36 protein-coding genes and 1 pseudogene are annotated in these 43983 nt (G+C 62.7%); 12 read left to right on the forward strand and 25 right to left on the reverse strand.

Annotated features, from left to right (window positions below; genetic code table 11):
- Positions 1-147: 147 nt before the first annotated feature.
- Complete coding sequence (gene rnhA / locus H6B31_RS09250) at positions 148-585, forward strand: ribonuclease HI (RefSeq protein ID WP_204898250.1); 438 nt, start codon at positions 148-150, stop codon at positions 583-585.
- A 55-nt stretch (positions 586-640) separates the two neighbouring features.
- Here the strand turns inward: rnhA and H6B31_RS09255 are convergent, their stop codons facing one another.
- From H6B31_RS09255 to H6B31_RS09270, 4 genes are all read right to left on the reverse strand, one after another.
- Entirely contained in the window at positions 641-1351 is a 711-nt protein-coding gene (locus tag H6B31_RS09255) for a DivIVA domain-containing protein (RefSeq protein ID WP_204898251.1), read from the reverse strand.
- Positions 1352-2158: 807 nt separating this feature from the next.
- Entirely contained in the window at positions 2159-2644 is a 486-nt protein-coding gene (locus tag H6B31_RS09260; protein WP_204898252.1) for a cell division protein SepF, read from the reverse strand.
- A 49-nt stretch (positions 2645-2693) separates the two neighbouring features.
- Positions 2694-3401 (reverse strand): YggS family pyridoxal phosphate-dependent enzyme, encoded by a 708-nt coding sequence (locus tag H6B31_RS09265; protein WP_204898253.1) that lies wholly within the window; start codon positions 3399-3401, stop codon positions 2694-2696.
- A 235-nt stretch (positions 3402-3636) separates the two neighbouring features.
- Positions 3637-4083, reverse strand: a complete 447-nt coding sequence (locus H6B31_RS09270) for a hypothetical protein (RefSeq protein WP_204898254.1) — start codon at positions 4081-4083, stop codon at positions 3637-3639.
- Between the two features lie 363 nt (positions 4084-4446).
- On the opposite strand from H6B31_RS09270, the gene H6B31_RS09275 reads away from it, so the two are divergent.
- Complete coding sequence (locus H6B31_RS09275) at positions 4447-5391, forward strand: LysR family transcriptional regulator (RefSeq protein WP_204898255.1); 945 nt, start codon at positions 4447-4449, stop codon at positions 5389-5391.
- Between the two features lie 22 nt (positions 5392-5413).
- On the opposite strand, the gene H6B31_RS09280 is transcribed toward H6B31_RS09275, so the two are convergent.
- The 10 genes and pseudogenes from H6B31_RS09280 to H6B31_RS09330 all read right to left on the reverse strand — a co-directional run bounded on the left by H6B31_RS09280 (position 5414) and on the right by H6B31_RS09330 (position 19235).
- Entirely contained in the window at positions 5414-6358 is a 945-nt protein-coding gene (locus tag H6B31_RS09280) for an AEC family transporter (RefSeq protein ID WP_204898256.1), read from the reverse strand.
- 686 nt (positions 6359-7044) lie between these two features.
- A pseudogene (locus H6B31_RS17810) lies at positions 7045-7827 on the reverse strand (PSP1 domain-containing protein); the annotation flags it as partial.
- Positions 7828-7962: 135 nt separating this feature from the next.
- The gene (locus H6B31_RS09290) at positions 7963-8925 is read right to left on the reverse strand and encodes a DNA polymerase III subunit (RefSeq protein ID WP_204898258.1); all 963 of its coding nucleotides are present in this window, start codon (positions 8923-8925) and stop codon (positions 7963-7965) included.
- 1003 nt (positions 8926-9928) lie between these two features.
- Positions 9929-11251, reverse strand: a complete 1323-nt coding sequence (locus H6B31_RS09295; protein ID WP_204898259.1) for an aminotransferase class I/II-fold pyridoxal phosphate-dependent enzyme — start codon at positions 11249-11251, stop codon at positions 9929-9931.
- A gap of 129 nt (positions 11252-11380) precedes the next feature.
- Positions 11381-12664, reverse strand: coding sequence for a glycoside hydrolase family 3 protein (locus H6B31_RS09300; protein ID WP_243418962.1), 1284 nt, complete (start codon positions 12662-12664; stop codon positions 11381-11383).
- Positions 12665-13371: 707 nt separating this feature from the next.
- Positions 13372-15171 (reverse strand): aspartate--tRNA ligase, encoded by a 1800-nt coding sequence (aspS, locus tag H6B31_RS09305; protein ID WP_204898260.1) that lies wholly within the window; start codon positions 15169-15171, stop codon positions 13372-13374.
- A 48-nt stretch (positions 15172-15219) separates the two neighbouring features.
- A complete protein-coding gene (locus H6B31_RS09310) occupies positions 15220-15714 on the reverse strand; it encodes a hypothetical protein (protein ID WP_204898261.1) in 495 nt (164 codons plus the stop codon).
- A gap of 71 nt (positions 15715-15785) precedes the next feature.
- Positions 15786-16298: a hypothetical protein gene (locus tag H6B31_RS09315; protein ID WP_204898262.1), complete on the reverse strand. Its 513-nt coding sequence runs from the start codon at positions 16296-16298 to the stop codon at positions 15786-15788.
- A gap of 599 nt (positions 16299-16897) precedes the next feature.
- On the reverse strand, positions 16898-18259 hold the full coding sequence (gene hisS, locus H6B31_RS09325) for a histidine--tRNA ligase (protein ID WP_204898264.1): 1362 nt from the start codon (positions 18257-18259) through the stop codon (positions 16898-16900).
- A 754-nt stretch (positions 18260-19013) separates the two neighbouring features.
- Entirely contained in the window at positions 19014-19235 is a 222-nt protein-coding gene (locus H6B31_RS09330) for a helix-turn-helix domain-containing protein (RefSeq protein ID WP_087292562.1), read from the reverse strand.
- Positions 19236-19318: 83 nt separating this feature from the next.
- Between H6B31_RS09330 and H6B31_RS09335 the strand changes: the two genes are divergently transcribed.
- Positions 19319-19591: a DUF6809 family protein gene (locus H6B31_RS09335; RefSeq protein WP_346014061.1), complete on the forward strand. Its 273-nt coding sequence runs from the start codon at positions 19319-19321 to the stop codon at positions 19589-19591.
- A 984-nt stretch (positions 19592-20575) separates the two neighbouring features.
- On the opposite strand, the gene H6B31_RS09340 is transcribed toward H6B31_RS09335, so the two are convergent.
- The 6 genes from H6B31_RS09340 to H6B31_RS09365 all read right to left on the reverse strand — a co-directional run bounded on the left by H6B31_RS09340 (position 20576) and on the right by H6B31_RS09365 (position 24470).
- Entirely contained in the window at positions 20576-20992 is a 417-nt protein-coding gene (locus H6B31_RS09340; protein WP_204898266.1) for a methylglyoxal synthase, read from the reverse strand.
- A gap of 31 nt (positions 20993-21023) precedes the next feature.
- Positions 21024-21758: a septum site-determining protein MinD gene (gene minD, locus H6B31_RS09345; protein ID WP_204898267.1), complete on the reverse strand. Its 735-nt coding sequence runs from the start codon at positions 21756-21758 to the stop codon at positions 21024-21026.
- A gap of 148 nt (positions 21759-21906) precedes the next feature.
- Positions 21907-22623 carry a 16S rRNA (guanine(527)-N(7))-methyltransferase RsmG gene (rsmG, locus tag H6B31_RS09350; protein ID WP_204898268.1) on the reverse strand — a complete coding sequence of 239 codons (717 nt, stop codon included), beginning with the start codon at positions 22621-22623 and terminating at the stop codon, positions 21907-21909.
- A gap of 4 nt (positions 22624-22627) precedes the next feature.
- Complete coding sequence (locus H6B31_RS09355; RefSeq protein WP_204898269.1) at positions 22628-22966, reverse strand: hypothetical protein; 339 nt, start codon at positions 22964-22966, stop codon at positions 22628-22630.
- 41 nt (positions 22967-23007) lie between these two features.
- Positions 23008-24069, reverse strand: a complete 1062-nt coding sequence (locus H6B31_RS09360; RefSeq protein ID WP_204898270.1) for an acyltransferase — start codon at positions 24067-24069, stop codon at positions 23008-23010.
- A gap of 185 nt (positions 24070-24254) precedes the next feature.
- Complete coding sequence (locus tag H6B31_RS09365; RefSeq protein WP_204898271.1) at positions 24255-24470, reverse strand: helix-turn-helix transcriptional regulator; 216 nt, start codon at positions 24468-24470, stop codon at positions 24255-24257.
- Positions 24471-24549: 79 nt separating this feature from the next.
- Between H6B31_RS09365 and H6B31_RS09370 the strand changes: the two genes are divergently transcribed.
- Positions 24550-24822, forward strand: coding sequence for a DUF6809 family protein (locus tag H6B31_RS09370; RefSeq protein WP_204898272.1), 273 nt, complete (start codon positions 24550-24552; stop codon positions 24820-24822).
- A gap of 825 nt (positions 24823-25647) precedes the next feature.
- Here H6B31_RS09370 and serS read toward each other — a convergent pair.
- From serS to H6B31_RS09395, 5 genes are all read right to left on the reverse strand, one after another.
- Positions 25648-26949: a serine--tRNA ligase gene (gene serS, locus H6B31_RS09375; protein WP_204898273.1), complete on the reverse strand. Its 1302-nt coding sequence runs from the start codon at positions 26947-26949 to the stop codon at positions 25648-25650.
- 1165 nt (positions 26950-28114) lie between these two features.
- A complete protein-coding gene (locus H6B31_RS09380) occupies positions 28115-28732 on the reverse strand; it encodes a hypothetical protein (RefSeq protein ID WP_204898274.1) in 618 nt (205 codons plus the stop codon).
- On the reverse strand, positions 28725-29618 hold the full coding sequence (locus H6B31_RS09385; protein WP_204898275.1) for a ParB/RepB/Spo0J family partition protein: 894 nt from the start codon (positions 29616-29618) through the stop codon (positions 28725-28727). Before H6B31_RS09385 ends, H6B31_RS09380 begins: the two co-directional genes overlap by 8 nt.
- Before the next feature lie 118 nt (positions 29619-29736).
- On the reverse strand, positions 29737-30507 hold the full coding sequence (locus H6B31_RS09390; RefSeq protein ID WP_204898276.1) for a ParA family protein: 771 nt from the start codon (positions 30505-30507) through the stop codon (positions 29737-29739).
- Between the two features lie 484 nt (positions 30508-30991).
- Entirely contained in the window at positions 30992-31852 is an 861-nt protein-coding gene (locus H6B31_RS09395) for a ParB/RepB/Spo0J family partition protein (RefSeq protein ID WP_204898277.1), read from the reverse strand.
- A gap of 386 nt (positions 31853-32238) precedes the next feature.
- On the opposite strand from H6B31_RS09395, the gene H6B31_RS09400 reads away from it, so the two are divergent.
- The 8 genes from H6B31_RS09400 to H6B31_RS09435 all read left to right on the forward strand — a co-directional run bounded on the left by H6B31_RS09400 (position 32239) and on the right by H6B31_RS09435 (position 43156).
- A complete protein-coding gene (locus H6B31_RS09400) occupies positions 32239-32814 on the forward strand; it encodes a xanthine phosphoribosyltransferase (RefSeq protein WP_204898278.1) in 576 nt (191 codons plus the stop codon).
- Between the two features lie 990 nt (positions 32815-33804).
- Positions 33805-35100 (forward strand): BMP family ABC transporter substrate-binding protein, encoded by a 1296-nt coding sequence (locus tag H6B31_RS09405; protein WP_204898279.1) that lies wholly within the window; start codon positions 33805-33807, stop codon positions 35098-35100.
- A 1142-nt stretch (positions 35101-36242) separates the two neighbouring features.
- The gene (locus H6B31_RS09410; protein WP_204898280.1) at positions 36243-37841 is read left to right on the forward strand and encodes an ABC transporter ATP-binding protein; all 1599 of its coding nucleotides are present in this window, start codon (positions 36243-36245) and stop codon (positions 37839-37841) included.
- Between the two features lie 6 nt (positions 37842-37847).
- Positions 37848-38963 (forward strand): ABC transporter permease, encoded by a 1116-nt coding sequence (locus H6B31_RS09415; RefSeq protein WP_204898281.1) that lies wholly within the window; start codon positions 37848-37850, stop codon positions 38961-38963.
- Entirely contained in the window at positions 38950-39945 is a 996-nt protein-coding gene (locus H6B31_RS09420; protein ID WP_243418963.1) for an ABC transporter permease, read from the forward strand. Before H6B31_RS09415 ends, H6B31_RS09420 begins: the two co-directional genes overlap by 14 nt.
- Positions 39946-40107: 162 nt before the next feature.
- Positions 40108-40470 (forward strand): BlaI/MecI/CopY family transcriptional regulator, encoded by a 363-nt coding sequence (locus tag H6B31_RS09425; RefSeq protein WP_204898282.1) that lies wholly within the window; start codon positions 40108-40110, stop codon positions 40468-40470.
- A 257-nt stretch (positions 40471-40727) separates the two neighbouring features.
- Positions 40728-42602 carry a M56 family metallopeptidase gene (locus H6B31_RS09430; protein WP_204898283.1) on the forward strand — a complete coding sequence of 625 codons (1875 nt, stop codon included), beginning with the start codon at positions 40728-40730 and terminating at the stop codon, positions 42600-42602.
- Entirely contained in the window at positions 42599-43156 is a 558-nt protein-coding gene (locus H6B31_RS09435; RefSeq protein WP_204898284.1) for a hypothetical protein, read from the forward strand. Before H6B31_RS09430 ends, H6B31_RS09435 begins: the two co-directional genes overlap by 4 nt.
- Positions 43157-43983 lie beyond the last annotated feature (827 nt).

A 43983-nucleotide genomic window follows, 5' to 3' on the forward strand; every position in this document is an offset into this window, starting at 1 on the left:
GCAACTACCATTTTACTGGCTTTTCCTCTTTGAGTCACTCTTTTTATTTACTGTTGCACTTGCATTGTAAATCGGCATGGGGGGAAGGTGCCCCCGAAGGGGGCGGATGAGGGGGCGGGACAGAATCTGCTTTATCAGGAGAACAATGTGAAAACAGTAACCATCTACACCGACGGGGCCTGTTCGGGCAACCCCGGCCCTGGGGGCTGGGGGGCGATTTTGATGTACGGCCCCCACAAGAAGGAGCTCTCCGGGGGAGAGGCCCAGACCACCAACAACCGCATGGAGCTCACCGGGGTGATCACCGCCCTGGAGGCCCTGAAGGAGCCCTGCGCGGTGGAGCTGTACTCGGACAGCAAGTACGTCATCGACGCCCTGGAGAAGGGCTGGGCCAAGGGCTGGAGGGCCCGGGGCTGGGTGAAGAGGGACAAGAAGCCCGCCCTCAACCCGGACCTGTGGGCCCGCCTTCTGGAGCTGTGCGAGTACCACACGGTCAATCTCCACTGGGTCAAGGGCCACGCCAGTAATCCTTATAACAACCGCTGTGATGAACTGGCGGTGGCGGAAAGCCGGAAATTTAAATAAAAACAACGAGACAGCCGCCAGTGACGCTGGCGGCTGTCTTAGCTTTATATCCCGATTATTTGATCTCGTAGTCCCGGCCGAACTGAAGCTCCCCGAAGTCGATGCGGGTGGTGTCGCTCAGGTCCTCCTCCTCGTCGTCGTCCTTAGGAGAATTCTGGTTCTCGCCCTCCTGGGCGGCCTCTGCCTGGCGGGCCTTCTCGTTCTCGGCGGCCGCCTCGGCCATGGCCTGGGCCACCAGGCGCTGGACGCTGTCGTCGATGTCGGAGACGGTCTCCTCCACCTTCTCCTCCTGGTTCTCCGCGGGGGAGGGGGTGGGGGTCAGCTGGTCCAGCTGATCCAGGTACTCCGCCGCCTTGGCGTGGAGCGCGCGCACCTGGGCCACATAGGAGGCGGTCTCCTTCTGGGCGGACTCCAGGCGGAAGCGCTCGGCCTCCTCCTCCTGGCGGATGGCCTCTACCTTCCGGCCGGCCTCCGCCTCCGCCTCCTCAAGGATCTGGGCGCGCTTCTGCTCGGCCTCCTTCACCAGGTCGTCCGCCATCCGCTGGGCGGCCATCAGGGCCTTGCGCATGGCCTCCTCGGTGGAGCGGTACTCCTCCACCTTCTCCACCAGCACCTTCATCTTGCTCTTCAAGACGGCGTTTTCGCTGTAGAGGGCGCTGTAATCCTCGGTGAGCACGTCCAGGAATTCGTCCACCTGGGCCATATTATACCCGCCGAAAGACGCCTTGGGGAAGGCGCGCTCGGATACTTCCTGGGGAGTGAGCATGGTTCATTACCTCCTAAAAAAGCGCCCGGAGGCGCTGTGGGTTCTGATTTGTGCAGGGGAGTTTCGCTGCCTGCCCATTTTAAGCCTTCCCCCTTGGGGGAAGGTGGCCCCGAAGGGGCCGGATGAGGGGGGGTCCAAGGAATAGGTGTCGTCGGAAGAATCCTGTAGGGCGGGGGCTTGCCCCCGCCGCCCCTTTATATGATGCCGCTCAGGGAGTTTCGCCGCCTGCGGGCGGCGAGTGACTTTGCCCACGGCGGCAAAGTCACCAAAACGCCGCCGGGGGACGCGGCCGATGGACTACGGCTCCGCTAGCGCTCTGCCTAGGTCCATAGGACCGCTTACCCCCGGACCCCATTACGGGGGTTATCCCTTGGGGCAGGCAGAGAATTTCCGGCGCGCAAAATCAGGAGTGCTTGAGCGCGGTTCCGTCCGGCCCCACTGGGGGCCTGATTTGGTGAAAAATTTCAAATGATGCGTTTCCACTGCCGCGCCTGCCGTCTCCGAACCAACGTCCCGGGGCCGTTTTCCACTGTAGGGGCGCACAGTGTGCGCCCGCGGGCCGCCGAGGTCGTCGGCCCCTACGGCATTCCCCGGAAAGTCTTTTGTATGTTCCGTAGGGGCGGGTGTCCTCACCCGCCCGAGCCTTCCCCTGGGGGATGGGGCGGATGAGGGGAACGCTCCCGGTTATGAGAACGGTCCGTTTAAACCGCAGGGGCGGCACACCTGGGCCGCCTCAGCTTTTATGAGGCAGACAGGGGCGCGGTTTTCCACAGTTCATCCCTGGATTGTGGAAAGTGAGCGGGGAACTTAGAAGTACAGCCCGTTGTTCTCCAGCTCGTCAATCAAGTCCCCCAGGATGTCCACGTTGTAGGGGGTGATGATGTAAGTGGAGATGGCTACCTTTTTGATCTTGCCCTCATTGGCGTAGGCCACGCCGGACAGGAAGTCCAGCAGGCGGCGGGCGATCTCCTTGTTGGTGGACTCCAGGTTGAGCACCACGGTGCGCTTTTCCCGCAGGTGGTCGGCGATCTCGCTGGCGTTCTCAAAGCGCTCCGGCTTCACCAGCACCACCTGGAGCTGGGTGGCCGCCCGGATGTTCACCACTTTATTGCTCCGGCGGGCCTCCAGCTCGTCCATAGCGGGGCTGGTGTAGGAGGGCTCGCTTCGGACGCTCCGCTCCCGTTCCCGGCGCTCCACCGGACGGGGAGAGGGCTCGTAGTCGTCCTCGAACTCCTCGTCGTCTTCGTCCTCGTAGGGGTGGGCCAGCCGCTTAAACTCGTCCAAAAAACCCATGGTAAAACCCTCTTTCCTCTGGATGTAAATCAATCTCGGTCTGCCGGTCTTATCCCTTGTGCATGGGAGGCCGGGGGCCGAACAGGGCGGTGCCCACCCGGACCAGGGTGGCGCCCTCGGCGATGGCGTCCGGATAGTCGCCGCTCATGCCCATGGACAGGCAATCCATATTACATTGATTATCCCCCATATTTGCCTTTATGTCAACAAAAAGCTGTCGCATAGCGGCAAAAAACGGGCGGTTGGCCCCAGGTTCCGGGGAGATGGGTGGAATTGCCATCAGGCCCCGCAGGCGGACGTGCTCCAGCTCCCGGGTCAGCTGGGCCAGCTGACGGGCCTCCTCCGGGGTGCAGCCGCCCTTGCTCTCCTCTCCGGCGATGTTGACCTCCAGCAGAATATCCTGAACCAGGTCCTGTTTGGCGGCCTGGGCGTCGATGGCCCGGAGCAGCCGCTCCGAATCCACCGAGTGGATGAGATCCACCTTGCCCACCACCTGCTTCACCTTGTTGGTCTGCAAATGGCCGATGAAGTGGACCTGGGCCCCCCGGTAGGCGTCCGCAGCCAGGTGGGCGGTGAGCTCCTGCACCCGGTTCTCGCCGCACACGGTGATCCCGGCGGCGATGGCCGCCCGGATGGTGTCGTCGGTCTGCACCTTGGTGGCGGCGCACAGGGTGATCTCATCCGGGTCCCGGCCGGCGGCCTGGGCCGCGGCGGCAATGTTGGCCTTTACCTGATTGACGTGCTCTTGAATGGACATAACAGGTTCCCTCTTTCTCCAATGGTCCACTTTTTAGTTTATCAAAATTTCCGAAAATTGCAACTGGAAACGCGGGATTTTCAGGGGACTGGAAAAATTTTCTCGGGTGTAGGGGAGAGTCCGAGGGGGCGGCAGCCCGCCACGAGTGGAATCGAATGCACACAACGCACAGCGCCGTGGGGAATGCCCACGGCGCTGTGCGTTGTGTATGTCGGATCTTGGCCTGATGGGAAGTTCAGGCGGATGGGGAGTATTCATAGCAGAAGTTTACATTCAGAAGGTCGGCCTTCTCCGGGTAGGCACGGAGCGTAAGGGTTCCGTCACTCTGAGGGAGAAGCTGGAAAGTCACCTGGGTCTCCTCCGCCGGTCCGCCGTCCTGGCTCCGGCACAGGAGCTGGAGGGTCTCAGCCTCCCCCGCGGGGAGTCCAGCCAGGGGGACCGTCACGCCCCCCCCTGTCATCTCCGGGGCCAGAAGTCCGTCCTCCTGGGGAAGGACGGAGACGATGCTCCAGTCCGCCTTGGGGGTGATGGTCAGCTCCTGGGCGTTAGAGGCGCAGCTCTGCTCCACCGGCAGGTCCAGCTGTCCGGCCAGGGAGGCAAGGACGATGGGCAGGACCATAATCGCCAGAAATGCCGCCAAAATCAAAAGGATGAAGCGGCCGGGGATAATTTCGCGTTTCATACTGAATCCCTCCTGTTTGGATTGCTCAGGCAGAGAACTTCCATAGGAACGCCGCGCCGCGTCTCTGAGGGGTGCTCAGATGATCTTCCATCGATGGAGCCGGGGGAGTTTTCCTCCTGCTGTGCCTTCAGTATAGCAGGGGAAAATACATTTGTAAAACTGTTAAATCTGGTATATAATACAGCTAAAATTTGTACCTTTGAAGGAGCGGCCGTGGAGCGCTCCGCCTGGAGGAGCTCGGTATGGAGCGTCCGGGAGGGGCGGATTCCACATCCGAAGCCTGTTTTGTGGAAAACATTCCGGCGTCCGGAGTGGGCCAGGTGGGAAGCGGAGGACCGCGGCAAAAGAAGAGGGGGGACCAGGATGAATTTTTCCAGCATGGACTACTTTGTCATGGTGGCCCGGGAGCGGAGCTTTTCCCGGGCGGCGGAGCGGCTGCACATCACCCAGCAGACCCTCAGCGCCCACATCGCCAAGCTGGAGGGGGAGCTGGGGACCAAGCTGCTGGTGCGGAGCATCCCCCTGGAGCTGACCTACGCCGGGGAGGTGTTTCTGGAGTACGCCCTGGACCTGCAGCGGCGGGTGAACTCCCTGGAGCGGGAGTTTCAGGACATTACCGAAAATCAGCGGGGATTGCTGCGCATCGGGATTAACTATACCCGGGGGGATATTGTGATTCCTCCGCTGCTGATCCGCTTTCAGCAGGAGTACCCCAACATTGCCATCCGGCTGGTGGGAGAGATCAACACTAATCTCAGTGCCCTTCTGGAAAACGGAGAGATTGACCTGGCAATCGCCCCCCTGCCTGTGGTGCCGCCCGCAGTCCAGACGGAGGACTTTTATCAGGAGGAGTATGTCCTGGTGGTATCTAAGGTGCTTTTGAACCGTCTGGGAATAACGCCTGGAATGGCTGACTTCGCTCGGCTGCAATCAGGGGATCTGTCTCCCCTCCGAGATTGTCCGTTTATCCTGGCTGCCCAGCAGGAGAGCAATGGAATTTTTGGCTATGATCTGCTACGCCGGTGGGGTATCGTACCGATTCCAAAAATTGAGGTACACCATACAACGGTCCGGTCTGAGCTGGTTCTGGCCGTATCTGGAATGGGGGCCTGCTTTGCGCCCCAGAATATGATCCGTCCCTCCCTTACGCCTCAGCAGGAGGCCCAGCTGGAGCTCATCCACCTGGGGGAGGAGGCCCGCCATATGATCCACTTCGGATATTTGAAGCAGCCCCACCAGTGGAGTGTGATTACAGATTTTATCCACATGGCCCAGGAGTTGAGCGGGGAATTTGAGGCAAAAAAATAGACGGCCTTTCGGCCGTCTGTTTTTATCCCAGTATCAGCATCAAAATGGGAATGCTCACAAAGCTGCACAGGGTGGACAGCACCGCGCCGGTGGCGGCGTACTGGTCGTCCGCCCCGTAGGCCCCCGCCAGCACGGGCACCTGGCTGACCACCGGCAGGGCGCTCTCCACCACAAAGACGCTGAGAGGCAGGCCGCTCATGCCGAACAGGTGGCAGAAGAACCAGCAGATCACCGGAGCCACCCCCAGCCGCATGAGGATCATGGCGGGCAGACCTTTCATGGGCCGCAGGTTTTTCAGCCCCAGTTCGAACACGATGTACCCGCAGTAGATGAGGGCCATGGGGGAGACCGACTGGCTGATGTACCCCGCCCAGGTCATAATGGGGCCGGGTAGCCGCAGGTCCAGCACCAGCAGCAGCACGGTGAAGAGCACTGCCAGAATGGGGGGCTTGGTAAAGACGTCCTTGAAGAAGCCGCCCACGGTGGTCTTTTTTCCCGCCCGGGTGCCGGAGCGCTCGATGAGCAGGATGCCGGCGGACTGGACGAACAGGGTGTTGGCTAAGTAGTACATCATCACATATGGGACGCACACGTCCCCGAAGAGCTGGGTGGACACGGGCAGGCCGATGAACAGGGTGTTGGAGAAGGCGGCCATGGCCACGAACACCCCCCACCGCTCCCGGGGCAGGCGGAGCAGCTTGGCCAGCAGCAGGCAGAGGGCCAGGGTCACCGCCACCCCCACCATGGCCGAGGCCACCATCAGCCCCGCCTGGAGCAGGCTGTCGTGGTCCAGGTTGTTCAGCAGTCCGGTGATGCAGTTGCAGGGCACCGCGATGTTGACGATGAACTTGCTCAGAAACCGCTTCTCCGCCGCAGTCATCCAGCCCAGCCGCCCCATAAAGTAGCCCACCGACATGAGCATCAGCAGCACCAGAGAGGCGGAGAGGGCGCTGAAAAATCCGTCCATTGTAATTCTCTCCTTTCCCAGCTTCCGGTCCCCGCTCCCCCCGCCAGGGGAGAGGGGAGGAGGGGCTGTGTCCCTATCCTACCACCGGGGCCGGGACTTGTCCAATTTGAAATTCCGAATGGGGCGATATGGTTTTCCCAATGGGGAAAAGGCGGCTGAGCCCAAGAGAGAGGGCTCAGCCGCCGAAGGGGTGCTCAGGACTCCCCGCCGCTCTGGGGCTTGCCGCCCCCTCCGCCTCTGGGGCGGCGGCGGCGGTGGGGACGGGAGCTGCGCTTCTCGCCCCCCTCCCGGGGAGGCTTGGCCTCTCCGGCGGGGCGCTCCCGGACCTCCCTGGGCTTGTCCGCCCGGGGGGGCTTCTTCTCCTTGGCCGGGGCGGATTCCCGGCTCTGGGCGGCCTCCCGGCCCTCGCCCTCCCCGTGGGAGCGGCCGCCCCGGCGGTTTCGGGAGCGGCGGCGGTCCCGGCTCCTGGGGGCCTCCTGGGCCGGTCCGCCCACCCCCTCGTACTGGGGGGTCTCCCCGTTGAACACCGCCTCCAGGGCGGCGGCCAGGGGGGAGGCCGACCCCTTCAGGTCGGGGGTCTCCTCCGGCTCCTGGGGCTTGCGCAGCTTGGCCAGCTCCTCCAGGGGGGGCTCCACATAGCCCTCGGGCCGCTTGCCCTTGCCGTTGCGGATGACGCACAGCTCGCAGTTGTGGTAGCATTTGGGGGTCTCCGGGGCGGAGTCCAGCCGCACCTGCACCGTCTGCCGCAGCAGGTTCACCGAGGACACGGTACCCGCCCCGTCGGGGGTCTCCACAAAGGACTCGGGCTTGGGGGAGGTCTTTACCAGATCCTCATAGGCCTCCTGCTCGTACTTCAGGCAGCACATGAGCCGCCCGCAGGTGCCGGAGATCTTGGTGGGGTTCAGGGACAGGTTCTGGGTCTTGGCCATCTTGATAGACACGGGCTGGAACTCGTCCAGGAACTGGGAGCAGCAGAAGGGCCGCCCGCAGATGCCCAGGCCGCCCAGCATCTTGGCCTCGTCCCGGACGCCGATCTGGCGCAGCTCGATGCGGGCGTGGATGGCGCTGGCCAGGTCCTTCACCAGGGCCCGGAAGTCCACCCGGCCCTCGGCGGTGAAAAAGAAGAGGACCTTGTTTCCCTCAAAGCTCCACTCCGCGTCCACCAGCTTCATCTCCAGGCCGTGCTCCAGGATCTTCTGCTGGCAGATCTCCAGGGCCTTGGCCTCCTTCTCCTTGTTCTTCTCCCGGGTGAGCTCGTCCTCCGGGGTGGCCCGGCGGAGCACCGGGCGCAGGGGGGCGGTGAGCTCCATCTCGTCGATGGGGGTGTTCCCCTGGACGCACTCGCCGAACTCAGTGCCCCGGGTGGTCTCTACAATGACCCCCTCACCGGGCTGAAACTGGGCCCCATTGGGGTTGAAATAGTAATGCTTTCCGCCTTCCTTGAAGCGGACGCTGATGATCTCGACCATAGTTCCTCCTTATGTGAAGTTAGGAGATAGGAGATAGAAGATAGGAGATAGAATCTCCTCTTTTTCTTTCCCGCCTCCAACAGAAGTATCCCGCCGAAGGCGGGGATTGATTGTCCCGGCTCCGCCGGGACACCATCATTCTGCATTCTGCATTCTGCCTTTTTCATTCTCCAAAAACATGCCCGCGCACAGCCAGCCGGAGAGCTGGCCCGGGTTGGCGTTGAGCTCCGCCGCCCCCCGCAGCTTCCGCACCAGGGCGGCCGCCTTCAGCAGGCGGGATTTCTCCCCGCTCACCGCCAGCCGCTCCCCCAGCTGGAGGTAGAGCTGATCCAGCAGTTGGGGCAGCTCCTCCTTGGGGGCCTTCTCCAGCAGCAGGCTGGCCTCAAACAGGGCCAGCTCGTCGGTCCCCTCCAGGGCCCGGACCAGGGCGTCCGCCTGGGCGCGGCGCTCCTGGGCCTGTCCGCCGTCCCCCTCCAGCAGGGAGACCGCCCGGCCCAGAATGCCCTGGGCCTCCTGGACCGCCCGGCGCAGGTCCGCCTCGGACCGGTCCGGGAAGCGGGCCCTCAGCCACTCCTCCGCCTCCCCGGGGGGCACGGGGGTGAGGGAGAGCTCCTCGCACCGGGAGCGCACCGTCTGGAGCACCCCGCCGCCGTTCTCCGCCAGCAGCAGGAAGGCGGCGTAGGCCGGGCCCTCCTCCAGCAGCTTGAGCATGGCGTTCTGGGCGCTGGCGTTCATCCGGTCGGCCCCCTCCAGCAGATAGACCTTCCGCTCCCCCTCGTTGGGGCGGATGTAGGCGTCGGCGCGCAGCTGCCGCACCTGGTCCACCGTGATGGGCTTCCCCTGGGCGGGGCCGGAGATTACCGCCACGTCCGGGTGGATGCCAGAGAACACCTTTTTGCACGGGCCGCAATGGCCGCAGGGCCGCCGCTCCACCGAGGCGGTGCACAGCATGGCTCCGCACAGAAGCCGGGCCAGGGTGTGCTTGCCCGAGCCGGCGGGGCCGGAGAGAATGTAGGCGTGGGACAGCCCCCGCCCCTCCTCCTGCTGGGAGAGCTGGGTTTTCAGAGTGCGGTTGCCCGCCAGGGGGGAGAGTTCCATAGGGGGTTCCTCACTTTACTGTGGTTCGTTTCTTTTTAAGCCTTCCCCCTGGGGGGAAGGTGGCACGGCGAAGCCGTGACGGATGAGGGGGCAGGGTTCGGACTGCGTCCGTTGTACGCGGGGGATTTCGCCGCCTGCGGGCGGCGACCTACTTTGCCCATGGCGGCAAAGTAGGCAAAACGCCACCGGGGACGCAGCCGATGGACTACGGCTCCGCTTCGCTCCGCCTAGGTCCATAGGACTGCTTTCCCCGGACCCCTATTACGGGAGTTACCCCTTGAGCCAGGCAAAAAATTTCCGGCGCGCAAAATCTGAATGACTTTCTGCGATTTCTTCCGGGCCACTGGGCCCTGAGTTTTTGGAAAATTGGAGTTGGTGCGATTCCACAACCGCGCCTGGGGTTGCCGAGCCAACATGCCTGGTTCGAAACACGGGATACCTCATCCGCCCCCTTCGGGAGCACCTTCCCCTAAAGGGGAAGGCTTTGGAAGGCCCATCCCCCTGCCTTCCCCTTTAGGGGAAGGTGTCACGCGAAGCGTGACGGATGAGGTGAGCGGCCAAAGGCCGCCCGCGGCCGGTCTGGGACCGGCCCCTACGAGAAAAATGGGTCCGTTCCTGTATCCGTGTAGGGGCGGGTGCCCTCACCCGCCCGCCGTTCCCCTGAGCCGCACTTGAGCCCCACCACCACAAAGGCGCGCTCCCCACCAGGAGAAGCACCGCCCAAAGGTTACCCGACCCTCAGCGGCAGCGGAAATAGAAGGGAAACCAGTCAGCTGAACCACCCGCGCCTTTGCGTTGACTGACAAGGCTGCCTAATTGGCGCTCTCGTAAAACGGGGTCCAGGGGTGGGCATCATTGGGGCAGGAGCGGCGCAGCCGGTCCTGTCCCTCTGCGCCCACCCCTGGCGGTTCTTTGGTTCCTTTCTGCCCGTGCAGAAAGGAACCCGCCCCGCAGGGCGGAACCCTACTCACCGCCGGAGCGGCGAAACCCCCGCCCCTAAAAGTCAAACCTCCCCGTCCCGGGATACAATCACAGGGATATCTGTACTATTATACCCTATCTTCCGGAAATAGGCCAGTTCTTTTTCGGAAATCCGCTCCCCGGGGGCCACCACGGGCACGCCGGGGGGATAGGGCGCGATCTGGGCCGCCGAGACCCGCCCGGCGCTTTGGTACAGGGGGACCAGCTGGGTGGGGGCAAAGAGGGCCTCCCGCAGGGAGCACGCCCGCTCCGGCAGGGGAGGGGAGGGGAGGGGGGGACAGGGCCCCATCCGGTCCTCCATGCCCTCCAGGGCCCGCTCCAGGCGGTCGAAGTTCTCCTCCAGGTCCTGGGAGGTGCAGATGAACACCACGTGGCCCCCGTCCTCCATCTCGGGAAAAATGTTCTGCTCCTCCAGGGAGCGGGCGAAGGAGGGGCCGTCCTGGACGTTCAGGGTGAGCCGGGCGGGGTCCAGGGACAGGTCCCCGGCCAGGGAGGGGAACCTGCTGCGCAGCTGGGCCACCCGGAGGGCGGTCTGCCGGTAGGCCCGGGCCCCGTCCTCCTCCAGCCAGGCCCGGGCGGCATCCATGCTGGCCAGGATGGGGTAGGAGGGGCTGGAGGTGCCGAACACCGAGGCCATCCGCCGCACCCGGTCCGGGTCCATGCCGTTGGTGAACAGCAGGGCGGCCTGACCCAGGGCGGGGAGGGTCTTGTGGGCGCTGACCACCACCCCGTCCGCCCCCGCAAAGGGGGTCAGCCCCAGGAAGGGCAGGTGGGCCCCGTGGGCCCCGTCCACAAACAGCCTGCCCCCGTGGGCGTGGACAACGCGGGAGATGGCCCCAATATCAGACAACACTCCGGCATATGTAGGGGAAGTAATACAAATCGTTTTGACATTTGGGTGGTTTTTCAGGGAAATCTCCACCTGCTCCGGGGTGATGGGGCCGATGAGGTTCTCCCGCTCCAGCCAGGGCCGCTCCAGGTACACCGGCTCCAGATCCAGCAGGGCCATGGCGTTGAATACCGCCCGGTGACAGTTCCGGTCCACCAAAATTTGATCCCCGGGGGCGCACAGGAGGGACAGGCCGGTGTGAATGCCCATGGTGGACCCGCCGGTGAGGAACTGACAGTGGTCAAAGCCGAAGCGCTCCGCCCACGGTTTTTGAGCGGAGTCGAAGGGCTCCCCGGCCAGATACAGGTTGCCGGTGCCGGGGATCTCGGTTACATCCAGCCGGGCCGCGTCGGACAGCTCCGGCAGGGGGAGGGGGCCGCCCTTGTGGCCCGGCATGTGGAAGCGGGCGGGGTTCCGGGCGGCGTAATTTTTCAGAATATCACACAGAGGGGTCATGGGAAAACCTCCAAGGCCATAGTTTTTTCCACATCCGGGGGCGGAAGTGTGGAAATAGTTTGGGAGAAAAAGCTCCATTCAGAAAAGAAAAACGCGCGGCCGGAGAGGTTCCCGGACCGCGCGCGTGGTTTAATAGCCCAACAGGCCGAGGTCGTACTTCCAGGAGAGGACCCGGGCCACCGACTGGTCGATCTGCTCCATGGGGATGGTCCCGTCCTCCACGGCGGCGATGACCTGGGGGATCTGGGTCTCAAAGTCGGTGGTGAGAACCATGTCGTTGCCCGCCTGGACGGCCAGCACGGCCGCCGAGCCGTCCTGGGCATACTGGGCCACGGCGTCCATAGCCAGGTCGTCGGTGAGGATGACCCCGTCAAAGCCCAGAGTGTCCCGCAGGATCTGGTGGACGGCGGGGGAGAGGGAGGCGGGCAGGCTCTCATCCATGGAGGTGACGATGTTGTGGCTCACCAGCACCGCGTCCGCCCCCGCCTGAATGCCCGCCTGGAAGGGGAGGAAGTCGGAGGTCTCAAAGGTCTCATAGGGCCGCTCATCCACGGCCACGCCGGTGTGGGTGTCCTGGTTGTTTCCATAGCCCGGGAAATGCTTCAGCACCGAGCCGATGCGCTCCTGGCCCATGGCGGTCACCACCTGGGCCACATAGTCGGCGGTGGTCTGGGCGTCCTGGCCCAGGGCGCGCTCATAGATAAAGTCGGCGGGGTCGGTGGACACGTCGGCCACCGGGGCGAAGTTCACGTTGACCCCCAGGTCCAGCAGGGTGACGCTCTTCTGCCGGGCGTCCTGGAGAATGGCGTCCAGCCCGCCCTGGGCGTACAGCACCTGGGGGGAGGGCTCCCGGCTGGGAAACAGGTTGGGGTTGCTGCTGGCCCGGACCACCGTGCCCCCCTCCTCATCGGTGCCGATGAGCATGGGGATGCCGGAGGACGCCTGATAGGAGGCGATCTCGTCCCGCACCTGCTGGGCGGTCTTATCCTTGAAGTCCCGGCCAAAGAGGATATAGCCCCCCAGCTTGTACTGGGACACCTTGGCCGCCTGGTCGGTCTCGGGGCAGCGGACGAAGAACATCTGTCCCACCTTCTCCTCCACCGACATGGCGGACACCAGCTCCTGGATGATCTGGTCCTTGTTCTGGGGGAGGGGGTCCGATCCCGTGCCGGAGGAGCTGGAGGAGGAGCCGGACGGAGAGGAGGACCCGGCGGGCTCCTCAGAGGCTGAGGAGCTCCCCTCCTGGGAGGCGTCCGGGGCGGGCGTCTGAGAGGACGCGTCCCCCGCCTGGGGGGAGGAGACCGAGCCGGAGGGGGCGGAGCCGGAGGACCCGGAGCTCTCCGAACCTCCAGCCTGGGGTGCGGCGCACCCGGTCAGCAGAAAGCACAGCAAAAAAATCATCAGTTTTTTCATAAATGCCTCCTGGGAAAAACAGCGTGGAGAGGTTCTCCACGCCAAAATCAAACTGTGTTTTTCTTAGTTTATGGAAGTATACCACTTTGTGTGCATGGTGTCAATTTTTTTGGGAAGTTTTCCTCTCATTTTCTGCCATTCCAGGTATTTTTAAGCGTGCAGCGGAGATTTTTGGGGATAAGCGGGGGTTCGCCGCCTTCTTCTTAAGCCTTCCCCCTGGGGGGAAGGTGGCCCCGAAGGGGCCGGATGAGGGGATGATCATAGAGTGCCTCCTTGATCGGCGCAGAGGATTTCGCCCTGCGGGGCGAGTTCCTTTTCCACGTGGAAAAGGAACCAAAAGACGCCGGGGGAATTCACAGGGGCGAACTTCGTTCGCCATGCTGAATTCCCCCAGACCCCCATTTTACGGGAGCGCCAATTAGGCAGGCTGATTCGTTAACGCAAAGGCGCGGGTGGTTCAGTCGACTGGTTTCCCTTCTATTACCGCTGCCGCTGAGGGGCCGGTAACCTTTGGGTGTTTCTTCTATCGGTGGAAAGCGCGCCTTTTGAGTGGGTGGGGCTCAAGCTCGGCTCAGGGAAACGGCGGGCGGGTGAGGACACCCGCCCCTACAGGCAAAAAAGGCGGTGAAACACCCAAAAAAGAAAAAATCCCCGCTGTTCCAGGGAAAGAACAGCGGGGATTGAATTTGCGAAAAGCGGAAAAGAGATTACTCCTCGTCCGAGGCTTCCTCTCTCCGGGTAACAGCCAAGCTCAGCTCATCCAGCTGCTTATCATCCACGAAGTCGGGGCAGTTGGTCATGGGCTCGGAGGCGTTCTGCACCTTGGGGAAGGCGATCACGTCCCGGATGGAGTCGGCCCCGGCCATGAGCATGCACAGCCGGTCCAGGCCGTAGGCCAGGCCGCCGTGGGGGGGCGCGCCGAACTTGAAGGCGTTGATCAGGTGGCCGAAGCGCTCCATGGCCTCCTCGTCGGTGAAGCCCAGAGCCCGGAACATGGCCTCCTGAGTCTCGGGGACGGAGATGCGGATGGAGCCGCCGCCCAGCTCGGTGCCGTTGAGGACAATGTCATAGGCCTTGGCCCGGCAGTTCTTCTTGTCGGTCTCCAGCTTGTCGATGTCCTCGTCCATGGGGGCGGTGAAGGGGTGGTGCATGGCCACGTACCGGCCCTCCTCCTCGCTGTACTCGAACATGGGGAATTCCGTCACCCACAGGAAGCGGAAGTCCTTGGGGTCCAGGATGCCCAGCTGCTTGGCGCACTCGCACCGCAGAGCGCCCAGGGCGGCAAAGACCACCTCGTCCTTTACGTCGCCCACGATGAGGACCAGGTCCCCGTCCTTGGCGTTGGCCCGCTCCAGGATCGCTTTGTTCTCCTCCTCGGTGAGGAACTTCTGATAGGAGGAGGTCACCTGCCCGTCGTGGAGGCGGGTCCAGGCCAGGCCCTTGGCCTTGTAGGTCTTGACGAACTCGGCCAGCTTGTCGATTTTCTTCCGGGGGAAGTCGGCGGCGTGGCCGTCCACGTTGATGAGGCGCACGGAGCCGCCGCCCTGGACCGCGCTGGAGAACACGGAGAAGCCGCAGTCCTTCACGATGTCGCTGATGTCCTTGAGCTCAAAGCCGAAGCGCAGGTCGGGCTTGTCGGAGCCGAAGCGGTCCATGGCCTCCCGCCAGGGCATGCGCAGGAAGGGGGTCTGCACGTCCACGTCCAGCACTTCCTTGAAAACTCTCTGCAGAAAACCCTCCTGGATCTCCATCACGTCGTCCTCGTTGACGAAGGACATCTCCAGGTCAATCTGGGTGAACTCGGGCTGGCGGTCGGCCCGCAGGTCCTCATCCCGGAAGCAACGGGCGATCTGCATATAGCGGTCAAAGCCGGAGAGCATGAGCAGCTGCTTGTACTGCTGGGGGGACTGGGGCAGGGCGTAGAACTTGCCCGGATGGACGCGGGAGGGCACCAGGTAGTCCCGGGCCCCCTCGGGGGTGGATTTTGTCAGCATGGGGGTCTCGATCTCATAGAAGCCCTGCTCGTCGAAGTAGTCCCGGGCCACCTTGGTCACCTTGTGGCGGGTGGCGATCATGTGCTGCATGTCCGGGCGGCGCAGGTCCAGATAGCGGTACTTCAGGCGCAGCATGTCGTTGGCCTTGGAGTGCTCCACGATCTCAAAGGGAGGGGTCTCCGCGCGGGCCAGCAGGCGCAGCTCGGTGACGTACACCTCGATGTCGCCGGTGGCGATCTTGTTGGTCTTGCTCTCCCGCTCCCGCACCAGGCCGGTGGCGGCGATGACGTACTCAGAGCGCAGGCCGGAGGCCTTCTCGAAGATCTCCTTGTTGGTGCTGTCGTCGAAGGAGAGCTGAATGAGGCCCGTGCGGTCCCGCAGGTCCACAAAGATCAGCCCGCCCAGGTCCCGCTGCCGCTGGACCCAGCCGCACAGGGAGACGGTCTTGCCCGCGTCGCTCAGGCGCAGGTCGCCGCAGTAGTTGGTGCGGCGGAAGTTCTTCAGATTGTCCATAAAATCAACTCCATTTTGTAATATATATTTTAAAAATTGAGAAATGTATTAGGATTGTTCCCCATTCGCCTTCAAATATTGGAGCACCTCCGCCTGAAGCTGGGAGTCAGAGGCGTCGTACTGCCAGGATCCGTAGGAGTCGGGGATGGGAATGGTCATGGTCTGGGGGACTGGGATATGGACGGGAAAGGGCTCGCCGTCCACGGCAAAGTTCAGCGTCACCCACTGCTCCGAGCCGGGCTGGCTGTCGGAAAATGGGGCGGTCAGATTGCTGAGTTTGGCCCGGTAGCTGCCGCGCTCCAAGAGCGCGATCAGCGCCTCGTAGTCCTCATCCCCAGGACCGCGGTGGTCCATGGTCCAGGATGTGGTCCGGGCGCGGCCGTGCTCCACGGAGAGCTCCATCCCATGGCCGGAGACTCCGGAGATACGGCTGGGATCAAGACCGGTGACCGCCCAGAAACTCTGAGGCCAGGTGTACCACAGGCCGCCGGCCACCAGCAGGGCGGCGAGGATGCCCGCCCCAATGGCGATTTTCTTTTTCACCAAAATCCCTCCCGTTCCAGCCGCCGGACCGGATTTCCGGCCATATACCCGGCGGTATTGTTGAAATCCCGTCAAGATAAGACGGTTTCCGGCGACTGATCCGCATGGGCGGCGAGCCAATCCGCCAGCTGTTCCCAGGCGGCGGGGTCTGCGGGGTAGAACTCAGCCTCCCGGCCCTGACGCGGGGAGACACGCAGACTGCCTCGAGAGCCGTTGTCGACAATGGCTCCATCCTCCCCCGCGGCCAGGATCAGGGTAGTGGACAGCCCGGCTTTATCCACGGAATACGAGGAGGGCAGGGGCAGCAGGTTGCGCAGGGTGCCACGGAACTGCATCTTGTCCAGCTGCGACATCAGCGCGTCAAATTCCGATTGTCTAGGGCTGCGGTTTTCCATCTGGTGGCTTTGGCTGTAGGGACGCCCATTCTGAAAGCCGTACTCGATTACAGTTCCGGCCACGCCGGTGACTGCCTCCGGGTCCAGCCCGGCGGCCTCCCAGAAGGTCCGGGGCCGGGTGTACCACAGACCGCCGGCCGCCAGCAGGGCAGTGAGAATGCCCGCCCCAATGGCGATTTTCTTCTTCACAAAAATCCCTCCCGTTCCAGCCGCCGGACCGGATTTCCGGCGATATACCCGGCGGCCTCGTCAAAGTCCTGTTGATTGCGGAGGATGTGCTCGTAGTAGCCGCGCTGCCAGATAGCATGTTTGGGTGCGTTTGAGATTTTGTTTATTTTGCGGGATGAAAAGGATTTTAATTGCCGCACCAGTTCTGGAATGGCCGTAGGGGACCCAGACCCGCCCGTCCCTCCAGGATTAGGATTCCGTGGATATGGTCAGGCATAATAATAAATGGGCCAAGAGAAAGACCGGAATTGTGGTTAGGAAGATCATCCCATGTCTGCGCCACAATTTCACCAAATGGCGACAACGCTACCCGGGCGGGTCTGGGACCCGCCCCTACGGCGTTGGACGTTGGAGGAATGAGTTTCCCCAGAATGGGTTGCCTTTGTGCCGTGCAGATGGTGACGAAATAGGCACCGTTTTGGGAATAGTCGTAATTTTACAGGCGGATGGTTTTCCGGCGGGGGAGGGGAGGAGTGTCCATAGGCGTGACCTCCGAATGAAAATCCAAACCAAAGGGCGGGCGGCCCAGGTGTGCCGCCCCTGCGGCGTGACGGATGGCCTTATTCTCCCCGGTCCAGAATGGGCGCGCCCTGGTTGAGCTTGTCCAGGCCGGCCTGGATGTGGGCGATGGCCTCGGCGGGGGACAGCTTCACTTGCTCGCCGGTGGCCAGGTCCTTGACGGCGGCCACACCGGAAGAGATCTCGTCCTCCCCCAGGAAGATGACGTAGGGGATGTGGAGCTTGTCGGCGTAGGAGATCTTCTGCTTGAACTTCTTCTGCTCGCCGTGGATCTGAGCCCGGATGCCCGCCTCCCGCAGCTGGGTGGCCAGGGCGATGGCAGGGGACAGGTCCTCGGTCATGGGCAGGAGGAGCACGTCGGCGGGGGCGGTGTTCAGGCCGTCGTTCAGATAGCCCTGGTCCTCCAGCACAAAGAACAGGCGGGTCAGACCGATGGAAATTCCAACGCCGGGGAGTTGTTTATCAGTGTAATATTCCGCCAAGTTATCATACCGGCCGCCGGAACAGATGGAGCCGATCTCCGGGTGGTCCAGCATGGTGGTCTCGTACACGGTGCCGGTGTAGTAGTCCAGGCCCCGGGCGATGGTCAGATCCACGGCGAAGTGGGTCTCGGGCACGCCGAAGGCGGACAGGTATTTTACTACCGTGGTCAGCTCATCCAGGCCGGTGTCAAAGACCTCGTTCCGGCCCCGGTAGGTCTCCAGGGCGGCCAGCACCGCCTGGTTGCCTCCGGAGATGCCGATGAAGCGGAGGATCTCCTGGGCGCTGTCCTCACTGACGCCGCCCTCCACCAGCAGCTCCTTCACCTTGGCCGCGCCGATCTTGTCCAGCTTGTCCACGGTGCGCATGATCTCCCCGGACTGCTGGGTGAGGCCCAGCATGGCGTAGAAGCCGTTGAGGATCTTCCGGTTGTTCACCCGGATCTGGAACCGCTTCAGGCCCAGGGCGGTGAAGGCACGGTAGATGATGGAGGGGATCTCCGCCTCGTTGGAGATGTCCAGCTTGCCGTCGCCGATCACGTCGATGTCCGCCTGATAGAACTCCCGGAACCGGCCCCGCTGGGCCCGCTCTCCCCGGTAGACCTTGCCGATCTGGAAGCGGCGGAAGGGGAAGGTGAGGTGGCCGTAGTTCTGGGCCACGTACTTGGCCAGAGGCACCGTCAGGTCAAAGCGCAGGGACAGGTCGGTGTCGCCCTTCATGAAGCGGTAGATCTGCTTCTCCGTCTCGCCGCCCCCCTTGGCCAATAAAACCTCGCTGGCCTCGATGAGGGGGGTGTCCAAGGGGGTGAAGCCGTACAGAGAGTAGGTGCGGCGGAGAATCTCCACCATGCGGTCGAATTGCGCCTGCCGGGCCGGGAGGAGCTCCATAAAGCCGGACAGGGTGCGGGGTTGTACTTTGCTCATTGTATTGTCTCCTTTTTTGGTTGTTGACAAGTAAAGGTTTGGACTACATTTTTTCCGCCTGCCCTCCTAATAAGCCTTCCCCCTGGGGGCCGACTCCCCTTGTCAAGGGGAGATGTCGCGCAGCGACAGAGGGGATAGGGACAGGTGCCCCCGAAGGGGGTGGATGAGGGGGCGATGATAGAACGCTTTTTTGTAGGGCCCGATGCCCTCATCGGGCCGCTGGATGGCTCTTTTCGCAGGGGAATTTCGCCGCCTGCGGGCGGCGAGTTCCTTTGCCCATGGCGGCAAAGTAACCAAAACGCCACCGGGGACGGCTCCGGATGAGCACTTCGTGCTCATAGTCGCCTTTCCCCGGACCCCCATTACGGGGGTTACCCCTTGGGTCAGGCAGAGATTTTTCGGCGCGCAAAATCTGAGTGGCGGTTTGTGTTTCCTCTCGGGCCACTGGGCCCTGGGTTTGCAAAAATTAGGACGGGTGCGGTTCCGCCGCCGCGCCTGGGTTTGCCGAACCAACGGTACCGGGCCAGAATACGGGATACCTCATCCGTCTGGCCTTCGGCCAGCCACCTTCCCCTAAAGGGGAAGGCAGTGGGATGCCATTTCAGAAGCCTTCCCCTTTAGGGGAAGGTGCCCCCGAAGGGGGCGGATGAGGTGAGCGGCTAAAGGCCGCCCACGGGCCGGTCTGGGACCGGTCCCTACGCATTTTGATCGGGCATCTGGATACGCCGTAGGGGCGGCACACTGGGCCGCCCGCCTACCGGTTGATTTCCGGGTTGTCGGTGCGGCCGACTAAATAGTCAATGGATACCCCAAAATAATCTGCCAGGCCAATCAAGCCTTTCATTTCCGGGCTGGCGCGGCCCTTTTCATAGGAATAGATGGCGTATTTTTTTACACCGATTACGGCGCCTAACGCCTCTTGGGATATGTTATTTTTTGTACGAAGTTCCCGGATGCGTTCGGAAAAATCAGCCATAGGACCTCCAAAAGCTCTTGACAAGTAGTATATAAAACTACTATACTATAAGTGGTTTTTAAAACTACGAATGGGTGATAACTATGAAATCTGCTCTATCGGATCTATTCAATCTATTGGAACAACAACACGAGGGCACTATGTCGCCGGAACAAAAGGAGGCCATAGACCTGGCGGCTCCCTGGGCCAAGCGTTTGGAGGAGCTGGCGGCCAGTCCGGCGGAGTTTGACAGCATCTGGAGCGCGTCCATGGAGATCGGGCAGTCGGACCAGCCGGTGTGGTTTGCCCGGGGGTTCCGGCTGGGGGCGCGTCTGATGCTGGAGGTGCTGGGGGAGAGGGAAGTTTTCCACCGCTGAGGGGGAGGGTGTGGAAAGAGGGGAGAAGGTGCATGACAAGGAATCACCCTCATCCGTCACGCTTCGCGTGACACCTTCCCCCTTGTAGGGGGAAGGCTTGGGCGGGCGGCCTTTGGCCGCTCACCTCATCCGCCCCCTTCGGGGGCACCTTCCCCTAAAGGGGAAGGCTTTTGGGCGACCGCAAGGGTCGCCCCTACGGGGGAAACGCACCGGGAGCGTTAGTTCGGCAGAGCCAGGCGCAGATCTTGAACCGCAAATGTTTTAAATTTTGCAGGCTAAGGCCCCCAGTGGGGCCGGAAGGAATTGCACTCAAGCACTCCTGATTTTGCGCGCCGGAAATTTTCTGCCAAGCCGAAGGGGTAGCCCCCGTAAATGGGGTCCGGGGAAAGGCGACTAGGAGCACCGGAACGGTGCTCCTCTGGAGCCGTCCCCCGGCGATCCTTTGGTTTCTTTCCCATCGCTGGGAAAGAAACTCGCCCCGCAGGGCGAAACCCTCCCGCCGCCCGCAGGCGGCGAAATCCCCCTGCGAGGAACGAAACCGCTCCATTATCGCCCCCTCATCCGCCCCAGTGTGCGCACTGGGGCACCTTCCCCCCAGGGGGAAGGCTATAGTAGTGGGGCGGAGAAACGAAGTTTCGCACAAAGTTCTTTGCCAAGCTTTCTTTCAAGAAAGCGGAAAAACGCTCTCATCCCGTGATTGGGACGAGAGCGTCTGGTTCGCTTCGTGGTGCCACCCAATTTCAGAGCGGCCGGGCCGCTCCCTCTGGACCCCGTGTTGCGGCGGGGGAGCCGCGCCTGTCTCCAGGCCCGCTGGTGGCGCCGTCTTTGGCCGGGTCCGTCTCCGTGGGGTCCTCTCAACCTGGGGCGGCTGCCCGTGGGACCTCTCTCTGTCCGGCGGTATCCCGGTTACTCATGCGCCGTCGTGGCGGTGAACGCTGATATGCTACCCTATTTTCCCCAAAAAGTCAAGGAAATGTGGAAAACTTACAGGGCGAAGGGCACCCGGTTGGGGTTCATGCCGATGCGCCAGTCCAGGTCGCCCCGGGCCAGGCCGTGAATGAGCAGCTCGGCGGTGGCCACGTTGGTGGCCAGGGGGACGGAGTGCTCGTCACATAGGCGGGAGATATACATGACGCTGTCGTCCATGTCGGTGTCCTTGGGGTAGTTGAAGAACAGGACCATGTCGATCTCATTGTAAATGATGCGCTGGCCGATCTGCTCGATGCCGCCGTGCTCGTGGGACAGGAACAGGTTGACCGGCAGGCCGGTGGCCTCCGCCACCATACGCCCCGTGGCATTGGTGGCGCAGACGGTGTGCTTGGACAGGACCCCGCAGTAGGCGGTGCAGAATTGGACCATCAGCTCCTGTTTGCGGTTGTGGCACATAAGGGCGATGTTCATGGCGGTTACCTCCTTATATCATGCTGGAGGATCAGCGGATGCGCATAATGGGCACCCGGTATCCCTCAATTCGTTTGGCAATATTCAGACAGGCGTTGGCCGCGCCCCGGCGGCCCTCCAGAATCAGGGGGCGGCCCATGTTGGCGGCCAGAATGACCCGCCGGTCCTCTGGGATCACCCCGATGAGGGGCAGTCCGGCGGCGTCCATGGCGTCGTCGATGGTAGTGCGCAGCTCCCGCAGCAGCTTGGGCTGGATGCGGTTCATCACCAGATGGACCTGGCGGAGATGGTACAGCTCCTCCACGGCGCGCTGGGCATCCCGCAGGGAGGAGGCGTCGTTGGTGGCCACCACCAGCGCCCGGTCGGCGCCGCAGGTAGCCAGCTGAAAGCCGGGCCCCAGTCCGGCGGGACAGTCGATGAAAATATAGTCGTACCGGTCCCGGGCCGTGCGCAGCAGCGCCCGAATGCTGCCCGCCGTCACGTGGGGCGGGAGACGCATGGGGGCGGTGAGCAGGGACAGGTTGGGCAGGTCCGGGTGGGACACGGCGGCCCGGGCCAGGGGACAGTTCCCCAGGGCCACGTCGGCAAAGTCCATCAGCGCCCGATCGCTGAGTCCCAGCGAAATATCCAGGTTCCGAAGGCCGATGTCCATGTCGATGCACAGCACGGTTTTTCCCAGCCGGGCCAGACAGGAGGCCACTCCTCCGGTGACCGTAGTCTTGCCCGTCCCCCCTTTGCCGGAGGTGACGGTGATGACAGTTCCCATGGAATTCCTCCTATCTCACCAAGTTAAGTCTATCACAAATCCTAGGTTCGTCAATGGTTTTTTGAAAAAATTTTGCATGATTTTAATGGTTTTGTTAAAAAAATCCCGGAAAAGCTCCGCGCAATGGGCAAAAGCGGCTGGATGCGGGTCACAGGGGCTGCTTTTGAATCCTGGCCCACCGGCGGGGGTAGCCCTTCAGGGTGGGGGCCAGCTTCCGGATGGGGAGGAGCCGGTGGGTGACCTGGGTGCCGGGGATGGCATAGTCCACCGGCTCCTCGGCCCGGCCCCCCAGCAGCTTGATGCAGTGGGCGGCCTCCTCCACCTCGGAGGCGGACTCGGTGGTCTTCATGGCCAGGAACTGCCCGCCCACCTTCACATAGGGCAGACACAGCTCCCCCAGCAGGCGCAGCTGGGCCACCGCCCGGGCGGTGACAAAGTCGAAGCTGTCCCGGTATCCCTTCACCAGGGCCTGCTCCTCGGCCCGGGCGTGGATGGCCTGGATGCCCTCCAGCCCCAGCTGGGCGCACACTTCGTTGAGCCAGTCCACCCGCTTGCCCAGGCTGTCCAGCAGGGTGACCTGGAGGGAGGGGACCAGAATTTTCAGGGGCAGTCCGGGCAGGCCCGCCCCGGTGCCCACGTCGATGAGGGTTTTCTCGCCCTGAAAATCGGCGCACAAAAGCAGGGCGGCGCTGTCCAGCATGTGGAGGCGGGCCGCCTGCTCCGGGTCGGTGATGGCGGTCAGGTTCATCACCTGGTTTTTTTCCAGCATGAGGCGGCCGTACTCGGCCAGCTGCTCCGGGGCCTCGGGGGGCACCTGGTCCAGCAGGCCCAGCTCCGCCAAGCCGTCGCGAATGATCTCTTTCATCCCGTTACCTCCCAAAATTGGACAGCAGGCCCACGATCCCGATGGGCAGGGTGGCCAGGGCGGCGGCCCAGCACAAAATGGCCAGCAGGATGGCGGCGACCTTCCCCGGCCGCCCGGTGGAGCGCCAGCTCACCAGCCCCAGGGCGCCCAGACCGATGAGGCCGGGGACCGTCAGCAGGGGGCCCAGGTTGCCCAGCATGTATCCGTTGAAAAAGTAAAAGGTGGTGAGGGCCAGGCCGATGAGCACATAGGCCAGGGCGATCCAGGCCAGGGTGCGCTTCACCGGGGAGGCGGGGGTGTAGCCCTCCGGAGTATGCTGCTCCGGCTTTTTATTGTCAGACATGGGCGTCTCCTTTTTATTGATGCTTGCACAGAATGGATGTTTTATCGGACTGCCGCAGCGCGGGAGCCCAGGATTTTCTTGCCCCGACCGTATCCCCACTGCCACAGAATGCACAGCAGGAAGGTGACCGGGTAGATAAAGGCGACCCGGAGAAGAAACTGGAGGGATACCTTCGTAATGCCCAAATGGGGGATAAAGTCGTTGAACCAGGTGATGAGCAGCGAATGATACAGATAGACCAGGAAGCTGGCCCGGTCCATCTTCTGGGCAAGGGGCGGCAGGCGGATGGGAAACCGCAGCGCCAGGGCGTACAGGGCGGGAATGGCGGCGAGCTGATACAGGGTGTGGAGCGTCTCCAGGAAGGGGACAGGCTGTCCGTTTACAAAATGCTGCCAGCTGCAATACGCGTCCGCCGCCATGAGAAACAGAGCGCAGCCCACTAGCAGGCGCAGGTTCTTTTGCAGCAGCTCCACAAACTCCTGATAACACTGCCCCGCGCAGCAGCCAGCCAGATAGTAGACCAGATAGGTGGTGAAAATGCGGTCCCCATAGGCGAAGTTCAGGGCAGGGGAGAGGAGGTGGAGCATGTCGTTCAGGTACTGGGCGCTGAGCAGGGTGATCCCCAGAGCTATGGGGAGAAGAATCACCGGTGACCACCGCCGGGCCAGCCACCGAAACAGGGGAACCAGCACCACAAACTGGGCCAGAGCCACCAAAAAGTAGAAGGGGGCGGACAGGTCCCCCCGGATGGCGTACCCGATGAGATCGGGGAGGGAGAACCCAAAATAGCCGTGGCGCATGAAGTACATATAATAGACCGCCACCGCCAGCAGATAGGGCAGAAAGATAGCCTGGACACGCCGGCGCCAGTACCGGCCCAACGGGGGAGGATCCGTAGGCAGCGTCAGTTTGACTCCGCTGAGAAAGAAGAAACCCGTGACCGACACAAAGGCCAGTCTCTGGAGACAGATCATCAGTCCAAACTGCCAGCTGCTGTGGTCCAACACCAAAACAGGTTGGCTGGAGCAGTGAATCCAGATGACCAGACAGCAAAAAAGCAGATTTAAAACGGACAGCTCGCTCAGGCGCTTTTTTTCCGCCATGGTGGATTCCTCCCGGTTTTGTTCTCTCCGGAATCCCTTGAGCCCCAAGGGGTTCCAGACCATCGCCCGTCTGGAGCGGATTTCAGGGGGAAAAATGACCTCCGATAGGGTTTGGAGGGGCGCAGATCGCTCCAGAACGGTAAAACAAATCGTATTATTCTATATAATTTATACGTATTATAAAATTATGTAGGTTGGTTGCTCCGCCCGGCTAGGAAGTCCAGGGAGACTTCATAAAAGTCGGCCAGCTTGGACGCGGTCAGCAGGTCCGGGACGGTGCCGCCTTGCTCATACCTGCGGTAGGTGGAATAGGCAATTCCGATCTGCCGTGCGGCGTCCTCCTGATTGAGGCCCGCCTTTTTGCGGCACTCCCGCAGGCGGGTGGGAAAATCTGCTTCCATGGGTGTTCTCCTATTGACAGCTCAAAAATGAGCTGATAAAATGAAATCGCTTAAATATGAGCGAAAGGATGAATGGATCATGTTACAGCTGTTTGATACGCTCTACTCCTTTGATTATGACGGGGACCTGTCTCCTTACCTGGCGGCGGAGGAAAAAGAGGACTACCAGATGGCCCTGGACCACCAGCGCCGGGCCCAAGCGGAGTTGGAACAGCGGCTCTCCAGGGAGGAGCGAAAGTGGTTGGAAACCCTTCTGTGCAATCAGGAGGAGGCAGGGGAGGAGAGGGAGCGTTTGTCCTTCCGGCGGGGATTGGTGCTGGGGATCAAGCTGGGGGCGCTGGCGGGGCGGTAGGAATTTCGCCGCCCGGCGCAGGGAAACGGCGGGCGGCCCAGGTGTGCCGCCCCTACGAAATTCAGGGGGAGCTTCCGGTTTTGCCGTAGGGGCCGACGACCTCGGCGGCCCACGGGCGCACACTGTGCGCCCCTGCGGCATATCCGAAGGTGCATTCGATCTGCTGTAGGGCCCGATGCCCCCATCGGGCCGTTTCCAGGCGCCCCGGTGTGCCGCCCATACAGAGAAAAAAGAGCGCGCCGTGAATGATCTCTGGGAAAGGGAATCCCCACGCCGCTTTGCGCCCCCCTTTTGACAAGGGGGGACTTTAGCGGGAGAGGGATATTTGGAGGGCTTTCTCTTGCTCTAAGAGCGACCTTTCGAGAGAGCACCCTCATCCGCCTCGCTGCGCTCGGCACCTTCCCCCTTCTAGGGGGAAGGCTTTTGGGCGGCCACACGGGGCCGCCCCTACGGGCAGATCGAAACATTTCGGAGCGGGCGGGTGAGGACACCCGCCCCTACGGCAGCAAACGGATCGGGAGCGTTGGTTCGGCAGAGCCAGGCGCGGTTGTGGAGCCGCAACAGCGACAATTTTTGCATACCCAGGGCCCAATGGCCCGGCGGGAGTTTAGATCGTCACTCAGATTTTGCGCGCCGGAAATTTTATGCCAAGCCGCAGGGATAACCCCCGTATTGGGGTCCGGGGAAAGCGGCCTATGGGCCTAGGCGGAACAGAGTGAAGCCGTAGCCCATCGGACGCGTCCCCGGTGGCGTTTTGGTTCCTTTGCCGCCATGGGCAAAGGAACTCGCCGCCCGCAGGCGGCGAAATTCCCCTGCAATCAAATCTTATTTCTTGGGCACCATGACCTCCATGCCTCCCACGTAGGGCCGCAGAGCCTCAGGGATCTTCACGGAGCCGTCGGCCTGGAGGTTGTTCTCCAGGAAGGCGATGAGCATACGGGGAGGGGCCACCACGGTGTTGTTCAGAGTGTGGGGCAGATAGGTGCCCTTCTCGCCCTTCACCCGCATCTTCAGGCGGCGGGCCTGGGCGTCGCCCAGGTTGGAGCAGGAGCACACCTCGAAGTACTTCTGCTGGCGGGGGGACCAGGCCTCGATGTCGCAGGACTTCACCTTCAGGTCGGCCAGGTCGCCGGAGCAGCACTCCAGCTGGCGCACAGGGATGTCCAGGGAGCGGAACAGCTCCACGGAGTACTTCCACATCTGCTCATACCACTTCATGGAGTCCTCGGGCTTGCAGACCACGATCATCTCCTGCTTCTCAAACTGGTGGATGCGGTAGACGCCCCGCTCCTCGATGCCGTGGGCACCCTTCTCCTTCCGGAAGCAGGGGGAGTAGGAGGTGAGGGTCTGGGGCAGGGACTCCTCGGGGATGATCTGGTCGATGAACTTGCCGATCATGGAGTGCTCCGAGGTGCCGATCAGGTACAGGTCCTCGCCCTCGATTTTGTACATCATGGCGTCCATCTCGGTTTGGGACATGACGCCCTCCACCACGTTGCCGTGGATCATGAAGGGGGGGATGCAGAAGGTGAAGCCCTTGTTGATCATAAAGTCCCGGGCGTAGGCCAGCACCCCCTCGTGGATGCGGGCGATGTCGCCCATGAGGTAGTAGAAGCCGTTGCCGGACACCCGGCCGGCGGCGTCCATGTCGATGCCGTTGAAGGACTCCATGATCTGGGTGTGGTAGGGGATCTCAAAGTCGGGCACCACCGGCTCGCCGAAGCGCTGGACCTCCACGTTGCAGCTGTCGTCGGGGCCGATGGGCACGGAGGGGTCGATGATGTTGGGGATCTGGAGCATGATCTTGCGGATCTTCTGGGCCAGCTCAGTCTCCTTGGCCTCCAGCTCGGCCAGACGGTCGGCGTTGGCCTTCACCTTGGCCTTGGCCTCCTCGGCCTCCGCCAGCTTGGAGGGGTCCTTCTTGGACTGGCCCATGAGGATGCCCACCTGCTTGGACAGGCTGTTCCGGGCGGAGCGCAGCTCCTGGGCCTCGGCCATAACGGCCCGGTTCTCCTTGTCCAGCTCCAGCACCTCGTCCACCAGGGGCAGCTTCTGGTCCTGGAACTTCTTCTTGATGTTTTCTTTTACCAGATCGGGATTCTCCCGGATCAGCTTGATGTCCAGCATTTTGGAACACTCCTTAAATTTGATAATAATGTGTTGGTTTGTGGGAATAGGGGAGGGGAGGTTTCACGTGAAACATGGGTTTTCTTTTGGGGGATTTCGCCGCCCCGGCGGCAGGATTTGTTTCCCTTGTTTTGTAGGGCGCGCCGTTACGCGGGGTTTCGCCCTGCGGGGCGAGTTTCTTTCCCAGCGATGGGAAAGAAACCAATGGCCCAGGCCACCCTCTCTTGCCCCTTCGGGGCAATTCACCTTGAGGATCGCCGGGGGACGGCTCAGGATGGGCACTGGCGTGCCCATATTCGCATTCCCTATCCCCTCTGGCCTTCGGCCATCTCCCCTTGACAAGGGGAGTCGGCCCCCGGGCCCCCGCTTACGGGGGCCGCCAATTAGGCGACCAAGGCAGTCAACGCAAAGGCGCGGGTGGCTCAGCTGAATGGTTCCCGTTCTATGACCGCTGCCGCTGAGAGGGCGGTAACCTTTGGGAGTTGCTTCTATCGGTGGACAGCGCGCCTTTTGAGTTGCTTGGGCTCAAGTGCGGCTCAGGGGATCGGCGGGCGGGTGATAGCGCCCCTACAGGTGGGGTTTGCCTACGTCGGGCGGGTGAGGACACCCGCCCCTACGGGGGACCTGGAAGCTGCCCTTAGTTTGGGCGGGGGTATGCGTGCCACGAGGGCACCCTCATCCGTCTGGCCTAACGGCCAGCCCCCCTACCCCTTTTGGCCTTCGGCCATTTCCCCCTGACAGGGGGAATCGGCCTTCCCCCTTGGAGGGGGAAGGCTTGCGGGCGGCTGATAGCCGCCCCTACGGCGGAAAACGGGCGGGATCGTTGGCTCGGCAAAGCCAGGCGCAGGAGCGGAATCGCATCAGTCCCAAATTTCCTCCTGCTCAGGCCCCCAGTGGGGCCGGGCGGAACCGCACCCAAGCACTCCTGATTTTGCGCGCCGGAAATTTTGCTGAACTTCTCAGGAGAGACTCCCGTAAAACGGGGTCCGGGGAAAGGCGACTATGAGCACGAAGTGCTCATTTGGAGCCGGTCCCTATTCCCTCTGTCCCTTCGGGACATCTCCCCTTGATAAGGGGAGTCGGCCCCGGGGGCGTTTTGTCTACTTTGCCACCATGGGCAAAGTAGGTCGCCGCCCGCAGGCGGCGAAACCTCCTGCATAAAAGATCAATACAGCGCCTCGTAAATCTCCTGATACCGCCCGGAGGGCGAAAACCGCCCGTTGTCGGTGATACTCTCCTTGGGGAGGTAGTCCACCAACCCCGCGTCCTGGATCTCCTGGATCAGCTCCCGACACAGGGAGTACCGCCCCAGGACGTAGGCCTCGTCGATCTGCCAGAACCAGTCCATGGCCTGGCTGGCCTTCTCCTGGTCGGACAGCTGGCTGCTGAGGGACTGCTTGTCCTCCTCCAGCTGCTTCACCTGCTCCTCCAGCTGGCCCACCTGCTGGATCAGCTGCATGTTGTCCTCATAGATGTCCTGGAGGGAACTCTGGTCGGTGAGGGAGTCCTGGAGGCCGGTGAGGGACTGGTTCAGGTCGTTCATGGCCTGGTTCTGCCGCTGGTCCATGAGGTAGGCCATGAGCATCAGCAGGAAGGCGGCGGCAAACAGGATGGCGATATAGTGGACCACCGAACGCTGCCGCTTCTCCCGGGTGGCGGGAGGCACGTAGGCGGGGGGCTTCTCCGGGGCCTTCTCCGGCTGTTCCGGCTGGGGGGCAGGGGAGGGGGACTCCGTCTCTGTTATCTCCTCCTGCTTCCCCTTGGAGGACGGCTTCTCAGCCATAGTGCTCCGCCCCCTCTCCGTGCTGTTGGTCCAGCAGGGTCAGCAGGACCTCCAGATCCTCGCTGCTGTAATACTCCAGCTGGACCTTACCCTTTTTGCCGTGGTGGGAGATGGTCACCTTGCGGCCCAGCCGGCCGGACAGGGACTTCTCCAGCTCCCCAAGATAGAGGGAGATCTCGTCCCGGCCCTTCTCCTTGGGCCGCTCCTGCTGCTTTTGAATGGTTTTGACCAGGGCCTCCGTCTGACGGACGGACAGGCCGCGCTCCACCACGTGCTTGGCCACCTCCCGCTGGAGGGCCTGGGTGGGCGCCCCCAGAATGGCCCGGGCGTGGCCGGCGGAGAGGGTGCCCTCCTCCACCATGGTCAATAGATCCTCCGGGAGCGCCAGCAGCCGTAGGGTATTGGTGACGGCGGGGCGGGACTTGCCCATGCGCTCGGCCACCTGCTCCTGGGTGAGGCCGTACTCCTCCATGAGGGTCTGGTAGCCCCGGGCCTCCTCGGCGGGGTTCAGATCCTCCCGCTGGAGGTTCTCAATGAGGCCGATCTCCATGACCTTCCGGTCGTCGGCCTCAATGATGACCGCCGGAATCTCATCCAGGCCCGCCTGCTTGGCCGCCCGCCAGCGGCGCTCCCCGGCGATAATCTGGTAGTAGCCCGAGGCCAGGCGGCGCACCGTCACAGGCTGGATCACGCCGTGGATGCGGATGGAGTCCGCCAGATCGGAAAGGGACTCCGGATCGAAGCGCTTCCGGGGCTGATTCAGTCCCGGCTCCACCTGGGAGATGGGGAGGGAGACGGACCCCTCGCCGGAGGCGGAGAGCTCCGGGTCCCCCAACAGAGCGTTCAGGCCCCGCCCCAGGCCCAATTCTGTCTTTCGTTTCGCCATATAAACTCCTTCCTCGTTTGTAGAATTAGGAATTAGGAGTTAGAAATTAGGAATTTTGGCGTCCAAACCGGGCAACCTGTAGGAATAGGGGAAATTCCTCATTCCTAATTCCTCAATCCTAATTCAGCACACTGTGTTTTGCCGCGATCTCCTCGGCCAGGGACCGGTAGGCCTCCGCTCCCCGGGAGAGGGAGTCGTAGTCCAGAACCGGCATGCCGTGGCTGGGGGCCTCGGAGAGGCGCACGTTTCGGGGGATGACGGTGGCGTACACCTGGCCGGGGAAATGGCGCTTGACCTCCTCCGCCACCTGGAGGGACAGGTTGGTGCGGCTGTCAAACATGGTGAGCAGCACGCCCTCCATGGCCAGCTTGGGGTTCAGGCCCCGCTTCACCAGGCGGACGGTGGCCAGCAGGTCGCTGAGGCCCTCCAGGGCGTAGTACTCGCACTGGACGGGGACCAGCAGGGAACCGGCGGCGCACAGGGCGTTGACGGTGAGCAGCTCCAGGGAGGGGGGGCAGTCAATGAAGATATAGTCGTAGTTGGGGGCCAGCCGCTCCAGGGCGTTTTTCAGCAGGTGTTCCCGGTCGGGAATGGCGATCATCTCAATGCCCGCCCCGGCCAGGGCCTTGTTGGAGGGGAGCACGTCCCCGTACTTGGTAGAGACCACCGCCTTCTCCGGCTCCGCCCCGTTGATGAGGACGTCATACACGTTGGGGGAGGCGGTGTTCTTGTCCACCCCCATGCCCGAGGTGGCGTTGGCCTGGGGGTCGAAGTCGCACAGCAGGGTGCGCTTCCCAATGGCCCGCAGGGCCGCGGTGATGTTGACGGCGGTAGTGGTCTTGCCCACTCCGCCCTTCTGGTTGACGACGGCAATGATGCTTGCTGCCATAGAGTGCCTCCTTTAATAAAGAGATCATCCGATCGCCGCCTTATGAAATAAGGTGTGATACCAGAACCCTATTATATCAACCTGGGAAGGGGGTTGCAAGCTGTTGACCGCTTTTTTCTGGGAAAGGGGAGCAAAAAATGTTTCACGTGAAACGTATCAATTGACAATTGACAATGGACAGTTGACAATTTGTCCGGGGACGGGGACCGTCTGCCTCGGACGAACCGTGAGAAATAAAACAGTGCGGCCCGCCAAGGGCGGACCGCGGGGATATCCTTATTATGGGATGTATATACAGAAGTATACAGAAACAGACGGTCAAAAAATTGCAGGGAGCAGAAGTGCAGACTGCATGAGAACCGGTCTCACCAACCGAGATAGCATGGTGTGTCTCACCTGTGGACATTTAATGCGAACATCCGCAATAAAGCTGCCGGCACTCTGCGAGGCAGGGGAGTTTCGTCCCTGAAATAATTGTCAATTGTCAACTGTCAATTGTCAATTGTTTTGTTTCACGTGAAACATGCTCCTGGGTCCGGCGGGGAATATGGATGGTCAACAAAATCTCTTCGTCCCGGTCCTCCCGGCTGCACTGGGCGTCCACCCCCGCCGAACGCATGAGGGCCATCCCCCGGTTCAGGGAGTTGAGAAACAGCCGCACGTCCTTCACTACAAAGACCCGGCGGGGCCGCCGGACAGGGGGAGCAGGGAGGGAGGGGTGGAGGAGCCGGTCCACCAGGGCCTCGGTCTGGGCCACGGTGAGCTTCTCCTTTAAAATAGTATCCGCCGCCTGGGTCTGGAGGGCCGGGTCCCCCAGAGGGAGCAGAGCCCGGGCGTGGCGCTCGGTGGCGCCCCCGTCCCGCAGGCGCTCCAGCACCGGCGTGGGCAGCTTTAGCAGGCGCAGCTTGTTGGCCACAGCGGACTGGCTCTTGCCGATGCGCCGGGCGGCCTCCTCCTGGGAGAGGTGGTAGGTGGAGATGAGCTTGTTCAGGGCCAGGGCCTCCTCCCAGAAGTCCAAATCCCTCCGCTGGAGGTTCTCCACCAGGGCCAGCAGGGAGGACCGCTGGCTGTCGATCTGGAGGGAGAGGCAGGGGACCTCGGTGAGCCCGGCCAGCTTGGCCGCCCGCAGGCGGCGCTCCCCAGCCACCAGCTCCCAGCCGCGCTCCCCACGGCGTACGGTGAGGGGCTGGAGCAGGCCCAGAGAGCGGATGGAGGCGGCCAGCTCCTCCAGCTCGTGCTGGGGAAACACCCGCCGGGGCTGATCCGGGTTGGGAGCGATGGCGTCCACGGGGAGAAACAGCACCCGGTTGCTGTCCAGCATCCCCTTTTTGCGCAGCAGCTGCATAACAAGACCTCCTATGTAAAAATATGGAATCTTCTGATTTATAGTTTACCATATAATGGAAAAGAAAAGGGCGAAGCAGGTCGAGAGACTCCTAATTTTTCCAGGGAAATTTTAACGGGACTGGATGGAGAAAATGGGAAGATGGGGTAAAGGAAAAAACTTTACAGAACGACAAGGGCGCCTCCCCGTTCGTGCCGGGGAGGGGGGAAACGGAGAAAAAGATAGAAAAATTTCCAAGGAGCCGGAAAAAAGGATTGCAGAACGGTGCCGGAACATGTAGAATAATACTGTATCGCCATCGAACGTGGCCCGCATCTCCCGGGCCACGCCGTTCTTTTCCGGCAGAGGCCGGGGGCGGGGTCCGGCGGAGGAAGGAGTATCAAGCCATGGAGCTTTTAAAGGAGCGCATCCGCAGGGATGGAAAGGTGAAGGGCACCGATGTGTTGAAGGTGGACAGCTTTCTCAACCACCAGATGGATGTGGAGCTGTTTGCGGAAATCGGGAAGGAATTCAAGCGCCGGTTCGCCGACCGTGAGGTGAACAAGATCCTCACCATCGAGGCTTCGGGCATCGGCATCGCCTGCGTGGCTGCGGAGTATTTCCACTGTCCCGTGATCTTCGCCAAGAAGAGCCAGACCAAGAACATCGCCGGCGACGTGTACACCACCAAGGTGGAGTCCTTCACCCACGGCCGGGTGTATGACATCATCGTGGCCAAGGAGTTCCTGGGCCCTGGGGACAAGGTGCTGCTCATCGACGACTTCCTGGCCAACGGCGCCGCTCTGGAGGGGTTGGCCAAGCTGGTGAAGGACTCAGGGGCGGAGCTGGTGGGCGCCGGCATCGTCATTGAGAAGGCCTTCCAGCCCGGCGGCGACCGCCTGCGCGCCGAGGGACTGCGAATCGAGTCCCTGGCAAGAATTAAGTCCATGAGCGAAGAGACCGGCGTGGAGTTTGTGGATTAATCTGTTTTTCTTGAAAGAAAAGCAGGCAAAAGAACTGCGTGCAAAACTGCGTTTCATTTAAAATAAAAAGAAGCGTTGAAGGGGCAGGGCCCGTTTTGGCGCGCCGTTGAGCGTGACGGGGCTCAAGTGCGTCTCAGGGGGAACGGCGGGCGGGTGAGGGCACCCGCCCCTACACGGATACAGGAACGGACCCATTTTTCTCGTAGGGGCTGGTCCCAGACCGGCCGCGGGCGGCCTTTGGCCGCTCACCTCATCCGTCACGCTTCGCGTGACACCTTCCCCTAAAGGGGAAGGCAGGGGGATGGGCATTCCAAAGCCTTCCCCTTTAGGGGAAGGTGCCCCCGAAGGGGGCGGATGAGGTATCCCGTGTTTCGGACCAGGCATGTTGGCTCGGCAACCCCAGGCGCGGTTGTGGAATCGCGCCAACTCCAATTTTCCAAAAACCCAGGGCCCAGTGGCCCGGAAGAAATCGCAGAAAGCCACTCAGATTTTGCGCGCCGGAAATTTTTTGCCTGGCTCAAGGGGTAACTCCCGTAATAGGGGTCCGGGGAAAGCAGTCCTATGGACCTAGGCGGAGCGAAGCGGAGCCGTAGTCCATCGGCTGCGTCCCCGGTGGCGTTTTGCCTTCTTTTTCGCCATGGAAAAAGAAGGTCGCCGCCCGCAGGCGGCGAAATCCCCCGCGTACAACGGACGCAGTCCGAACCCTGCCCCCTTATCCGTCACGGCTTCGCCGTGCCACCTTTCCCTATCCCCTCTGTCGCTTCGCGACATCTCCCCTTGACAAGGGGAGTCGGCCCCCGAGGGGAAGGCTTTTGGGGGGATTTGGCCCCTTGACAAAGAAAGGGAGCCGGAAGGCGGGACAGAGAAGAGGCGGCGAAATACCCCGCGCCCTGTATTTTTATTATGGTTAAAACCGCCCCAAAGCGGTTTTAATAAAGAAGGAAGTATCCATGAAACGAACCCAATGAGAAAAAGGAGGAATCTTCAAACATGAAGAAGAGAATTCTCGCATTTGTCCTGGCTCTGGGCATGGTCCTGGGCCTGGCCGCCTGCGGCGGCGACAGCTCCAGCGCTGGCTCCGCGGGCAGCGGCAGCGCCGGCGACGGCAGCGCCGCGGCCAACCCCGCCGACTTCAAGGTGGGCGCCATCTACATCAACAAGAAGAGCGACACCGCCGGTTATACCTATGCCCACAACCACGGCATCACCACCGCCATGGAGGAGCTGGGCCTGGATCCTGAGACCCAGCTGGTGGTTCAGGACGAGGTGGCTGAGGACTACGACGCCGTCTCCACCGCCATTGACACCCTGGTGGGCGAGGACTGCGACATCATCTTCGGCATTTCCTTTGGATATATGCAGGCCATGGCCGACAAGGCGGAGGAGTATCCTGACGTGATCTTCTCCCACGCCACCGGCTATATGTCCAACGAGACCAACTTCAATAACTACTTCGGCCGCGCCTATCAGGCCCGCTACCTGGCCGGCATCGCCGCCGGGCTCAAGAGCCTGGAGACCGGCAACAACAACGTGGGCTATGTGGCCGCCTACGGCCGTGAGTACGCCGAGACCTCTTCCGGCATCAACGGCTTCGCCCTGGGCGTCCAGGCCGTCAACCCCGACGCCACCGTGTATGTCAAGGAGCTGGGCGCCTGGGCCGACGAGGTGAACGAGGGCGCCTTTGCCCGGGAGCTGATCCAGTCCTTCGGCTGCGGCGTCATCTCCCAGCACTGCGACTCCGCCCAGCCTCAGATCGCCGCTCAGGATCTGGGTGTGTTCGGCTGCGGCTATAACTCCGACATGACCGCCGACGCTCCCCAGGCCCATTTGACCGCCGCCATCTGGAACTGGAACGTGTACTATCACACCGCCATCGAGGCCGCCATGACCTGCGGCGGCGCGGAGAACTTCGTCACCGCCATGGGCGGCCCCGCCTACTACGGCGGCCTGGCCGAGGGCTTCGTGGACGTCTCCCCCCTGAACGAGGCCACTGTGGCTCCCGGCACTGCCGACGCCATCGAGAAGGTGCGGGAGCTCATCGTCTCCGGCGATTGGGACGTGTTCAGCGGCACCAAGCTGCACATCACCGTGGGTGAGGACGGCACCACCACCGTGGAGCAGGAGGACGCCGACCTGCTGTGCGACGGCTATGAGTTCGACACCGCTAGCGGCACTCTGGTGGAGCGTGATCCCGTTATCGTGGCCGCCGGCGGCGAGTCTGTGGAGGACTCCGTCATCACCGGCAGCATGAACTACTTCGTCGCGGGCGTGGAGGACGCCAACTAAGGCGCTTCCCCGAGCAAATAGCGTGATTGCCCGGGCCGGCCGGAACTCCGGCCGGCCCTTACTTTTCTTGCCCTACTTTTCTTGAAAGAAAAGTAGGCAAAAGAACTTTGTGCGAAGCTTCGCTTCGCCTCTGGGGAACTATCAGGTTTCGGAGGGAAAGATAGTGTGAAAGATAGCCCCGCAGGGCACATCGAAGCGCAACCGCCGCAGGGCGGCGGCACTTGGCGCGGAGAGAAACTGTCAGGGTTTTCTGAAGGTGAATTGGCCGAAGGCCAAGAGAAGCCGGCCTGGGCCGTTCACGTGCAATCAAGCCACGTTTCGCAGCGAAACAAGAAACGCGGCGCAAAAGAACTTTGTGCGAAGCTGTGCTTCGCCTCTGGGGAAACTGAAAGCGTAGGGGAGGCCCTTGGGCCTCCCGCCAGGACTGGGATTCTCTTCGTCCAACGCCGTAGGGGCGGCACACCTAGGCCGCCCGCGTTTCCCAATTTGCACACACATTCTTGGAAATCTTGTAGGGGCGACCCTTACGGTCGCCCGCCAAGGCTTCCCCCTGCCAGGGGGAAGCTGTCAGCCGGAAGGCTGACTGATGAGGGTGCGCATCTTGGTTTCATCCCCTTCTGACAACCGCTCCCTCATCCGGCCCTTCGGGCCGCCTTCCCCCCTGAGGGGGAGAAGGCTGGGGACGGGCGGCCCCATGTGGCCGCCCCTACGCGCCAATCAGAACATTTCGAGGCGGGCGGGTGAGGACACCCGCCCCTACGGCGGAAACCGACCCCGGGACGTTGGTTCGGACCACCCAGGCGCAGGAATGGAACCGCAGCAGCGGCAATTTTTGCAAACCCAGGGCCCAGCGGCCCGATGAGGGCATCGGGCCCTACAAAAAGCGTTCTATCATCGCCCCCTCATCCGGCCCCTTCGGGGCCACCTTCCCTATCCCATCTGGCCTTCGGCCATCTCCCCTTGACAAGGGGAGTCGGCCCCCGAGGGGAGGGCTTTAGAAGGCGGGCGGCGAAGCCCCCGCCGAGACACAGGGGGAGAAAGCCCAAACACCGCAATCCCTGCGGGAGAGCGGACAGAGAAAAGAAGATCTCTGCCCGCCGTCCCGTGTGGACTGTGAACCACAGGAGAAAGGAGTGAGGCCAATGGCAGAGCAGCCCTATGCCATTGAAATGCGGGGGATCACCAAGACCTTCGGCAGCGTCGTGGCCAACAAGGATGTGAATTTGACCCTGAAAAAGGGGGAGATCCTGGCCCTCTTGGGAGAGAACGGGTCGGGCAAGACCACGCTGATGAACATGCTCTCCGGCATCTACGCCCCGGACAAGGGGGAGATCCTGGTGGATGGGAAGCCGGCCGTCATCGCCTCTCCGGAGGACGCCAAGCGGCTGGGCATCGGCATGGTCCATCAGCACTTCAAGCTGGTGGACGTGTTCTCCGCTGCGGACAATATCTGGATGGGCAAGAGCGGGGCGGGCTTTTCCCTGGGCCGGGACCGGTACCAGGAGGTGGCCGACACCGCCAAGCGCTTCGGCTTTGACCTGGACCCCCGGAAAAAGGTGGAGAGCATGGCCGTCTCTGAGAAGCAGACGCTGGAGATCATCAAGGTGCTCTACTACGGGGCCAAGGTCATCATCCTGGACGAGCCCACCGCCGTGCTCACCGTGCAGGAGATCGAGAAGCTCTTCGGCGTGCTCCGCCGGATGAAGGAGGACGGACACTCCATCATCATCATCACACACAAGCTCAACGAGGTGCTGGAGGTGAGCGACCGGGTGGCCATCCTCCGCAAGGGGGAGTACATCGGCACCGTGGACACCGCCTCCACCAACGAGCAGGAGCTCACCGAGTACATGGTGGGCCGGAAGGTGGACCTGAACATTGAACGCCCGGTGGTGGAGAAGACCCGGCCCCTGCTGGAGATCCGGGACCTGACCATCCTCAACGACGAGGGGGCCACTGCCATCGATCACGTGAACTTTTACATCCGGGGCGGCGAGATCCTGGGGGTGGCGGGCATCGCCGGCTGCGGCCAGCGGGAGCTGTGTGAGGCCATCGCCGGCCTGCGCCCCATCCAGTCGGGACAGATGATCCACAAGGGGGACAACATCGTGGGCCTGTCCCCCAAGGCCATCCTGGACAAGGGCATCTCCATGTCCTTCATCCCCGAGGACCGGCTGGGCATGGGCCTGGCCCCGTCCATGTCCATCACCGACAACATGCTGCTGAAAAACTACGGGGACAGCAAGGGTCCCCTGGTGGACCGGAAGCTGGGGAGAGCGGACGCGGAGCACGTGATTGAGGAGCTGGGGGTGGTCACCCCCTCCACCGAGACCCCGGTGCGCCTGCTCTCCGGCGGCAACGTGCAGAAGGTCCTGCTGGGCCGGGAGATCAAGGCGGGGCCCAACGTGCTCATCACCGCCTACCCGGTGCGGGGCCTGGACATCAACTCCTCCTACGCCATCTACCACATCCTCAACCAGCAGAAGCAGGACGGGGTGGGCATCCTCTTTGTGGGCGAGGACCTGGACGTGATGCTGGCCCTGTGCGACAAGATCATGGTCCTGTGCCACGGCCGGATGATGGGCGTGGTCCACGCCCACAAGACCAGCAAGGAGGAGCTGGGCCTGATGATGACCGGCGCCCTGGACCTGTCCAACAAGTATGAGGACAAGCCGGCGGGCATCGCAAGAGATACCAACATCGTCCCGGACCAGCCGGAGGACGAGGGAAAGGAGGCGTAAGGCGGCATGCGGTTTCATATCGTCAAGCGGGACGCGTTTCCCCTGTGGAAGCGTCTGACCTTTTACCTGGGCGCGGTGGTCATTGCCCTGCTCCTGGGGGCCGTGGTGCTCATGGCCATCGGCGTGAATCCGGTGGACTACTACTGGCGCATGTTCACCATGGGCATGGTGGGCAACAAGATCGCCTACCGGGCCTTTGAAAACTATCTGAAGGTGTTTGTCCCCCTGGTGGTCACCTCGGTGGCCCTGTCCCTGGCCTTTAAGATGCGGTTCTGGAACATCGGGGGAGAGGGACAGTTCATTCTGGGGGCGGTGGCCGCCGCCGCCGTGGCCTTCCAGGCCGGACCCCTGCTGCCTGAGCCGCTGACCCTGGTGCTCATGTGTCTGGCCGCCATGCTGGCCGCCGGGCTGTACGGGGTGGTCACAGCCGTCTTCAAGGTGAAGTTCGGCACCAGCGAGACCCTGCTCACCCTGATGCTCAACTATGTGGCCCTGTACTTCATCACCTTCCTGGGGGAGACCAAGGCCGCCTGGAACTTCTTCCTGGAGCCCAGCTCCGCCCGGCCCATCTTCACCAGCTTCAGCAGTCTGGCGGAGTTCCCCGGCATCCCCATCGGAAAGTTCCATCTGAACGTGTGTGTGATCCTGGCCGTCCTCATCGGCGTGGGGATCTACTTCTACTTAAAATACACCAAGCACGGCTATGAGATCGCCGTGGTGGGCGACAGCATCGGCACCGCCCGGTACGCCGGCATGAAGGTGAACCGGATCATCCTGCGCACGGTGTTCCTGTCCGCCTGCCTCATCGGCCTGGCCGCCGCCTTCAAGGTGGGCACCGCCGGCATCCTGTCCACCGCCATCACCGACGACGTGGGCTGGACGGGCATCATTGTGGCCTGGCTGGCCAAGCTGAATACCGGAGTCATCTTCCTGGTGTCCGCCCTCATCGGCGTGCTCCAGTACGGCTCCGCCGCCGCCGCGGCCACCTTCGCCCAGGTGGACTCCAGCTTTGCCGACATGCTCCAGGGGGCCATCCTCTTCCTGGTGCTTGCCGCCGATTTCTTCACCCGCTTCCGGGTGGTACCGTCCGCGAAAGGGGGAAACAGCAATGGAAATGGATAAGCTGGGAGTCATTACCACCTTCCTGCACAGCATTGTGGTCTATAACATTCCGCTCCTGTACGGCACGGTGGGGGAGATCACCGTGGAGAAGTCCGGCAGCCTGAACCTGGGCGTGGAGGGCATTATGGCCGTGGGCGCCATCTTCGGCTATCTGGTGGGCTGCTGGACCAACAACCTGATCCTGGGCATCCTCACCGGATTCCTGGCCGGGGCCCTGTGCGGGCTGCTGTTTGCCGTCCTCACCGTCTCCCTCCAGGCCAACCAGAATATCACCGGCCTGACCCTCACCACCTTCGGCCTGGGCGTCTACTTCTTTGTGGGCAACGGGGTCAAGGCGGTGAGCTGGCCCGCCATGAACGACTACGCCAACATCAAAAACGGCTTTGCCGACGTCGCCATCCCCGGCCTGTCCCAGATCCCGGTGATCGGAAACGGCCTGTTCAGCCACAACATGCTGGTCTATCTGGCGGTGGTCATCGCCCTGGTCATGTGGTGGTACATGAACCGCACCACCCCCGGTCTGCGCCTGCGGGCGGTGGGGGAGAACCCCGGGGCCGCCGACTCGGTGGGCATCAATGTGAAGTGGTACAAGTACCTGCACATCTGCCTGGGCTGCGGCATCATGGGCATCGGCGGCTACTACATGAGCCTGAACATGTCTGGCTCCTTCAACAGCAGCTGCTGGATCAACGGCTACGGCTGGATCGCGGTGGCCCTGGTCATCTTCGCCAACTGGAACCCCGCCCTGGCCATCCTGGGCACCTTCGTGTTCGGCTTCTTCAACACCCTGCGGGTGTCGGGGGGCAGCCTGGCCGCCGCCTTCCCGGACACTCTGGGCTGGCTGGGGGCGGTGCCCTCTCAGCTCTACCAGGCTCTGCCCTTTATCATCACCGCCATCGTGCTGGTGGCCACCTCCATCCGACAGAAGGGCAGCGGGCAGCCCGCCGGACTGGGCCTCAACTACTTCCGGGAGGAGCGGTAAAGCCGCCTCTCCAGCAATCCTACCGACAGTTCCGCCGGGGTCTCTCGACCCCGGCGGATTTTTTCAGCAAAAGTTCAGGAAAATCGCCGCCGCCCTTGACAGGATGATTCTACACATGTAGTATAGGAGTAGAAGATACTACGCATGTAGGAGGGGAAAGAAATGGCCAAGCTCACCGACAGCGAGTGGAAGGTGCTGAACGCCCTGTGGGCCGGAGGGCCCCAGACCCTGGGCCAGGTGCTGGAGCGCCTGGAGGGGGACACCGGCTGGAGCCGCACCACGGTGCACACCTATCTGACCCGGATGATGGGGAAGGGGCTGGTGTCCGCCGACGAACACAGCCCCAGGCGGTACTCCGCCGCCGTCACCCTGGAGGAGTGCGCCGCCCAGGAGGAGCGCAGCCTCATGGACCGGGCCTACGGGGGCTCGGCCGGAAAGCTGGCCGCCGCCTTTCTCCGTTCCGCCTCCCTCACCAGGGAGGAGCGGGACGAGCTGCGGAAGCTGCTGGACGAGATGGAGGTGTAGCATGGAAAACATCTGGATGTTTCTCCAGCAGACGGCGGCTGCCTCGCTGGTTGCCCTGTTCCTGCTGATTCTCCAGCGCATCTTCCTGGACAAGCTGTCCCCCCGGTGGCAGTACGGGGTGTGGCTTGTCTTGCTCCTGCGGCTGCTGGTGCCGGCGGGCTTTGGGGGCCGCCCCACCGTCCTGGACGTGACGTTCTGGGTGGAGACGCTGCGCACCCGGGTGGAGCTGGGTCTGAACTCGGCTTACAGCACCCCCTTTGCCGCCTCCCTGCCCGCCGGCGGGCGCCCCTGCCTCCTGGACGGACTGGGCGTTCCTGATCTACTGCGCGGGGGTCGTTTTATGGGCGGCCTGGTTCGTGGTCAGCGCGGTGCGGCTGTCCCTGCGGGTGCGGGGCGGCGTGCCGGTGGAGGGGGCGCGCCGGGACACCATCGCCGCCTTGGCCAAGGAGTACAAGCTCCCCATGCCCCGGCGGGTGGTGGAGTGTCGCTGGGCACGCACTCCCTTTGTGGTGGGGGTGGTCCGGCCCGCCCTGGTCCTGCCCATGGGCTGGGCGCTGGACGAAAAGGTGGTCCTCCACGAGCTGCTCCACCTGAAATACCGGGACGTGTGGGCCGGGTGGCTCACCACCGCCCTCCGGTGCCTCCACTGGTGCAACCCGTTTCTTTGGTTCGTCTTTGACAAGACCGGCAACGACCGGGAGTCCCTGTGCGACCAGCGGGTGCTGGAGCGGCTGGAGGGGGAGGACCGCCGGGACTACGGCCGCTGTCTCCTGGCCATGGCGGACGACAAGGCCGTGCGCACCCCCGGGGCCACCACCATGGCCAACGGGGCCCGGGCGGTGAAGGCCCGCATTGAGGCCATCGCCCGCTTCAAGCGCTTCCCCCAGGGGATGGGGCTGGTGTCCGGGTGCATCGTGTTCGCCCTGTCCCTGTCTCTGGTGGCGGGGGTGCCCGTGTCGGCGGCGGGAGAAGAGACCACCGTGCGAGCTTCACAGGAGATCGAAATAGCACCGGAGCTGGTGGCCGAGACCCTGGCCCTGGCCTCCCAGAACCGGGCCACAACCGTGGCTGGAGCCCTGGACGCCTACGGCAAGGGGGAGTACCACCGGTTTTACGACGGGATCTACGACGAACTGCTGTGCTGGACCATCTGTGCCCCCCAGGAGGACCTGCCCGCCGTTTTGGAGCGCTGGGAGCAGGATCGTGGGAGGGCGGCATACGGCTGGCGCACCGGCCCGATGTTCCGGGGGTTGACCTCCGACGGCGGGGACGGCTATCTGTGTCAGGTGTTCTGGTTCCGGGATATGAAGTTTAAAAGCAACGATGACCCCCTCTGGCCGGAGGAGGGGGAGCCCTGGCCGGTGGAGTACCTGTGCCACACCGTCCGCGTCCAGCCCGACGGAGATTACTGGACGGTGGAGAAGCTGGCGGAGACCTCCGGGCTTTGTGAGAAGGGACTGGAGGAGTCCCCGCTCAACCAGCACAGCAGCGCCCCGCTGTACGGCCCCATCACCTGGTCCGGAGAGGCCAACGGCGTCTCTGTGGAGCTGTCCCACACCACCTGTCTGCTGAACACCAGGGAGGTCCTGGGCCTGGACTCTCTGCACGACTATTTCGACGGCAGCAGCTCCTTCAACTGGTCCGGTCTGGTGACAGGCTCCCAGCAGGAGGAGGGCACCGATCCGGAGGACCCGGTCCCCAACGCCCAATTTTTCCGCTACGAGCAGTCCCTGCGCGTCCAAGTGGGCAACCCCGGCGGGACTCCCTATAACATCCAGATCCGGGTGGAACCTGACTGGCATGACCCGGAGATTGTGCCCTCCGGGAGTTCGGGCGGCCGTTCCTACTCAACCCTCTCCTATGGAACGGGCACGTATCAGAACCACGCCACCTTCTACTACTTTGATACCATTCCCCTCTTAAAGCAGGGGGAGACCTATACCGCCTCAGCCGGCAGCGGCGGCGGAAGCGGAGGATTAGGAGCTGACATGGAGGAGGTCGCGGGCCCGGATTTTTACACCGTCACCGTCCAGAAGGGGGCGGGGGAGCCCTTCCAGATCCCCCTCACCCCCCGGTACACCACCCCCGACGGCGGGACCTTTCCCCTGGACGGAGAGGAGGCGGCCCCATGACCCATACTGCGGACCTGTTCACCGGCGCCCGGCGCGTCTTTTGGGGGTACTTTTTCCTGCTCCTGGACTTCAACCTGAATTTGGGCAGCGACGTCACCATCCCCTTGCTGGCCAATGTCATCGGCTGGGTGTTCCTGTGGCGGGGGGTGGACGCGCTCGCCCCCGCCCGGCCCTCTCTGGAGCTGCTGAAGCCCTTCTGCGGGGTGCTGGGGGTATACTCCCTCACCCAGTTTCTCCCGGCCCTGGAGGCCGCGGCGCCCGGCTGGCTGACCCTGCTTTTGTCCGTCATCAGCCTGTACACCGATTTTCAGCTCCTCACCGACCTGGCCGCCCTGGCCCAGGAGGTCCTGGGGGAGGGGCGGCGAGTCAAACGGCTGCGCACCGCCCGGACCCTGATTGTGGCGGCCAAGACGGCGCTGTACTGCTACGATCTGGTGGTATCCCTCACCGCCCTGGCGGTGGTGCTTATGGCGGTCTCCTTCTGCGTGCAGGTCTTTCTGCTGTTTCAGCTGTGGGGACTGTCCAGGGACCTGGAGAAACAGCAGAGCCCGTAGGGCGTAGCTGTCCCCAAAGCCCTCCCCCGGGGATGAGAGGTGCTCCCCCCAAAAGCCTTCCCCCTGGGGGGAAGGTGGCACGGCGAAGCCGTGACGGATGAGGGGACGATGATAGAGCGGTTTCATTCCTCGCAGGGGGAATTTCGCCGCCCGCGGGCGGCGACCTACTTTGCCCATGGCGGCTCGTCGTCGCAAAGTCCACTCGACTCCGTTTCCGCCTGGTGGCGAAAACTGCGCTCGTTCCCTTGCTCCTCCTCTTCCCGGCGAACCCACTTCGTTGGGCTTCGTCGGGAGGTACGAGAGAGATTACCCAAAACGCCACCGGGGGCGCGGCCGATGGACTACGGCTCCGCTATGCTCCGCCTAGGTCCATAGGACCGCTTTCCCCGGACCCCATTTACGGGGGTTACCCCTTGAAGTGGGCAGAACATTTCCGGCGCGCAAAATCAGGAGTGCCTGGGTATGGTCCCGTCCGGCCCCACTGGGGGCCTGAGTAGGAGGAAAATTGGGACTGGTGCGGTTCCGCTCCCGCGCCTGCCGCTTCCGAGCCAACACGCCCGGTTCAACACACGGGATACCTCATCCGCCCCCTTCGGGGGCACCTTCCCCTAAAGGGGAAGGCCGATTCTCCCTGACAGGGAGAAATGGCCGAAGGACAAAAGGGGCAGGGGTGTCACGCGAAGCGTGACGGATGAGGTGCGCGGCCAAAGGCCGCCTGCGGGCCGGCCCCTATGGAAAGGCCGGAGAGTTCCCCGTATTTCGTAGGGGCGGGTGCCCTCACCCGCCCCTACGAAATACGGGGAACTCTCCGGCCTTTCCATAGGGGC

Origin of the sequence: Pseudoflavonifractor capillosus (genome assembly GCF_016899775.1) — a bacterium.
In the GTDB taxonomy this organism is placed as follows: domain Bacteria; phylum Bacillota; class Clostridia; order Oscillospirales; family Oscillospiraceae; genus Lawsonibacter.

Excerpts from the sequence above, each read along its gene's own strand:
- H6B31_RS09255 (WP_204898251.1), bottom strand. The coding sequence starts at position 1,351 with ATGCTCACTCCCCAGGAAGTATCCGAGCGCGCCTTCCCCAAGGCGTCT.
- H6B31_RS09260 (WP_204898252.1), bottom strand. The coding sequence starts at position 2,644 with ATGGGTTTTTTGGACGAGTTTAAGCGGCTGGCCCACCCCTACGAGGAC.
- H6B31_RS09265 (WP_204898253.1), bottom strand. The coding sequence starts at position 3,401 with ATGTCCATTCAAGAGCACGTCAATCAGGTAAAGGCCAACATTGCCGCC.
- H6B31_RS09270 (WP_204898254.1), bottom strand. The coding sequence starts at position 4,083 with ATGAAACGCGAAATTATCCCCGGCCGCTTCATCCTTTTGATTTTGGCG.
- H6B31_RS09275 (WP_204898255.1), top strand. The coding sequence starts at position 4,447 with ATGAATTTTTCCAGCATGGACTACTTTGTCATGGTGGCCCGGGAGCGG.
- H6B31_RS09280 (WP_204898256.1), bottom strand. The coding sequence starts at position 6,358 with ATGGACGGATTTTTCAGCGCCCTCTCCGCCTCTCTGGTGCTGCTGATG.
- H6B31_RS09290 (WP_204898258.1), bottom strand. The coding sequence starts at position 8,925 with ATGGAACTCTCCCCCCTGGCGGGCAACCGCACTCTGAAAACCCAGCTC.
- H6B31_RS09295 (WP_204898259.1), bottom strand. The coding sequence starts at position 11,251 with ATGACCCCTCTGTGTGATATTCTGAAAAATTACGCCGCCCGGAACCCC.
- H6B31_RS09300 (WP_243418962.1), bottom strand. The coding sequence starts at position 12,664 with ATGAAAAAACTGATGATTTTTTTGCTGTGCTTTCTGCTGACCGGGTGC.
- aspS (WP_204898260.1), bottom strand. The coding sequence starts at position 15,171 with ATGGACAATCTGAAGAACTTCCGCCGCACCAACTACTGCGGCGACCTG.
- hisS (WP_204898264.1), bottom strand. The coding sequence starts at position 18,259 with ATGAGCAAAGTACAACCCCGCACCCTGTCCGGCTTTATGGAGCTCCTC.
- H6B31_RS09330 (WP_087292562.1), bottom strand. The coding sequence starts at position 19,235 with ATGGCTGATTTTTCCGAACGCATCCGGGAACTTCGTACAAAAAATAAC.
- H6B31_RS09335 (WP_346014061.1), top strand. The coding sequence starts at position 19,319 with ATGAAATCTGCTCTATCGGATCTATTCAATCTATTGGAACAACAACAC.
- H6B31_RS09340 (WP_204898266.1), bottom strand. The coding sequence starts at position 20,992 with ATGAACATCGCCCTTATGTGCCACAACCGCAAACAGGAGCTGATGGTC.
- minD (WP_204898267.1), bottom strand. The coding sequence starts at position 21,758 with ATGGGAACTGTCATCACCGTCACCTCCGGCAAAGGGGGGACGGGCAAG.
- rsmG (WP_204898268.1), bottom strand. The coding sequence starts at position 22,623 with ATGAAAGAGATCATTCGCGACGGCTTGGCGGAGCTGGGCCTGCTGGAC.
- H6B31_RS09355 (WP_204898269.1), bottom strand. The coding sequence starts at position 22,966 with ATGTCTGACAATAAAAAGCCGGAGCAGCATACTCCGGAGGGCTACACC.
- H6B31_RS09360 (WP_204898270.1), bottom strand. The coding sequence starts at position 24,069 with ATGGCGGAAAAAAAGCGCCTGAGCGAGCTGTCCGTTTTAAATCTGCTT.
- H6B31_RS09365 (WP_204898271.1), bottom strand. The coding sequence starts at position 24,470 with ATGGAAGCAGATTTTCCCACCCGCCTGCGGGAGTGCCGCAAAAAGGCG.
- H6B31_RS09370 (WP_204898272.1), top strand. The coding sequence starts at position 24,550 with ATGTTACAGCTGTTTGATACGCTCTACTCCTTTGATTATGACGGGGAC.
- serS (WP_204898273.1), bottom strand. The coding sequence starts at position 26,949 with ATGCTGGACATCAAGCTGATCCGGGAGAATCCCGATCTGGTAAAAGAA.
- H6B31_RS09380 (WP_204898274.1), bottom strand. The coding sequence starts at position 28,732 with ATGGCTGAGAAGCCGTCCTCCAAGGGGAAGCAGGAGGAGATAACAGAG.
- H6B31_RS09385 (WP_204898275.1), bottom strand. The coding sequence starts at position 29,618 with ATGGCGAAACGAAAGACAGAATTGGGCCTGGGGCGGGGCCTGAACGCT.
- H6B31_RS09390 (WP_204898276.1), bottom strand. The coding sequence starts at position 30,507 with ATGGCAGCAAGCATCATTGCCGTCGTCAACCAGAAGGGCGGAGTGGGC.
- H6B31_RS09395 (WP_204898277.1), bottom strand. The coding sequence starts at position 31,852 with ATGCAGCTGCTGCGCAAAAAGGGGATGCTGGACAGCAACCGGGTGCTG.
- H6B31_RS09400 (WP_204898278.1), top strand. The coding sequence starts at position 32,239 with ATGGAGCTTTTAAAGGAGCGCATCCGCAGGGATGGAAAGGTGAAGGGC.
- H6B31_RS09405 (WP_204898279.1), top strand. The coding sequence starts at position 33,805 with ATGAAGAAGAGAATTCTCGCATTTGTCCTGGCTCTGGGCATGGTCCTG.
- H6B31_RS09410 (WP_204898280.1), top strand. The coding sequence starts at position 36,243 with ATGGCAGAGCAGCCCTATGCCATTGAAATGCGGGGGATCACCAAGACC.
- H6B31_RS09415 (WP_204898281.1), top strand. The coding sequence starts at position 37,848 with ATGCGGTTTCATATCGTCAAGCGGGACGCGTTTCCCCTGTGGAAGCGT.
- H6B31_RS09420 (WP_243418963.1), top strand. The coding sequence starts at position 38,950 with ATGGAAATGGATAAGCTGGGAGTCATTACCACCTTCCTGCACAGCATT.
- H6B31_RS09425 (WP_204898282.1), top strand. The coding sequence starts at position 40,108 with ATGGCCAAGCTCACCGACAGCGAGTGGAAGGTGCTGAACGCCCTGTGG.
- H6B31_RS09435 (WP_204898284.1), top strand. The coding sequence starts at position 42,599 with ATGACCCATACTGCGGACCTGTTCACCGGCGCCCGGCGCGTCTTTTGG.